General features: G+C 72.3%; 51 protein-coding genes, 1 tRNA gene and 3 pseudogenes (2 of these 55 only partly in view). 26 read left to right on the top strand and 29 right to left on the bottom strand.

Features of this window, described 5'->3' with window-relative positions:
• The 4 genes in view from ACGF8A_RS19430 to ACGF8A_RS19415 are tightly spaced (at most 32 nt apart) and all read right to left on the bottom strand, a layout consistent with a single transcriptional unit that may run on beyond the window.
• Positions 1-158: the beginning of an ROK family protein gene (locus ACGF8A_RS19430; RefSeq protein WP_393109684.1), read on the bottom strand. Its footprint begins 1,081 nt before the window's first position; 158 of the gene's 1,239 nt are visible here — the first part of the coding sequence; its start codon is at positions 156-158; the stop codon falls past the left edge of the window.
• Between the two features lie 19 nt (positions 159-177).
• Complete coding sequence (locus tag ACGF8A_RS19425; RefSeq protein ID WP_393109682.1) at positions 178-1,062, bottom strand: carbohydrate ABC transporter permease; 885 nt, start codon at positions 1,060-1,062, stop codon at positions 178-180.
• A complete protein-coding gene (locus ACGF8A_RS19420; RefSeq protein WP_393109680.1) occupies positions 1,059-2,078 on the bottom strand; it encodes a carbohydrate ABC transporter permease in 1,020 nt (339 codons plus the stop codon). The genes ACGF8A_RS19425 and ACGF8A_RS19420 overlap by 4 nt, the downstream gene beginning before the upstream one ends.
• A gap of 32 nt (positions 2,079-2,110) precedes the next feature.
• On the bottom strand, positions 2,111-3,517 hold the full coding sequence (locus tag ACGF8A_RS19415; RefSeq protein ID WP_393109678.1) for an ABC transporter substrate-binding protein: 1,407 nt from the start codon (positions 3,515-3,517) through the stop codon (positions 2,111-2,113).
• A 126-nt stretch (positions 3,518-3,643) separates the two neighbouring features.
• Between ACGF8A_RS19415 and ACGF8A_RS19410 the strand changes: the two genes are divergently transcribed.
• The 4 genes from ACGF8A_RS19410 to ACGF8A_RS19395 are packed head-to-tail and all read left to right on the top strand — an operon-like array spanning position 3,644 to position 8,770.
• The gene (locus ACGF8A_RS19410) at positions 3,644-4,690 is read left to right on the top strand and encodes a zinc-binding alcohol dehydrogenase (protein ID WP_393109676.1); all 1,047 of its coding nucleotides are present in this window, start codon (positions 3,644-3,646) and stop codon (positions 4,688-4,690) included.
• A 20-nt stretch (positions 4,691-4,710) separates the two neighbouring features.
• The gene (locus ACGF8A_RS19405) at positions 4,711-5,511 is read left to right on the top strand and encodes a sugar phosphate isomerase/epimerase family protein (protein ID WP_393109674.1); all 801 of its coding nucleotides are present in this window, start codon (positions 4,711-4,713) and stop codon (positions 5,509-5,511) included.
• Positions 5,508-6,863 (top strand): hypothetical protein, encoded by a 1,356-nt coding sequence (locus tag ACGF8A_RS19400; protein ID WP_393109672.1) that lies wholly within the window; start codon positions 5,508-5,510, stop codon positions 6,861-6,863. The genes ACGF8A_RS19405 and ACGF8A_RS19400 overlap by 4 nt, the downstream gene beginning before the upstream one ends.
• Positions 6,860-8,770 (top strand): glycogen debranching N-terminal domain-containing protein, encoded by a 1,911-nt coding sequence (locus tag ACGF8A_RS19395; protein ID WP_393109670.1) that lies wholly within the window; start codon positions 6,860-6,862, stop codon positions 8,768-8,770. The genes ACGF8A_RS19400 and ACGF8A_RS19395 overlap by 4 nt, the downstream gene beginning before the upstream one ends.
• Positions 8,771-8,940: 170 nt before the next feature.
• Here ACGF8A_RS19395 and ACGF8A_RS19390 read toward each other — a convergent pair whose 3' ends face one another.
• Positions 8,941-9,945 (bottom strand): hypothetical protein, encoded by a 1,005-nt coding sequence (locus tag ACGF8A_RS19390; protein ID WP_393109668.1) that lies wholly within the window; start codon positions 9,943-9,945, stop codon positions 8,941-8,943.
• A gap of 230 nt (positions 9,946-10,175) precedes the next feature.
• On the opposite strand from ACGF8A_RS19390, the gene ACGF8A_RS19385 reads away from it, so the two are divergent.
• On the top strand, positions 10,176-10,433 hold the full coding sequence (locus tag ACGF8A_RS19385) for a hypothetical protein (RefSeq protein WP_393109666.1): 258 nt from the start codon (positions 10,176-10,178) through the stop codon (positions 10,431-10,433).
• 73 nt (positions 10,434-10,506) lie between these two features.
• Here ACGF8A_RS19385 and ACGF8A_RS19380 read toward each other — a convergent pair whose 3' ends face one another.
• The 6 genes from ACGF8A_RS19380 to ACGF8A_RS19355 all read right to left on the bottom strand — a co-directional run bounded on the left by ACGF8A_RS19380 (position 10,507) and on the right by ACGF8A_RS19355 (position 14,666).
• Complete coding sequence (locus ACGF8A_RS19380) at positions 10,507-10,914, bottom strand: hypothetical protein (RefSeq protein WP_393109664.1); 408 nt, start codon at positions 10,912-10,914, stop codon at positions 10,507-10,509.
• A complete protein-coding gene (locus ACGF8A_RS19375; RefSeq protein WP_393109662.1) occupies positions 10,908-11,681 on the bottom strand; it encodes a M23 family metallopeptidase in 774 nt (257 codons plus the stop codon). The genes ACGF8A_RS19380 and ACGF8A_RS19375 overlap by 7 nt, the downstream gene beginning before the upstream one ends.
• A gap of 66 nt (positions 11,682-11,747) precedes the next feature.
• Positions 11,748-12,623 carry a C40 family peptidase gene (locus ACGF8A_RS19370; protein ID WP_393109660.1) on the bottom strand — a complete coding sequence of 292 codons (876 nt, stop codon included), beginning with the start codon at positions 12,621-12,623 and terminating at the stop codon, positions 11,748-11,750.
• Positions 12,624-12,766: 143 nt separating this feature from the next.
• Positions 12,767-13,318: an RNA polymerase sigma factor gene (locus ACGF8A_RS19365; protein WP_393109807.1), complete on the bottom strand. Its 552-nt coding sequence runs from the start codon at positions 13,316-13,318 to the stop codon at positions 12,767-12,769.
• 164 nt (positions 13,319-13,482) lie between these two features.
• Positions 13,483-14,142 carry a M15 family metallopeptidase gene (locus ACGF8A_RS19360; RefSeq protein WP_393109658.1) on the bottom strand — a complete coding sequence of 220 codons (660 nt, stop codon included), beginning with the start codon at positions 14,140-14,142 and terminating at the stop codon, positions 13,483-13,485.
• Between the two features lie 170 nt (positions 14,143-14,312).
• Positions 14,313-14,666: a hypothetical protein gene (locus ACGF8A_RS19355; RefSeq protein ID WP_393109656.1), complete on the bottom strand. Its 354-nt coding sequence runs from the start codon at positions 14,664-14,666 to the stop codon at positions 14,313-14,315.
• A 217-nt stretch (positions 14,667-14,883) separates the two neighbouring features.
• Between ACGF8A_RS19355 and ACGF8A_RS19350 the strand changes: the two genes are divergently transcribed.
• The 3 genes from ACGF8A_RS19350 to ACGF8A_RS19340 all read left to right on the top strand — a co-directional run bounded on the left by ACGF8A_RS19350 (position 14,884) and on the right by ACGF8A_RS19340 (position 19,098).
• Positions 14,884-18,054, top strand: a complete 3,171-nt coding sequence (locus ACGF8A_RS19350; protein WP_393109654.1) for a BTAD domain-containing putative transcriptional regulator — start codon at positions 14,884-14,886, stop codon at positions 18,052-18,054.
• Positions 18,055-18,178: 124 nt separating this feature from the next.
• Positions 18,179-18,646 (top strand): hypothetical protein, encoded by a 468-nt coding sequence (locus tag ACGF8A_RS19345; protein ID WP_393109652.1) that lies wholly within the window; start codon positions 18,179-18,181, stop codon positions 18,644-18,646.
• A 26-nt stretch (positions 18,647-18,672) separates the two neighbouring features.
• The gene (locus ACGF8A_RS19340; RefSeq protein ID WP_393109650.1) at positions 18,673-19,098 is read left to right on the top strand and encodes a peptidase M23; all 426 of its coding nucleotides are present in this window, start codon (positions 18,673-18,675) and stop codon (positions 19,096-19,098) included.
• 629 nt (positions 19,099-19,727) lie between these two features.
• Here ACGF8A_RS19340 and ACGF8A_RS19335 read toward each other — a convergent pair.
• Positions 19,728-21,353: a multicopper oxidase family protein gene (locus tag ACGF8A_RS19335; protein WP_393109648.1), complete on the bottom strand. Its 1,626-nt coding sequence runs from the start codon at positions 21,351-21,353 to the stop codon at positions 19,728-19,730.
• Between the two features lie 497 nt (positions 21,354-21,850).
• Here ACGF8A_RS19335 and ACGF8A_RS19330 point away from each other — a divergent pair, with 497 nt between their 5' ends.
• Together ACGF8A_RS19330 and ACGF8A_RS19325 are read left to right on the top strand one after the other, a co-directional pair.
• Complete coding sequence (locus ACGF8A_RS19330) at positions 21,851-23,527, top strand: hypothetical protein (protein WP_393109646.1); 1,677 nt, start codon at positions 21,851-21,853, stop codon at positions 23,525-23,527.
• Between the two features lie 82 nt (positions 23,528-23,609).
• A complete protein-coding gene (locus ACGF8A_RS19325; protein ID WP_393109644.1) occupies positions 23,610-24,119 on the top strand; it encodes a winged helix-turn-helix transcriptional regulator in 510 nt (169 codons plus the stop codon).
• Between the two features lie 23 nt (positions 24,120-24,142).
• On the opposite strand, the gene ACGF8A_RS19320 is transcribed toward ACGF8A_RS19325, so the two are convergent.
• From ACGF8A_RS19320 to ACGF8A_RS19300, 5 genes and pseudogenes are all read right to left on the bottom strand, one after another.
• Positions 24,143-25,228 carry an LLM class flavin-dependent oxidoreductase gene (locus ACGF8A_RS19320; RefSeq protein WP_393109643.1) on the bottom strand — a complete coding sequence of 362 codons (1,086 nt, stop codon included), beginning with the start codon at positions 25,226-25,228 and terminating at the stop codon, positions 24,143-24,145.
• On the bottom strand, positions 25,228-25,734 hold the full coding sequence (locus tag ACGF8A_RS19315; protein WP_393109641.1) for an SRPBCC family protein: 507 nt from the start codon (positions 25,732-25,734) through the stop codon (positions 25,228-25,230). The genes ACGF8A_RS19320 and ACGF8A_RS19315 overlap by 1 nt, the downstream gene beginning before the upstream one ends.
• A 63-nt stretch (positions 25,735-25,797) precedes the next feature.
• Entirely contained in the window at positions 25,798-26,949 is a 1,152-nt protein-coding gene (locus ACGF8A_RS19310; protein ID WP_393109639.1) for a PP2C family protein-serine/threonine phosphatase, read from the bottom strand.
• Positions 26,950-27,589: 640 nt separating this feature from the next.
• Positions 27,590-29,638, bottom strand: a pseudogene (locus tag ACGF8A_RS19305) (FUSC family protein); the annotation flags it as partial.
• On the bottom strand, positions 29,635-30,117 hold the full coding sequence (locus ACGF8A_RS19300) for a hypothetical protein (protein WP_393109637.1): 483 nt from the start codon (positions 30,115-30,117) through the stop codon (positions 29,635-29,637). The gene ACGF8A_RS19300 and the pseudogene ACGF8A_RS19305, both read right to left, overlap by 4 nt.
• 444 nt (positions 30,118-30,561) lie before the next feature.
• On the opposite strand from ACGF8A_RS19300, the gene ACGF8A_RS19295 reads away from it, so the two are divergent.
• Entirely contained in the window at positions 30,562-31,752 is a 1,191-nt protein-coding gene (locus tag ACGF8A_RS19295) for an MFS transporter (RefSeq protein ID WP_393109635.1), read from the top strand.
• Between the two features lie 150 nt (positions 31,753-31,902).
• On the opposite strand, the gene ACGF8A_RS19290 is transcribed toward ACGF8A_RS19295, so the two are convergent.
• Positions 31,903-32,463 (bottom strand): DinB family protein, encoded by a 561-nt coding sequence (locus ACGF8A_RS19290; RefSeq protein WP_393109633.1) that lies wholly within the window; start codon positions 32,461-32,463, stop codon positions 31,903-31,905.
• Between the two features lie 73 nt (positions 32,464-32,536).
• Entirely contained in the window at positions 32,537-33,271 is a 735-nt protein-coding gene (locus tag ACGF8A_RS19285) for a TetR/AcrR family transcriptional regulator (RefSeq protein WP_393109631.1), read from the bottom strand.
• A gap of 59 nt (positions 33,272-33,330) precedes the next feature.
• Between ACGF8A_RS19285 and ACGF8A_RS19280 the strand changes: the two genes are divergently transcribed.
• From ACGF8A_RS19280 to ACGF8A_RS19265, 4 genes are all read left to right on the top strand, one after another.
• Positions 33,331-34,962, top strand: a complete 1,632-nt coding sequence (locus ACGF8A_RS19280) for an FAD-binding oxidoreductase (RefSeq protein WP_393109629.1) — start codon at positions 33,331-33,333, stop codon at positions 34,960-34,962.
• A 174-nt stretch (positions 34,963-35,136) separates the two neighbouring features.
• The gene (locus ACGF8A_RS19275) at positions 35,137-35,508 is read left to right on the top strand and encodes a Rid family hydrolase (RefSeq protein ID WP_393109627.1); all 372 of its coding nucleotides are present in this window, start codon (positions 35,137-35,139) and stop codon (positions 35,506-35,508) included.
• A gap of 115 nt (positions 35,509-35,623) precedes the next feature.
• Positions 35,624-35,971 carry a glyoxalase gene (locus ACGF8A_RS19270; protein ID WP_393109625.1) on the top strand — a complete coding sequence of 116 codons (348 nt, stop codon included), beginning with the start codon at positions 35,624-35,626 and terminating at the stop codon, positions 35,969-35,971.
• A gap of 57 nt (positions 35,972-36,028) precedes the next feature.
• On the top strand, positions 36,029-37,468 hold the full coding sequence (locus ACGF8A_RS19265) for a dihydrolipoyl dehydrogenase family protein (RefSeq protein ID WP_393109623.1): 1,440 nt from the start codon (positions 36,029-36,031) through the stop codon (positions 37,466-37,468).
• 35 nt (positions 37,469-37,503) lie between these two features.
• Here ACGF8A_RS19265 and ACGF8A_RS19260 read toward each other — a convergent pair whose 3' ends face one another.
• From ACGF8A_RS19260 to ACGF8A_RS19240, 5 genes are all read right to left on the bottom strand, one after another.
• Positions 37,504-37,962, bottom strand: a complete 459-nt coding sequence (locus tag ACGF8A_RS19260; protein WP_393109621.1) for a carboxymuconolactone decarboxylase family protein — start codon at positions 37,960-37,962, stop codon at positions 37,504-37,506.
• Between the two features lie 123 nt (positions 37,963-38,085).
• On the bottom strand, positions 38,086-38,976 hold the full coding sequence (gene sigJ / locus ACGF8A_RS19255; protein WP_393109619.1) for an RNA polymerase sigma factor SigJ: 891 nt from the start codon (positions 38,974-38,976) through the stop codon (positions 38,086-38,088).
• 74 nt (positions 38,977-39,050) lie between these two features.
• Positions 39,051-39,368: an STAS domain-containing protein gene (locus ACGF8A_RS19250; RefSeq protein ID WP_393109617.1), complete on the bottom strand. Its 318-nt coding sequence runs from the start codon at positions 39,366-39,368 to the stop codon at positions 39,051-39,053.
• Positions 39,365-40,705 carry a PP2C family protein-serine/threonine phosphatase gene (locus ACGF8A_RS19245; protein ID WP_393109615.1) on the bottom strand — a complete coding sequence of 447 codons (1,341 nt, stop codon included), beginning with the start codon at positions 40,703-40,705 and terminating at the stop codon, positions 39,365-39,367. Before ACGF8A_RS19245 ends, ACGF8A_RS19250 begins: the two co-directional genes overlap by 4 nt.
• Entirely contained in the window at positions 40,705-41,505 is an 801-nt protein-coding gene (locus tag ACGF8A_RS19240) for an alpha/beta fold hydrolase (RefSeq protein ID WP_393109613.1), read from the bottom strand. The genes ACGF8A_RS19245 and ACGF8A_RS19240 overlap by 1 nt, the downstream gene beginning before the upstream one ends.
• Positions 41,506-41,672: 167 nt before the next feature.
• Between ACGF8A_RS19240 and ACGF8A_RS19235 the strand changes: the two genes are divergently transcribed.
• The 4 genes from ACGF8A_RS19235 (at position 41,673) to ACGF8A_RS19220 (ending at position 44,067) form a co-directional block, all read left to right on the top strand.
• Positions 41,673-42,272 carry a sulfite oxidase-like oxidoreductase gene (locus ACGF8A_RS19235; RefSeq protein ID WP_393109611.1) on the top strand — a complete coding sequence of 200 codons (600 nt, stop codon included), beginning with the start codon at positions 41,673-41,675 and terminating at the stop codon, positions 42,270-42,272.
• Entirely contained in the window at positions 42,242-42,994 is a 753-nt protein-coding gene (locus tag ACGF8A_RS19230) for a ferredoxin reductase (protein ID WP_393109609.1), read from the top strand. The genes ACGF8A_RS19235 and ACGF8A_RS19230 overlap by 31 nt, the downstream gene beginning before the upstream one ends.
• 68 nt (positions 42,995-43,062) lie before the next feature.
• Positions 43,063-43,335: a DUF6510 family protein gene (locus ACGF8A_RS19225; protein WP_393109607.1), complete on the top strand. Its 273-nt coding sequence runs from the start codon at positions 43,063-43,065 to the stop codon at positions 43,333-43,335.
• A 72-nt stretch (positions 43,336-43,407) separates the two neighbouring features.
• Entirely contained in the window at positions 43,408-44,067 is a 660-nt protein-coding gene (locus tag ACGF8A_RS19220; protein WP_393109605.1) for an RraA family protein, read from the top strand.
• Between the two features lie 204 nt (positions 44,068-44,271).
• Here the strand turns inward: ACGF8A_RS19220 and ACGF8A_RS19215 are convergent, their stop codons facing one another.
• Both ACGF8A_RS19215 and ACGF8A_RS19210 read right to left on the bottom strand, forming a co-directional pair.
• A complete protein-coding gene (locus ACGF8A_RS19215) occupies positions 44,272-45,189 on the bottom strand; it encodes an NADP-dependent oxidoreductase (RefSeq protein ID WP_393109603.1) in 918 nt (305 codons plus the stop codon).
• Positions 45,190-45,779: 590 nt separating this feature from the next.
• Positions 45,780-46,211, bottom strand: a complete 432-nt coding sequence (locus ACGF8A_RS19210; RefSeq protein WP_393109601.1) for a MarR family winged helix-turn-helix transcriptional regulator — start codon at positions 46,209-46,211, stop codon at positions 45,780-45,782.
• Positions 46,212-46,285: 74 nt separating this feature from the next.
• On the opposite strand from ACGF8A_RS19210, the gene ACGF8A_RS19205 reads away from it, so the two are divergent.
• Positions 46,286-47,191 (top strand): NmrA family NAD(P)-binding protein, encoded by a 906-nt coding sequence (locus ACGF8A_RS19205; protein ID WP_393109599.1) that lies wholly within the window; start codon positions 46,286-46,288, stop codon positions 47,189-47,191.
• Between the two features lie 81 nt (positions 47,192-47,272).
• Here the strand turns inward: ACGF8A_RS19205 and msrA are convergent, their stop codons facing one another.
• Positions 47,273-47,785: a peptide-methionine (S)-S-oxide reductase MsrA gene (msrA, locus tag ACGF8A_RS19200; RefSeq protein ID WP_393109597.1), complete on the bottom strand. Its 513-nt coding sequence runs from the start codon at positions 47,783-47,785 to the stop codon at positions 47,273-47,275.
• A 297-nt stretch (positions 47,786-48,082) separates the two neighbouring features.
• On the opposite strand from msrA, the gene trxB reads away from it, so the two are divergent.
• Positions 48,083-49,078, top strand: a complete 996-nt coding sequence (gene trxB / locus ACGF8A_RS19195) for a thioredoxin-disulfide reductase (RefSeq protein WP_393109595.1) — start codon at positions 48,083-48,085, stop codon at positions 49,076-49,078.
• Between the two features lie 151 nt (positions 49,079-49,229).
• On the opposite strand, the pseudogene ACGF8A_RS19190 reads toward trxB, so the two are convergent.
• A pseudogene (locus ACGF8A_RS19190) lies at positions 49,230-49,582 on the bottom strand (sensor histidine kinase); the annotation flags it as partial.
• Between the two features lie 295 nt (positions 49,583-49,877).
• Here ACGF8A_RS19190 and ACGF8A_RS19185 point away from each other — a divergent pair.
• From ACGF8A_RS19185 to ACGF8A_RS19165, 5 genes and pseudogenes are all read left to right on the top strand, one after another.
• Positions 49,878-50,165: a DUF3040 domain-containing protein gene (locus ACGF8A_RS19185; protein WP_393109593.1), complete on the top strand. Its 288-nt coding sequence runs from the start codon at positions 49,878-49,880 to the stop codon at positions 50,163-50,165.
• Positions 50,166-50,584: 419 nt separating this feature from the next.
• A complete protein-coding gene (locus ACGF8A_RS19180; protein ID WP_393109591.1) occupies positions 50,585-51,322 on the top strand; it encodes a flavodoxin family protein in 738 nt (245 codons plus the stop codon).
• Positions 51,323-51,461: 139 nt separating this feature from the next.
• Positions 51,462-52,061 carry a DM13 domain-containing protein gene (locus tag ACGF8A_RS19175; protein ID WP_393109589.1) on the top strand — a complete coding sequence of 200 codons (600 nt, stop codon included), beginning with the start codon at positions 51,462-51,464 and terminating at the stop codon, positions 52,059-52,061.
• A 255-nt stretch (positions 52,062-52,316) separates the two neighbouring features.
• Complete coding sequence (gene selA / locus ACGF8A_RS19170; protein ID WP_393109587.1) at positions 52,317-53,582, top strand: L-seryl-tRNA(Sec) selenium transferase; 1,266 nt, start codon at positions 52,317-52,319, stop codon at positions 53,580-53,582.
• Between the two features lie 5 nt (positions 53,583-53,587).
• Positions 53,588-55,300: pseudogene (locus ACGF8A_RS19165) on the top strand (GTP-binding protein); the annotation flags it as partial.
• A gap of 83 nt (positions 55,301-55,383) precedes the next feature.
• Here ACGF8A_RS19165 and ACGF8A_RS19160 read toward each other — a convergent pair.
• Positions 55,384-55,463 (bottom strand) — tRNA-Sec (locus ACGF8A_RS19160) (it continues 13 nt past the right edge of the window).

The raw sequence follows: 55,463 nt of genomic DNA, 5'->3' as shown, positions 1-55,463 counted from the left end.
GTGTGCCGCAGCCATCCGGCGCGGTTGAGGACGTCCAGGCGGTGGCCGACGGTGGAGCGCGAGAGGCCGGTGGCGCGTTGCAGGTCGGCGCGGGTGCGGGCACGGCCGCTGCGGATCAGTTGCAGCAGTTCTCCCGCGCTGACCTGGTTCGGCGTCATCGAAGGTTCCCTCACGGTGTCAGCTCTTGTCGGCGCCGCTGGTCAGACCCTCGGTGAGCAGGCGCTCGGCGGCGAAGAACAGAAGTACCACGGGGATCGTCAGCACCACTGATCCGGCCATGAGGACGGTCTTGGAGACCTCGATGCCGTTGGAGAGCTGGGCCAGCCCGAGGGGGACGGTCCACTTGCCGGGCTCGGCGGCCAGGAAGAGCAGGGCGAACAGGAACTCGTTCCAGGCGATCATGAAGACGTACAGGCCGGTCGCCATGAGGGAGGGCAGGGCGAGCGGCAGGATCACCTTCCGGACGGTCTGGAGCCGGCTGGCGCCGTCGAGTGCGGCGGCCTCCTCGATGGAGTAGGGAATGGTCACCAGGTAGTTGCGGAGCATGTAGATCGACACCGGCACGGTCTGGGCGACGTAGACGACGGCGAGTCCGACCAGGCTGGAGGAGAGCCCCAGTTTGGCGAAGACGACGAACAGCGGGACGGCCAGCAGGGTCGCCGGGAACATGTAGACGGCCAGGAAGAGCGCGCTGACCTGGCGGTGGCCGAAGAACTTCAGCCGGCTCACGGCGTAGGCGCCGGGCACGGCGGCCAGCATGGTCAGCGCGACCGTACCGAGCGAGACGAGAGCGGAGTTGAGCAGGAACTTCACAAAGCCCTGGCCGCCGTCGTCGGTGGAGCGCAGCACGTCCCGGTAGGTGGACAGGGTGAAGTCCTTGGCCGAGATCCACAGGGATCCGGGGTCGAGCAGCAGGGCGTCGATCGGCTTCAGCGACAGCAACAGCATGTAGTAGAAGGGCACCACGGTGATCACCGCGAAGAACGCGATGACGATCCAGCGCAGGACTCCGAAGAGTCCGTCCTCGAACCGGGCCCGGGTCAGGGCGGCCTTGCGGGTCACGATTCCTCCTGCACCTTGTTGCCGAAGAACTTGAAGTAGAGGCCCAGCAGGATCATGAGCGCGACGGCCAGGACGAGTGCCTGGGCGGCCGCGGCCCCCACGTCGTAGCGGGCGGTGAGGAAGTCGTAGACGCGGACGGCGGCCACGTCGGTGCCCGCGCCGCCACCGGTCAGCAGGTAGACGTCGTCGAACTTGTTGAAGGTCAGGATGAACCGCAGCACGCACAACAGGGCGATGACCGGCATCAGCTGGGGCAGCAGGATGTGGCGGAAGCGCTGGGTGGGAGTGGCGCCGTCCACCAGGGCGGCCTCCTCCAGGCCGTCCGGGACCGCCTGGAGCCGGGCGAGGATGAACAGGAAGGCGAAGGGGAAGTAGCGCCAGCACTCGAAGACGATGACGGTCAGCAACGCCAGAGGGATGTCGAAGTGCAGGCCGAGAAGCTGGACTTCGTACTCACGGGTGGAGAGGAAGGCGATGGGGTCGTCCCAGCCGAAGAAGCGCCGGCCCCAGTCGTTGACCACGCCGTACTGCGGGCTGAGCGCGACCTCCCAGACGAAGGCCACGGCCACGACGGGGGCGACGTAGGGCAGCAGCATGGCGGCGCGCAGCAGACCGCGGCCGCGGAAGGGCTTGCGCAGCGCGAGCGCGGCGACGAGTCCGAGAGTGACGGAGCCGAGCGTGGCGCCGGCGGTGTAGATGAGGGTGGTGCTCAGGCTGGACCAGAAGCCGGAGGAGTCGAAGACCGCGGCGAAGTTGTCCAGGGACCAGTCGCCGGCGAGGCCCATGCCCTGGATGTCGACGAGTTTGGCGTCCTGGAACGCCAGCAGCACGGTCCACAGGATGGGCAGGATGACCACCACGAGGACCACGAGGAAGGTGGGTGAGACGAACGCGAGGCCCGCGCGGTTCTCGCGGCGGCTCGCGGTCATCGGGCGGCGGCCGGGGGGTTCGGGCCGGTCGGCCGGCCCGGGGCTGGTGTCCCGGCGCTGCGGCGCGCCGGCTGGAGCTGTAGTCATGAGGGGACCTTCGTGACGTGCAGACGGGGCGGCTACTGCAGGGACTTCTTCAGGGCGGCGACCTCGTCGCCGGCTTCGCGTGCCGCCTCGGAGGGGGAGGACTGACCGCTGGTCATGGCGCCGATGGCCTTCGGCACGGGCAGCTCACCGTTGGTGGCCCCGACGAGGGCGCCTTCGCCCTGGGTGATGCCCCAGCGCCGCATGTTGCTGACGCCGTCGGCGAGCTGGTTGAGCAGGCTCGCCGGAAAGACCTGGTCGAACGGCTTCCTGGTGTCGACGCCGATCTCGCTGTGCCGCCACGCGTCGATGTAGCGGTCGGGCTGTGCGGCGGTGCCCTGCCGGACGGGGATTTTGCCCTCGGGCGCCATGCCGAACCAGGACTCGTAGCCGGTGCCCATCATGTACTCGATGAACTCGCGGGACGCGGCGGTCTCGGCGGTCTTGGTGGTCACCCAGGAGGTGATCTCGCCGAACTGCGCCGCCTCGCTCGCGTCCGGACCCGTCATCGCGGTGACGATGCCGCTGTTGGACGCGAGGTACTCGGAATCCTGACGGCACTCGGGGCAGCTTGGCAGGGCGTCCTTGCGCAGACCGGCGAGTTCGTCGAGCAGGAACGACGACCAGATGATCATCGAGGACCGGCCCGCGAAGTAGGTGGCCCGGGTGGAGTCCACGGTCTGGGTGCCGGGGGCGCCGTAGGCGCGGGCGAGCTCGTCGTAGGTCTTGAAGGCGGTCTGGCACTGCGGGGACTCGAGGGCGACCTCGTGGCTGTCGTCGATCAGCTGGCAGTCGTTGGCCAGGGCCACGCTCTCGAAGCTCTGCGAGGTGAAGACGTCGCCGGGGTCCGTGGCGGCCGACATTGCGTCGTGCCCCTTGGTGTCGAGTGCCTTCGCGGCGCTCAGGGCGCGGATGTAGGTGTCGGGGGCCGCCAGCTGCTTCTGGTCGAACTGGTCCTTGCGGTAGACCAGCAGCTGGAGCCAGGCGTCGGAGGGCACACCGAGGCTGGTTTCCTCGTCGGAGGTCAGGTCCAGCGCGTTGGCGTTGAAGGTGCCGCGCCCCAGCTCGCCGATGATCTCCTTCGGGATGCTCGTGTTGAGCAGGCCGTTGGTGTACATCTGCCAGACCTGGCCCATCGGGGCCGCGCCGATGACGTCCGGCAGCGTGCCGGAGGCCGCCGCCGACATGATCAGCTGAGGCATCTGCCCTTCGTCGACCCCGACGAGACGGACCTTGACCCCGGTCTCCTTCTCGAACCCGTCGATGATCTTCTGCTGGGCCGCGATGCGGTCCGGCAGGTTCTCCTGGGACCAGACCGTGATCTCGCGGTCCGGTTTTCCGGGCCCGGTGCTGCCGCTGGAGCAGCCCGACAGCAGCCCGATCCCCAGGGCTGCCGTGATGCCCACCGCGATCGTCGTCGATCGCCGGCTCTTGGTGCGCATTGCATGTCCTCGTTCCGACTTACGTCTACTGAACACGCATCTCAGCATCAGTTTTGCTTGTTGACAAGACATAAGTTGGGGTTATTGTCGACGCAACCGAAAAACTGCAACCTTCCGGAGCCCTCCGTGGAACGCGTCGTCCAATTCACAGGCCCCCGCCAGGTGGAGGTGGCCGAGCACGTCAGAGCCGATCTGCCGCCCGGACACCTGCGCGTGCGCACCCGCTACTCGGGCATCTCGGCCGGCACCGAGCTCACGGCCTACCGCGGCACCAACCCGTACCTGACGCGTACCTGGGATCCCGAGGCGAGGCTCTTCCGCGACGGGGCGGCCGGCATCGAGTACCCGGTGGCCGGCTGGGGCTACTCGGAAGTGGGCGAGGTCGTCGAGGTCTCCCCGGAACTGGCCGGCACCCCCGGGCTGCCCGGGCCGGGCGACCTGGTCTGGGGCATCTGGGGCCACCGCAGCGAGGGCATCGTCCCGGCCGAGCGCATGATCGGGCACACCCTGCCCGCGGGGCTGGAGCCGCTGGCGGGCGCCTTCGCCCGGGTCGGCGCCATCGCCTACAACGCCGTACTGGCCTCGGACATCCACCTCGGTGAGGACGTCGCGGTGTTCGGGCAGGGCGTCATCGGCCTGCTCACCACCCGCCTCGCCCAGCTCAACGGCGCCCGCGTCACCGCGGTCGACGCCCTCGACGGCCGTCTGGAGACCGCCCGGCGCTACGGCGCCCACCAGACCCTCAACGCCCGCAACGACAACGTCGCCGAAGCCGTCCGCGAGTCCACCGCCGGGCTCGGCGCCGACCTCGCCATCGAGATCAGCGGCGCCTACCCCGCCCTGCACGAGGCCCTGCGGTCCGTCGCCGTCGGCGGCCGCGTGGTGGCGTCCGGCTTCTACCAGGGCGACGGCATCGGCCTGCGCCTGGGCGACGAGTTCCACCACAACCGCGTACAGCTCATCTGCTCCCAGATCGGCGGCGTGCCCCCGCAGCTGTCGGGCCGCTGGACGGTCGAGCGTCTGCAGCAGACCTTCCTGCGGCTGGTCGCCGAGGGACAGGTGGACGTCGCCTCCCTGGTGAGCCATGTCATCCCGGCCGCCGACGCCGCCGACGCGTACGTGCTGCTGGACGAGCGCCCCGCAGAGGCGCTGCAGGTCGTGCTGGAATTCTGAAAGCTCTGAAAGGCCCCCTCATGCTCAAGACCGCCGTTCAGGAGCAACTCCTGCCCGGAGACACCCTGCAGGCCAAGTGGGACTTCGCCCAGCAGGCCGGCTACGACGCCATCGAACTGCGCGGCAAGGGCGACCTCCACTTCGCCTCCCGCCTCGACGAACTCCGCCAGGCCCGCAAGGACGGCGTGGTCATGCCGACGGTCTGCGTCGACATGCTGCACTTCCTCGGCGCCTTCGACGACGGGCAGCGCCGCGACGCGATCGCCCAGATGAAGTCCCAGCTCACCGTGATCGCCGAGATCGGCGGCCTGGGCGCGCAGACCCCGGCCTCCTACGGCATGTTCTCGCGCCGCCTGCCGCCCTTCGAGCCCCCGCGCACCGAGGACGAGGACCGCGAGGTCCTGCTGTCCGGGCTGTCGGAACTCGGCGAGCACGCCCGCAAGGAGGGCGTCACCCTGTTCCTGGAGCCCCTCAACCGGTACGAGGACCACATGGTCAACCGCCTCGAACAGGCCGCCGGCCTGATCCGGGAGACCGGCCTGGACTCCTTGAAGATCGGCATCGACAGCTACCACATGAACATCGAGGAGAGCGACCCCGCCGCCGCGATCCTCGCCCACGCCGACGTCATCGGCCACGCCCAGGTCTCCGACTCCAACCGCTTCCAGCCGGGCGCCGGACACCTCGACTGGCCCGCCTGGCTCGGCGCCCTGCACACCATCGGCTACGACGGCCACCTGGCCCTGGAGTGCCGCCTGACCGGCGATCCCGTCGACGCCGTCCGCTCCGTCCCCGCTTTCCTCAAGAGGTCCGGCGCGTGAAGTCCCTCCTGGACAGGCCCGTGCCCACCGCCGCCGCATCCCTGACATTGCGGCGCGGTGCGGCGCGGGTCCTCATCGACAACTGGACCGGCGCCTCCACCGTTCCCTCCCGCACCCTGTACCCCCACCAGTGGAGCTGGGACTCCGCCTTCATCGCCATCGGCCTGCGTCACCTGTCGGTGCGCCGCGCACAGCAGGAACTGGAGTCCCTGCTGGCCGGGCAGTGGGCCGACGGGCGTATCCCGCACATCCAGTTCAACCCCGCCCTGCCGCACGGCGCCTACTTCCCGAGCCCCGACTTCTGGCGCTCCTCCCAGGCGGGCCGGGCGGCCGGCGCCCCGTCGGCCTCGGAGACCTCCGGCATCGTCCAGCCGCCCGTACACGCCCTCGCGGCGCTGCTCGTGCACCGGGCCGACGCCGGCGAGTCGCGGCGCCGGGGCTTCCTGGCCCGCGTCTACCCCCGGCTCGCCGCCTGGCACGACTACCTCCTCACCCGGCGCGACCTCGGCGGCGGAGGACTGGCCGCCGTCGTCCACCCGTGGGAACCCGGCATGGACAACAGCCCGTGCTGGGACCTGCCCCTGCAACGCGTCACGCCCGCACCGCCGGACGCCTTCCGGCGCGCCGACCTGGACCACGGCCACCCCGCCGACCGTCCCACCGACCTCGACTACGGCCGCTACGTCCGGCTGGCGGCCGACTACCGCGAGGCGGGCTACGACGACCGCGAGGCCCGGCACGGCTTCGCCGTCGAGGACCCCGGCTTCAACGCCCTGCTGATCGTCAGCGAGCTGGCGCTGGCCGCCATGGCCGAGGACCTGGGCACGGCCGGCGAACCCCACACCGCGCGCGCCGCGGAGCTGACCCGCCGGCTGGTGGGCCGGCTCTGGGACGCCGAGGCCGGCCTGTTCCGCGTACGGGACCTGGGCAGCGACACGCTGATCGACGAGCGCAGCGTCAGCGGTCTGATGCCGCTCGTCGTCCCGCACCTCCCGGCCGGCGTCGTCGACCGCCTGCGCGAGACGCTCCACGGCCCGCACTTCGCGGCACCGGCCACACGACTGGTCCCCAGCTACGACCTGACCGGCCACGCCTTCGCCGGCACGCGCTACTGGCGCGGCCCCGCCTGGTTCAACACGGCCTGGCTGATCCACCGAGGGCTGCGCACCCACGGTCACCATCAGGAGGCCGCACGCCTGCGGCAGGGCTTCCTCGCCGAGGCGGGGGCGTCGGAGTTCGCCGAGTACGTCGACCCCACCACCGGCGCCGCCCGCGGCGCGCGCCACTTCTCCTGGACCGCCGCCCTCACCCTCGACCTGCTGAGCGCCGACCCCGAGGAGACCACACCATGACCGCGGCCGACACCCGCGTCCAGCTGGTCCGCGACGCCACCTTCGCCCGCGTCGACGCCGGCGGCGGCATCACCGGCATCCGGGGCAGCGCGCCCGACGGAGTGTTCCTGCGCGACGCCCGTCACCTCAGCCGCTGGCAGCTCACCGTCGACGGCAGCGGACCCGCGGCCCTGGTGCCCGCGACGGCGGAGACGGACGACACCGCCACCAGCGTCCTCACTCCCCAGGGCACGCGCGACAACCCGCCCGCCTACACCGTGTTCCGCCGCCAGGCGGTCACCGCCGGCACGCTGACCGAGCACCTGCGGCTGGTGAGCAACCGCCCCGACCCGGTGACCGCGCGTGTCGACCTCACCCTCGACGCCGACTTCGCCGACCTGTTCGAACTGCGCGCCGACGACCGTCACTACCCGAAGCCCGGCGCCCGGTACGAGACCCGGCGCACCGATGACGGCCTGCGCTTCGACTACCGGCGAGGAGACTGGCACGCCCGGACCACCGTCACGAGCGCCCCGGCCCCCGACGCCACGGAGCCCGCTCCGACGGCCCCGGACTCCACCGCGCACACCCTGACCTGGAACCTGGAGCTGGACGGCCACGGTCAGGCCGATCTCCACCTGACCGTCCGCGCCCAGCCGCACGGCCCGGCGGTCCAGGTCCCGGACGTACCGCAGCCGGACCGGCAGGCCCCGAAGCCGGCGGACGACTTCAGCCGTACCTGCGAACGCGGCCTCGCCGACCTGGACCTGCTGACCATCCCCGTCACCGGCGTCGACGGCGAGGAGGTGTACGCCCCCGCCGCCGGCATCCCGTGGTTCCTCACCCTGTTCGGCCGCGACTCACTGCTGACGTCGTACTTCCTGCTGCCCTACCGGCCGGAGACGGCCGCCGCCACACTGAGCGCGCTGGCCGCGACCCAGGGACAGGACCACGACACCTTCAGCGGCGAGCAGCCCGGACGGATCGTCCACGAGACGCGCCACGGCGAACTCGCCCACTTCCGCCAGGTGCCCTACGGCCGCTACTACGGCGCCGTCGACGCCACCCCGCTGTTCCTGGTCCTTCTCCACGCCCACTACGAGACGACCGGCGAGCGCTCCCTGGCCGTCCGCCTGGAGCAGCACGCCCGGCGCGCCGTGGACTGGATGCTCACCGACGGCGGCCTGGAGAAGCACGGCTACCTCGTCTACACCCCCGACCCGGGCGGCCTGGTCAACCAGAACTGGAAGGACTCCGCGGGCGCGATCTGCTTCACCGACGGGACCCAGGCCGAGGGGCCCATCGCGGTGTCGGAGGCCCAGGGCTACGCCTACGACGCGCTCGTGCGCACCGCGGACCTCGCCGAGGGCGTCTGGCGGGACGAGTCGTTCGCGCACCGCCTGCGGGAGGCCGCGGCACGGCTGCGCGGCCGTTTCCTGACGGACTTCTGGATGCCGGGGGCCGACTTCCCGGCCCTCGCCCTGGACGGCGAAGGCCGCCAGGTCGACGCCCTCGCGTCGGACGCGGGTCACCTGCTGTGGTCGGGCATCCTCGACACGGACCACGCCCACCGCGTGGGCAGACGCCTGCTGGAGGCGGACTTCTTCTCGGGCTGGGCCATCCGCACCCTCGCCGCCGGCCAGAAGCCGTACCATCCGCTCTCCTACCACCGCGGCAGCGCCTGGCCGCACGACAACGCGGTCATCGCGCTGGGCCTGGCCCGCTACGGGCTCACCGGTGAACTCGCCACGGTCGCCGAGGGCCTCGTCACGGCGGCGGCCCGGCACGGCTACCGCCTGCCCGAGGTCATCGCCGGCTACGTCCGCACCGCGACCGGGGGCCCCGTCCCCTACCCCCACGCCTGCTCCCCGCAGGCCTGGGCGGCCGCCACCCCGCTCGCCCTGCGGACGGCGCTCCGGCAGGCATGAGCCAGGGCCGGTCTCCCGGGCGGATGACCGGTCACCCGGCGCCACCCGCCGTCGGCACCGCGCCGGGCCACGCCTGGCGCGGTGCTCCCGGGCCGCGGACGCCCTGACGCGCCTCCGCCGAATACGCCGGGCCCTCGGAAGTGGCGGCACTGTGATGTGGATCACTTGCCCTAGGCTCTCTGCGGAACCGGAACACGCAGCGTGGGAAGGCGGGGCGCCGTGCTCGCCGCAGCTGTCATCGCGGGGATTCTGTTCGTCTGGTCGCTGCTCGCGCACCGGCTCTCCCGGTGGAGCATCACCGCCCCCACGACCACGATGGAACGGTCGCCCGCACCCACCACACCCGTCGTGTGCAGCGCCGGACGCGTGAGGTCGACGGCGTCGGCACCCGCCGGCGTCCTCGTGCCCGAACCGGCGGGCCTCCCGGCGTCCACGCGGGGCTCCTTCGCGGCCGTCGCGGCTGGCGCCGTGCACCCTCCGGAACTGAAGCCCGACCAGCCCTGCTTGACCGCCCAGGGCCGGCTGAAGGAGCCGGCGATGCCGAAGTGCTGGTCGTAGCCGTCGGTGGCGCAACGGATGGACTGCCGCAGGTTGCCGAGGACGTGGTCGCGTACCGCTGCCGGAGCGGAGTCCAGCAGGTAGCGGTAGATCTTCACGGTGTCGCGGGCCGAGAGGGCGGTGTAGCCCCAGAAGCCGGGATGGGTCGACGGCGGCCGGGCGGTGTCCGTCAGGCCGAGCCGCGGCACCATCCGGTCGATGATCGCGCCCCCGCCGTTGTTCGCCCAGAAGGTGCTCGCCGCCGCGTCGTCGCTGCCGCGCAGCATGCTCTCGATGCGCGACCGGTCGGCGGCCGGCAAGGAGTCGGGGGCGCGGTTCCAGAGCACGTCCAGCGCTATCAGCAGCTTCACCACCGACGCAGACCGGAACTGCCCCGCGGTGTTCAGCTGCTCGGTGAACGTCCCGGTGCGGCGGTCGAAGACGGCGACGCCCGCCGTCACCCCCGCCGGCACGTCGGCCTGGACCGCCGGGGGCGGCGAGGGGGCCTCGGCGGAGGCGGCGGTCGCGCTCGTGCCCACGAGCGCCGCGAGGGCGGCGGCACACACCCCGGCGCGCACCACGCGCCGACGGGCGGCCCGGGCGAAGCGGCCGCCACGTGCGCTGTTCACAGTCTTCATTGGTCATCCTCGGGTCGGGTGGAGGTGCGTCGCCCGCACCACCGCCAGGACGGCGCCACGAGCCGCGCCGTATGAGGAGCCGGCCGAGGAGCCTCTCGCGCCCGCGCCTTTCATACGAGTAGCAGCCCGCGCCCCGTCCGCTGGGCACGGGGCGCAAGCCGCCACCGCCGGTGAGCGACGGCGCACCTGCCCCGTACGCACCCACTCGCCCCTCCTCGGGCCCGACCCCATTGGGAGCACCCCTGCCTCAGCGCAGTACCCGCCTCGCCGTCGCGGGTCTGGCCGCCGGCGCGGCGCTAGTCCTGTCCGCCTCGGCCGGCGCCGCCCACGCGGGCGCCGCCGGTTTCTACGTGTCGCTGCAGACGCACAGCAACGTCCGTACCGCGCCCGGCACGCAGAACGGACCGTTGCTCAACACCGTGCACACCAGGGACCGTTACTACATGGACGGGGTCTGCTACGTGCACGGTCGGCCGAACGCGTGCTGAACCGCACGCCGATGCCGCTGGGACCGCGGTCGGGCCCCAGGGGCATCGGCGTTCCGGTGGCAGGACGGCGCTCTCAGCAGGTCGGCAGACCCGCGTCCCGCTCGTCGTCGCGGCCTCCGACCAGGAAGATCTCGCTCATGTAGGCCGAAGGCGCCATGCCCATGGCGGGCGTCTTGACCCACCAGGTGTGCCAGTAGCCGCCGTAGTCCGCGCGAGCGCCCTTGACCTGGCACAGCACCCTCAGCCACCCGTTGTCGGGAGACGTGGCGATGACGGGCGCCTGCTGGTGGGGGGCGGAGCGCAGATTGACGTTCGATCCCCAGATCGGGCACCGGTAGGTGCCCGGGTAGCCGGGGTCGGGGGTGCAGGGCGCCGAGTCGGCGGCCTGCGCGGACGTGGTGAGGCCGGGGGCGAGGAGCGCCGCGGCGGCCAGGACGGCCGCCGCGGCACCCTTCGCACCGGCACGAAGACCGGTCAGCACGTACGCACTCCCGGCAGCCAGGAGGCGGGGTGGTCGATGTAGATGTTGCTGATGTATCCGCCGAGCGCCGGGATGTAGGCCCAGGCGTCGTTGCTGTAGCCCTCGGCGTTGACCATGTCGCCGCGCTTCTGGCACTCGACGAAGACCGGCGTGGGCCCGCTCAGCGTGCGCACCACCGCCGCGTTCAGCCGGGCGTCGGCCCGTACCCGGACGCTGGTGCCCCAGGTGGTGAAGTTGGTGCCGGGCGTGCCGCTGCCCGGCGTGCACGGCAGGCTCACCCCACGCGCCGCCAGATACGGCACCGGATCCATGCCGCGGGTGCTGGAGGTGGAGCTGTGCGCCTCGAAGTGCAGGTGGGGGCCGGTCGACTGGCCTTCGGAGCCCATGCGGGCGATCAGCTGGCCACTGCTCACCCGCTGGTTCACGGACACCAGCCGCTGGTACATGTGGCCGTACTCGGTGACCGTGCCGTCGTCGTGCCGGATGCGGATCCACTGGCCGTAGCCGCTGGCGGGGCCGGAGGCGATGACGGTACCGGGGCCGGCGGAGTAGATCGGCGTACCACGGTTGTTGGCGATGTCGACGCCGTCGTGTCCGGAATGCCACCGCTGGGTGATGGTGCCGGCGGCCGGGCAGGACCCGGCGTAGTCGGCGGGCTTGGCGGGCGGGGCGGCGTCGGCCGCGCCCGCCGTGAGCGGTACCAGCCCGGCCGCGGCGACCGTGGCGACGAGCATGCCGAGGGACTTGGGGCGCTTGAGTGCGCGCATGGCGAGATCTCCTCCGTGCGGAAAGGGTGGTTGGGCGGGTTCGGCGGTGGGGGCGGTGCCCGTGGATCAGCAGTCGGGGACGCCGGGCAGCCAGGCCGCCGGGTCGTCGACGAAGATGTTCGAGATCCAGGCCCGGTACTTCGGCAGGTACGACCAGGCGTCGTTGCTGTAGCCCTCGGCGTGGACCATCTCGCCGCGCTTCTGGCACTGCACGTCGACAGCCGTCGGGCCGGGCAGACGGGTGACGGGAGGCTTTCCGGTGCCGGGCTCCGGGCGCAGACTCACGTTGGTTCCCCAGGTCATGAACCGCTTCGTGCCGGCCGGCGGCTGCTCGCCGCCCGTGATGCGCAGGGCTCCCGCGTACTGGGCGTTCAGCCGTACGTCACTGACCATCACCAGCGTTCCCGACTCGCGGGCCTCGACCATCCTGCCACCGCCGAGGTAGATGGCGATGTGGTGAACGCTGCCCAGGTTGCCCGGGTTCGACGCCCACAGCAGCAGGTCGCCCGGCTGCAACGGGGCGAGGCCCTGGTCGCGCCCGAACCGGGCCGTGGCGCCGCTCCACCGGGCCTGGTTCCAGGACCCCTCGGGCAGGGCGATCCCGGCTCCCTGCCAGGCCGCGTACTGCACCAGGTGCGAGCAGTCGAAGCCCTTCACCTGGCTGTCGTGGGCCCCGGGGCCGCCGCCGGGGTAGTCCTGGCCGTACGTCGGCCCGTGGATCGAGCCGCCGCCCCACGAGTAGGGCACCCCGATCTGCGAGCACGCGGCGTCGACGATCGCCTGCGCCTGTGCGGACGCGCCCGCCAGGGCACGGCAGCCAGCGGCGGCCACGGCCTTCGGCTCAGGCTCTGACGCGGCGGCCAGCGCGGTCCCGGTACAGCTCATCGTGGTGGCGAGGAGCAGTCCTCCTGCCGTCGCCAGTGTGCGGTTGGTGCGGCGCATGCGATTCCCCCTGATGTGGTGCGAGCGCTGTGCGGACGGGTGGTGTACGGGTGAGTGGTGTACGGATGAGCCCCGGACGGGCGGGGTGTACGGCGAGTGGGCGGGTCCGGCAGTCGGTCGGTCTGCCTCGGGGCTCCCGCCGGTCACGCCGTGGGGGTGGGCCCCGCGGGCCCGTCGGCCTTCGTGGAGGGGACGGGAGCGGAGGCCGGCTCGTATGCGTCGAGCGCGGCTCGGATCTTGGCGAGCCCGCGCATCCGGTTGCGCTGCACCGTGCCGCGGTGGGCGCCGAGCCGTTCCCCCGCCATGTCGTGGGTCAGTCCCTCGATGTCGACGAGGATCACGGCGGCCGCCTCCTTCGGCGACAGACCGCGCAGCAGCGCCGTCGCCACCGCCTCGGCCTCCCGTCCGGCGAAGCCGCCGTCCCAGCTCTGCTCCGGCAGCCGGTCCGTGCAGCGCTCCTGCCGCGAGGGGTGCCGCCACAGGTCCCGCAGCAGGTTCAGCGCCGCCGCGCAGGTGTAGGCGTACGGCTGCTGCTGCCGCGCCAGGCTGCGGGCGTGCGCCCGCCGGGAGAGCCGCAGATACGTCTCCTGCAGCAGGTCGTCGGCATCGTGCGGATTGCCGGTCAGGGCCAGCAGCCGGCGCCGCAGTCTCGGCATCACGGCGGTGAAGGCCTCGTCGAACTCGGCCGCCGTCATGTGCTCGGTCACGGCCGCCGTGCCCGCGCCCCGGCCTGTGCTCCGGCTCGCGGTCTCGTCGGCGACGGCCGGCTTGGCCGTCATCGTCGGCGCCATACAGGTGCTTTCCATGGTGTTCCCCCGGGATGATCCGTCTGTCTCGTACTGCGGTGGGACCCGCGCTTCTACTGGCGGCTCAGGGTGGCGGGTCCGTACTCGGCCGCCGGCGCCGCGGTCATCAGCGCCCAGTACCGGTCTCCGTACGACCAGTGCCACCACTCGGTCGGGTAGTTGACGAAGCCCGCGGCCGTCATCGCCCGGCACAGCACCGTCCGGTTGGCCCTGGCCTCGGCGCCGATGCCGGGCGCGCCGGTGCGGCAGCGGCCCCCGCTCTCCTCGGGAGTGGCGTTGACCTCGGTACCGAGGGGGAGTTCCGTGCCGTCGGCGGTGCAGAGCGTCAGGTCCACCGCGCCGCCGCTGACGTGCGGGGCGACCTCCGGAGGTGAGATGTACGCGCTGGCCAGTTCCCGTATCCGGTCGGGCCGGGCGTCCGGGTGCGCGGTGCGCAGTGTGGCCGCGTACTCGTCGAAGTAGCGTCGCTGCAGCGCGGCCGGCCGGAAGCCCTCCACCATCAGCAGCCGGACGCCGGAGGGCAGGGCGTTCTGGGCGAGCAGCAGCCGGCGCAGGACGCCGGACCTGACATGCGCGTACGAGCCGTCGTCGTCGGCCTTCCGCGCGTCGACACGCAGCGTGGTGCGCTCACGGGCGTCGACCAATGGCTCGCCGTTGTCGGCGACTAGGGTCCCGGCCACCCGGTGGTCCGAAAGCAGGATGATGTCCGTCACGCTCACAGCGTGGCGGAGGGCCCTGCAGGATCGATGCAGTTCTGCTGCAGAAGCCTCTGCACGGCGCGCGGGAAGCGGGCGGTGCGCGGAGCGGCGTGGCCGCATGGCCGTCGTCACTGCCCCGCACCGCCCGCCCGACGGAGCTCACCGCGCACGTGGGCGCCTTTTGGTCAGAAGCAGTCCTCGAAGTTCTCGGAAACTCCGGGAATGGGGTCGTGATTTCCGCCCCCGCGCACGTACACCGCGCCGATCCAGCCGCAGGGTCCGCCGGCGTCCACCTGGACCCGGTAATTGTTCTCGTACGGACCGTCCCTGACGGTGTCACCCGTGTTCCGGCAGTGCGCCGTGACGTACATCCGGCTGACCTTGATTCCGCTGTACGGCGGGCAGGAGTACGCGCCGCACCCGCGCATTCTCACGTCGGTCGCCCAGACGTAGACCCGGGCCGTGTCCGCCGCCTGCGGGGCCGGGGCGGCCGCGATCAGGGACAGCCCGGCGCCGCAGACCGCCGCCGCGGCGGCCACCGTGCGGCGGAGCCGGCCGTATGCGTCCGCTCCGGGACGCGCTCATACGGAGCTGCCCTCACCTCCGTCCCCGGGTTGAAAGTCGGACACCTTCATCCGTGAATAGGGAGGAATTCTCACCGGACACCCAGCGATTTCCGGCCATCCGGCCCCCCGTACCGCTCTGCCGGAGAAGAAGGCAGTGCGGTATCAGGCATGCCTGTCCCCAGGTGCCGGTATGTTGTCCCTGACTCGCGGAAACGTGAATTCGGGGGACACGTTGGACGTTCGCCTTCTGGGTCCGGTCGAGGTGTCGAGCGGGGGACGGCGGATTTCGCTCAACGGTGCGAAACCGACAGCGATACTCGCCGCTCTCGTCGTGCATCTCGGTGAGGTGCTGTCCGCCGAGCGGCTGGTCGACCTCGTCTGGGAGCAGGAGCCGCCCGCCACCGCGCGGGCGCTCGTCGCCACGCATGTGTCGGGGCTGCGCCGCGCCCTGGCCGGCAGGGAGGGCGGCGACGCGATCCGCACCCGGTCCCCGGGCTACGTCGCCGAGTTCCCGCCCCCCGCAGTCGACGCCCGGCGCTTCGAGGAGGCGTGCACGGCGGGCCGGAACGCGGCCCGTGGCGGGCGGGCCGAGGAGGCCGTCGAGACCCTCCAGTCGGCACTGAGTCTCTGGCGCGGCCAGGACGCCCTCGAAGGGCTCGGCCAGAGCTTCGCACGCGTCGAGGCCATGCGCCTGACGGAACTCCGGCTTCAGGCACAGGAGTTCCGCTTCGCCGCCGAGCTGGACCTGGACCGGCGCACGGATCTCGTCGCCGAACTGGTCGCGCACGTCGCCGCCCACCCCCTGCGGGAACGCCCGCGCGGCCAGCTGATGACCGCTCTGTTCCGCACGGGCCGCGTCGCCGACGCACTGCGCTGCTACGACGAGGGCCGCCGCCTGCTCCGCACCGAGCTGGGCCTCGGCCCCGGCCCGGAACTGCGGGCCCTGCACCGGGCCCTGCTCCAGGAGGACACGACGGTGCTGGGGGCTCCGGCCCGCCACGCGGTCCCGCCCCCCGGGCAGGGGCACGTACCCACCGGGACGGCGGCCCGTCCGGGCACCGGCCCGGGGACACCGTCACCCCACGCCCCCCAGCAGCCCCATGACGACACCCGCCGGCCCGTTCCGTCCCAACTTCCCCCCGACGTAGCCGATTTCCTAGGCCGTACCGAGCAGATCGCCTGGGCGACCGCCCTCCTTGAACAGGTGCGCGACCCGCGGCGCACCGCGCCACCCATCGGGGTGATCTCCGGCAGGTCGGGCACCGGCAAGACGGCCCTGGCCGTCCACGTGGGCCACCGCACCGCCGCGCTCTTCCCCGACGGGCAGCTCTTCGTCGACCTGCGCGCCTCGGACTTCGAGCCCGTGCGGACCGCGGACGCCCTGGCCCGGCTGCTGCGCGCCCTCGGGACGGACCCCGACACCGAGGCCCGCGACGAGGAGGACCTCCTCGGCCTGTACCGCACGCACCTCGCGCGCCGCCGGGTCCTGCTCATCCTCGACAACGCCGTCAGCGAGGCGCTGCTGCGCCCCCTGCTGCCACCGGGCGGCGGCTCGGCCGTGCTGATCACCGCACGCCGCCGGCTGATCGCCCTGGAAGGCGCCACCCATCTCGATCTGGGGGTGCCCTCGCAGCCGGAGGCACTGGACCTGCTGGCCCGTGTGGCGGGCTCGACCCGTCCCACCCTGGAGACGGGCCGGGCCGCCGAGATCGTCGCCCTGTGCGGGCGGCTCCCGCTCGCCGTGCGCATCGCGGGCGCCCGGCTCGCCGCCCGCCCGCACTGGACGCCGGCCCGGCTCGCAACCCGCCTCCAGGACGAGCGCCGCCGCCTCGACGAACTGCAGGCGGGCGACCTCGAGGTGCGCGCGAGCCTCGGGCTCGGCTACGCCGACCTCAATCCATCGGAGCAGCGCGCCCTGCGCCGCCTTGCCCTGATGGATTTGCCCGACTTCGCCGCCTGGGTCGCCGGGCCGCTCCTCGACGTCTCCGCGCACGAGGCGGAGGACGCCGTGGAACGACTCGTCGACTGCCATTTCGTGGAGGTCGTCCGCACCGACGAGACGGGGCGGACCCGCTACCGCATCCACGACCTCGCGCGCGAGCACGCCCGGGAGCGATGCCTGGCCGACGAGGACCCGCAACAGCGCGAGACGGCGGTACGAAGGCTCGTCGTACGCTGGCTGGGCATGGCACGCGCCGCGGCAGCGCGCGGCCCGGGCGGCGCGTCACGTCTCCTCCCGGGCACCACGGCGGACGCACCCGCGGACCTGGCGGGCGAGCCGACCGCGTGGTTCGCCGCCGAGCAGCGCTGCCTGCTGGCCGCGGTGACGCACTGCGCCGAGCACGGCATGTCCGACGCGGCCCGCGAACTCGCCGCCGCCCTCATGGCCGCCTCCGCGGCGCTCTACAACCAGTTCGACGCCTGGTCCCGCTCCCATGACGTGGCCCTGGAGGCGGTACGCCGCGGCGGTGACGTCGAGGGCGAGGCCTGGCTGCTCAACGGGCTCGGCCAACTCCGTCTGGAGCAGGACCGCCTCGACGAGGCTCACGCCTTCTTCGCCGCGGCACTGCGCCTGTTCGAGGAGCGGGCCGTCCGCCGTGGTCGCGCGCAGGCGCTGGCCGGCATGGGCGCGGCCCGCCGCGAACAGGCCCGCTTCGCCGAAGCCCTGACCCTGCTGACCTCGGCGCTCGAACAGTACCGGGAGCCGGAGGACGTCGCGGCGAAGGCCCATGTGCTGTACGGCATCGGATGCGTGCACCGGGACCAGGGCCGCCACGACGAGGCGTGGGAGGCCCTCTCCCACGCACACCGGCTGTACGTGACCGCCCGGGACCGGCACGGCGAAGCCCTGGCGCTGCGCTCACTGGGCCTGTGTCACCGGGCGCGGGGAGACCTGCGCGGCGCCGAGTCCCTGCTGCGCCGTTCCCTCGGCATCTTCGAGGAGACCGACGACGCCTTCGGTGTCATGTACGCGAGTCAGTCCCTCGCCAAGGTCGAGTTCCGGCAGGACCGATTGACCGAGGCCCGGGAACGTCTCGACCGGTGCCTGGACATCACGCGTGAGCGCCAGGACATGTTCGGGGAGGCTCTCGTCCTGCGCACCATCGGCGAGTGGCACCTGACCGCGTCGAACTGGGAGACCGCGACCGAGACGCTGCGGCAGGCGCTCGGCCTGTGGGAGAAGCTCGCGCTGCCCCTGTGGCGTGCCCGCACCCTGCGCGACCTCGCCCGCGCGGAACTGGGCAAGGGAGCGCACCGGGCGGCGCGCGAACTGGAGGAGGAGGCGCACCACATCTTCCGCGCCCTGGGCAGCCGCGAGGCCCGGGAACCCCTGGAGCCGCACGCCGAGCCGGAACGCTGAGGCCCCGCCCGAGAGGAGCGACTCGGCGAGGCAGTCATACGGCAGGTGATCACCTCCCGTCCGCAGGGTGGACGGCGCGGCAACCCCGCCGCCCCGCGACCACCGCCGGGAAAGGACCACCACCATGCTGAGGACGGCACCACGGACGGACGTACGCAGGCACCAGGACGGACAGGGACGCCGCTCCGCCTTCAGGGCGCTGCGCTCCCTGGCCGGTCTCGTCGTGGTCGCCGCCTCGATCCTGCTGACGCTCGCCCAGCCGGCGGCCGCACACCCGCCGAGCGGATCCGTGTACGTGTGGGCCAGTGACGTACGGGTGCGTTCGTGCCAGAGCACGTCCTGCGACCTCGCCACCACCGAGCGGCTCACCCGTGTCCGGGTCAAGGCCTACTGCCAGGTGGACGCGGGCGAGGCCGGCCGCGTGACCGACGGCCCCTACACCAACACCTACTGGGTCCAGATCATCACGCCGGGCAGGACCCTTGGCTGGATCTCGGCGGTGTACGCCGGCGGCGGCTCCAACAACGGTCCGGTGCCCGGCGCGCCGGTCGACAGCCCCTCGGACCCCACCATCGACTGTGAGTACATCTGAACCGCCCGGAAACCGGAGGCAGCAGCATGAGCACAGGACGTCTGATCAGGGCGATGGCCGCCACCGCACTGGCTGCCGGGCTCCTGACCCTGACCCCGGCCGCTTCGGCGGCACCCGAGCGGCCCTCCGCCACGGCCGCTCCTGCACACTCGTCGGCGGCCCTCACCTCCGTCTACATCTGGGCGACGAACGTGAACGTCCGTCACGACGGCGCGGACGCGGACTGCGTCTTCCACCCCTCGCGCGCCTCCTGCCCCACCGTCGTCGCGACCGTCTCCCGTACGACGGCAAGGGGCCACTGCCAGCGGATCGGCGAGACCGTCCGCGACAGCGGATACAGCAACCGCTGGTGGACGCTGGTCGAGCTGGCGGACGGGAAGATCGGCTGGGTCAACAACATCTACATCCAGGGCGGCGAGAAGATCGCCGGGGTGCCCGACTGCGCCTGGTGACCACCACCGGCACACGGGGCTGCCCGGTGTCCACCTCACGGGGGACACCGGGCAGCCCCGTGTCCTTGGGGCGCGGGCACGGCGGACTGCACGTCACGCCATGCATGTCCGTGAATCCTCTTCACTCTGTCGCGCAGCAGCAGGTCGTGGACGCGCAGCGGGAACTCGGCCCGGCGGCGGGAGGGAGCGTCGGCCCCGTCCTCCTCGTGGAAGGCACGCCGCACGGTCCGCGTCGGTGGCGTCGGCCGCGTCGGCGGTCGTGATCACGGAGGCGTCGTAGGGGTTGACCACCTCCCGCCGTTCGCCGGCCGCCGCCTGTGTCCACTCGCCGTCGATGTACAGCTCACCCACCGCGGGGCCTCCTTCGCGTCCGGCCGCTGCCGCTGTGTGTCCGACGGTCAGCAACATGGCCCATGAGGGGGGCGGCCCCCGCGTGCCGCACCGCCGCCACGACCCCCGGGCGGCTGAGGAGGACCGGGGTGGGAGACGGATCCGCGCGCCGCGCCAGAGGGCGGGGCATCAGCGGACGGCCTGAGGGGGACCGACCCGGCCGGGTCCCGGCACGCGGCCGGGATCCCGGAGCGGGAGCCACCGGGTACCCATGTCCCGCGAAACGCGCGCGGGCAGGGTCACTTGCGGTAGCCGAGGATCGTCATCATGCCGGACTCGGAGTGGTACTGGTTGTGGCAGTGCAGCATCCACAGGCCCGGGTTGTCGGCGTAGAAGTCGATGACGAGCTTGCGGTGCGGCAGCACGTGGGCGGTGTCCTTGCGGGCTCCCACCGCGTCGATGCCGGTGAGGGCGAACGTGTGGCCGTGCAGGTGCACGGGGTGCCACATGTCCGTGGCGTTGATGAGGCTGATGCGGACACGCTCACCCTCCCGGACCGGGATGCGCTTCTCGATGGAGTAGGGCTCGTGGTCGAAGCCCCAGTCGAAGTTCTCCATGCCACCGGTCAGCTTGATGCGCATCTCACGGTCCGGCTCGTCGTCGCTGAAGGCGACGGACTCGTGCGGCCGCAGCCGCCGCGCGGGCACGAGCATGCCGTCGAGTTCGTCCGGGTGCGCGTCGGGCGGGGGGATCGACCCGCTGCTCGTGCGCAGCACCGCCATCGTCCTCGCGCCCTTGCCCTCGGCGATCGCCACCAGCGGGAACACCCCGTCCCCGGCGGTGATCATCACGTCGTAGCGTTCGGCCATGCCGAGCAGCAGCGCCTCCGTCCTCGTGTGCTCGACCGGGTAGCCGTCCGTGTGGGTCACCGTCATCTCGTGGCCGCCCAGTGCCACCCGGAAGGCGGTGTCGCCCCCGGCGTTGATGATCCTCAGCCGGATACGGTCCCCGGGGCGGGCCCGGTAGACCGAGGGGGCCTCCGGGAGGCGGCCGTTGATCAGGTAGTGCGGATAGTCGACGTTGCCACCCATGCTCTCCAGGACGCGGCTGTACGAATCCCGCAGGACGCGGTCCGGACCGGCGGACCTGGCGGACGGCGACTCGTGCGGCCCGGCGGACTTGCCGCGCTCCGGGCCGTGGGCGCCCTCACCCATGTCCATCGGCGCGTGCTCGCCGCCGTGCAACTGGGCGAGTACGCGGTCCGGCGTGGACCCGGACACGCCGTCCACCCAGTCGTCCAGGACGAGGACCCACTCCTTGTCGTAGGACAACGGCTCCTTGGGGTCCTCGACGATCAGCGGGGCGTACAGGCCGCGGTCGAGCTGCATGCCCGAGTGCGAGTGCAGCCAGTAGGTGCCCGGATGCTCCACGGCGAAGCGGTAGGTGAAGTCCTCGCCGGCCCCGATGGAGCGCTGGGTCAGGCCCGGCACGCCGTCCATGTCGCAGCGCATCCGAATGCCGTGCGAGTGCAGCGTCGTCGCCTCGCGCAGGTGGTTGGCGAGCGTCATCTCGAGTACGTCGCCGGCCGCGATCCGGATCTCCTTCCCGGGCAGCGAGTCGCCGTACGTCCAGGTCCTCACGGACCGCCCGCCCAGGTCGACAGTCGTCTCGGTGGCGGTGAGCTTGAACTTGCGGACGGGACCCGCCCCGCGCTTCTTCTCGACTGCGAGAACCTCGGGATCGGACGGGTTGACATATCCCTTGGGTCCCTTGGGGATGAAGTTGCCGCTGCTGTGCCTGGCGCCCCGCCGGCCGGTGGCCCCGCTCTCGGGCTGTGCGCCGGACCCGGAACAAGCGGTGAGGGTTCCCGATCCGGCGGCCACGATCGAGGCACCGAGCAAGGTGCGCCGCGTAAATTTCTGCATGAATGTATAAGACCTGTTTTGTGCGCTTATATGTGAGAACCGGAGCGGCGCGTCTCACGAATCACGGGCACCGCCCGAGGGGAGCAGCACCGGCGCCACCCGGGGGTGATCGACGTCGCGGCGGGGTGCGGGCACGCCGGCACGAGTACGTCTGCCTCGCCTGCGGCCCGCCGCGGGACCCGGTCGGCGGCCTCGCCGGGGCGCCTGCCGAGGACAAGATGCTGCCGGCGGTTGACCGGGCGGGTGCGTGGCCGGCCGGGGGGAGGCGTCTCAGGTGTCAGCTGCGTGCATGCGGGCCCCCGCCATCCGGCTCGCCCCGTGGACCCGCCGGGGGCTCCGGGGCCGGTGGGGGCCTCGTCCCGCCCCTCCGGCCCCGGCGGGCGGCCACCCGGTGGTGACCAGCTGCCGGCTTCTGGCCGACCATCAGGTGGCCACTCCGTATACTCCGCCGGAGCGTCGCCCGTCCGAGCACCTGGCAAGAGAGTCCGCATACCGTCATGAAGAACGCCCTGCCTCCGCTGTCGCCCAACTACGCGACGCACCGGAACCGCGCCTACAAGGAGAGCGTGGAGGTGCACGGGAAATGGCCGGTCGAGTTCCAGTTCCGCCCGGCCCAGGGCGACCACCGGCACCTGCTCGTCGTCTTTTCCTCCGTGGGCAGCCCGTACGGTTTCGGGAACGCGCTGGAGAGCGTCAAATGCAACATCCTCAGGATCCGTGACCGCTTCGACGGTGCGGCCTCCTACTACGTGGCCAGGAACATGGACTTCTCCGTCACGGAATCCATACAGGCCCTCATCGATGACCACATGAGGCGGCTGCGGCTGACCCGGGACGAGGTGACCCTCCTGGGTGCCTCCAAGGGAGGAAGCGCCGCGCTCTACTACGGCCTGAAGTACGACTACAAGAACATCGTGGCCTCCACTCCCCAGTATTTCCTGGGGAGTTATTCGAAGGGCCACGGACAGCTCGGAGACGCGGTCCTCGGCGAGAGACAGCCGGACGAGAACGTCGCCGTCATGGACGCCGTCATGAAGGATCTCCTCGCGGAGAAGACGGACTTCAAGCGGAACATATACGTGATCTCCTCGCCCGGCGACTACCAGTACGAGCAGGAAGTCAAGCACTACCTTCCCGCCCTGCGGGAATACGAGAACTTCAATTTCCTCTTCGTGAAATCTCCCACCGTGCGACGGCACGACGAGGTGGTCCGGCAGGCCCTGCCGTCGATCCTGAGCATCGTGTACTCCCTGACGGAGGGCGCCGCACCCCGGTGGGGCGAGATCACGACAGGCACCGACTCCGAGGACCCGGAGGCGGCCGCCGAGTACCTCGCCGAGCTTCGGCGGCGCGACACGGCCCTGGCCCTGCTCCAGCGCGCCGAGTTCGCGGACGGCCGGCTGCGGCTGAAGGGACACGCCTTCCTGCCCGGCGTGTCGCCCGACGGCCCGACCGCCGAGACCAAGCGGCTCGTCCTGGAGAAGGACGGCGAGACCTGGACGTACCCGCTTCAGGCCACCGAGGAGATCAGGCTCTACCGGGACTACTTCGACGAGTACTTCTGCGAGTACGCCATGGGCGGATTCGCCACGCAGGGCGAGCTGACCTTCGGTGAACTCCCGCAGGGCACCTACGACGTCTCCGTCTGCGTCGCGAGCGAGGACGAGGGGATCGCACGGCGTACCCGGCTGATCTCGCAGAACGCGATGGACCGGCGCCAGGTCCGTGGTGACTGCGAGCTTCTCTTCCGAGGCGGCAAGGGCGGCCTCAAGCTGGTCAAGCGGAGCATCGTCGGAACGGATTCCGCCGGGGTGTGCTTCTCCGCCGGGAAGTCGGAGGAACGAGACGGGAGAATCCATGCCGAGGGTGTTCTCTTCCTGCCCGGAAGGAATGCCGACCGCGACACGCACGCCTTCTACTACCTGGTGCTGGAGGGAAGGCAGGGATGCCATGCGTTCCCGCTGGGCGTGAAGAAGAACCCGGACGCCGTACGGCCGCACAAGCTGCCAGGGGACCTCGGCAACTACGACTTCGGATACTTCACCACGGGAACCGAGGGAGTCGACGTGTCGAGCGTGCCGCCCGGGAAGTACAACGTGCTGGTGTCGATGAGCGTGGGTGGCGCCCTGTTCACCAAGAAGGCCGGAAAGGTCACCCTGAAGAAGGCCCGCTGACCGCGCCGCACATGGCGCGGGGGGATCTCCTGCGGTCCGCCGCGACCCCGCATCTCATCATGAGACTGTTAAGGTCGAACGCATGAGACGGACGTCTTTCGATGGCTGGCCCTGCTCGATCGCACGCGCGGTGAACATCCTGGGCGACGGCTGGACCTTGCTCGTGCTGCGTGAGGTCTTCTACGGCGAGTCACGCTTCGACGGCTTCATCGGCTCGCTCGGCATCGCCCGCAACACCCTCGCCGACCGGTTGCGGCGTCTGGAGGACGCGGGGCTCCTGGAGCGCCGCGTCTACCGGACCGAGCCGGTCCGCCACGAGTACCTGCCGACGGAGAAGGGCCGCGACTTCTTCGGCGTCCTGGCCGCGATCAACGCCTGGGGCGACCGCTGGCTGGCCGGCGAGGCGGGCGTCCCCGTGACGATGCGCCACACCGCCTGCGACCACGACACGCAGCCCCAGGTGGTGTGTTCCTCCTGCGGCGAACCGCTGCGGCACGCGGACGTGGCCATGCGCACCGGACCCGGCTACCCGGCGCGCCTGCTGAAGCGCCCGGACGTGCAGGCTCGATTCGGCGTCGCCCCGCCCCGCTGAGGCCGGCGCCCGGTGCCGGAGCGCTACGCGAGCCGTGCCGCGGTCGCGCTCGACGCCTCGCCGTCGACCTCGCGGACCAGCTCGATCGCCCGGCCGAGCGTGTCGAGCCGGGCCTGGAGGGTCTCGCCCGCCGGGTAGAGACGGACCGTGTCCACACCGGCGTCGCGCCAGACCCGCAGCCGCTGCCGCACCATCTCCTCGGTGCCGATGAGCGTGGTGGCGAGCACCATCTCGTCGGTCACCAGGGCGGCGGCGCCGTCCCGGTCACCCCTCTGCCAGCGCTCCCGTACCTCCGCCGCCACCTCGGCCCAGCCCTGACGGCTGTAGGCGCGGTTGTAGAAGTTGGTCGACGCCGAACCCATGCCGCCCAGACTGAAGGCGAGTTCCTTCTTCCGGCCGGCGACCATGGCGCCGAGCGCCTCCTCGTCCGGCGCGAAGGAGACTTCCGCGCCCTGGCAGACGTCGAAGTCGGCGCGGCTGCGCCCGGCGGCGGCCAGACCCTCCTGCAGCGGGGCGAAGTAGGCCTCGGCCGCGCCTTCGGGGACGAAGCTGGTACCGAGCCAGCCGTCCGCCACCTGCCCGGTGAGCTTGAGCATGGCCGGTGACAGTGCGGCCAGATACAGCGGGACGGGGTGCTCGGCCCGCACGGACAGCCGCATGGGGACGGCCTCCCCGCCGGGCAACGGAATCCGGAACTCCGAGCCCGCGTGGGCGATCTTGCCGCCCGCGATCGCCTGCCGCACGATGTCGACGGTCTCGCGGACGCGGGCCAGGGGACGGGCGAACGGCACGCCGTGCAGGCCCTCCATCACCTGGGGGCCGGAGGGGCCGAGGCCCAGCAGGAAGCGTCCGCCGGAGAGGTTGGACAGGGTGATGGCCGTCTGGGCGAGGGCGACCGGAGTGCGGGTGCCGACCTGCATGATCCCGGAGCCGAGCAGCATCCGTTCCGTACGGGCTGCGTAGAAGCCCAGCGCGGACGGGGCGTCCGAGCCCCAGGCCTCGGCCACCCAGCAGATGCCGAGCCCGAGTTTCTCCGCCTCGACGACGAAGTCGGCCTGCCGGGACCAGGTTCCGAAGCTCGCCGCCTCGACCGTCGTCGCCGTCCGCATCACGCCTCCGCCCACTGCTTGATGTGCTCCAGCGTGGCCGTCATGTTCCGCTCGAACTCCCTCATGCGCACGAACACGATCTTCTGTTCCTTGTCCGGCATCGCCTCGATGGCCAAGGACAGCCCGGAGGGGGCAGGACCCATCTGCACCCACTGCGACAGTTCGGTCCCGTCGTCCTTCGGGGTCAGCCGGAACCGCCACACGGCCGTGGGGTTCTCCGGGTCGAGGACCGCCCACGCGAACACCCTCGGGGGTTCGCATTCGACGACGGTCGACACGGTCTCCCACTCCCCGAGATCGGGATGCGCGCTGCGTCCCAGGAAGCGCGCCCCCACGCCGGGCCCGACGGCGCCGTCGACCCACTCCACCGATTGCAGCTCCACGCTCGTGCCCGGCATGCGTTGCACGTCCGAGACCAGCTCCCAGACGCGCTCCGGTGGGGCATCGACCCAGGTGGTGACCTCGACCGTCGGGGTGTCCGCATACCGCGCACCCGTCCACTCCATCGTGTTCGCCTCCTCGTCGGCAAGGCTCGATGGCAGTAGAGTTGCGTAATGAGACTTAGAAGGTCAAGGGGGAGAGAGGCTGGTACGGGCCGGGATGTGGACGGCCGGGGCGGCCAGGGAGAGAGCGAGGGCGGCTCGGTCGTCGTCGTCCGACCGGGCCGACCACTGCCCGGAGTCGGTGCGAAGGAAGGAGACGACCGTCTCGGGCGCGGGGGTGCGTTCGCCGCGGAAGCGTGCCGTGAGACGTTCCATCACCGGGTAGAAGACGCCGTCCGCGTCGCGTGCCTCGCTGATCCCGTCGGTGTAGACGACGAGCACCTCCCCGGCGGCCAGCGCGTGCACCGTCGTGTCGTCCTCCCGCCCCGCGAGCCCGCCCAGTCCCAGCGGCAGCCCGGGCGCCGTGACCAGTCGCCGGGCCCCCTCGGGGCCGATCACCAGCGGAGCGGGGTGGCCCCGGTCGACGATGCGGACCTCGCCGCCGTCCGCCGGGAACTCCATCACCAGCGCGGTCACGAACAGTTCGGGGTCGCCGTCGTCGCCGGCCGGGCTGTTGCGCGCGATGCTGAGCTCCAGCCGCTCCGCCAGGCTGCTCAGACTCTGCCACTCGTGGGCGGACACCCGGAAACTGCCCAGCACCGCCGCCACGGTCTGGACGGCGTTCAGCCCCTTGCCGCGGACATCACCGATGATGGCCCGCACTCCGAAGGGCGTTTCGCACACGTCGTACAGATCACCGCCGACGAGTGTGCCGCCCTCTCCGGCCTCGTAGAAGGCAAAGGCGCGTACGGGGCCCAGCCGGCGTGGTACGGGGCGCAGCAGGGTTCGCTGCATGGCCTCGGCGACGGAGTTCGCCCGGATGAGGTGCCGGCGAGTCCGCTCCCGCTGCCAGGACAGTGCGACGCTCGCGACCCCGATGAGAAGCGTGGCGACATACATGGCGATGTGATGCTGCTCGTCGAAGTGGCCCGGGCGGCGGGCGGCCATCCACATCTCCAGGCCCAGGCACACCACGGCCGACAGCGCGGTGCCCCTCGGCCCGCGCGTCGCCGCGGCCAGTGGGGGGACGGCGATGAGCATGAAACTCACCGGCTCCCGCCCCTGAACGGCGAATTCGGCGAGCACGTCGACGGCCACCGCGACGAGCGGCAGCCACCACACCCATCCCCGGCGGGGGGACGGAGGCCGCAGCGCGGCGTGGAGGTTCCGGCTGGTCACCGTGCGCGCCCTAACTTCCCTGCCCGCCGGGGCGGGACGCCGGCCCGGCCGCGTCGGCGTGCGCCGTACCCTGCCCCGCCCGGAGGAACGTCTCGGGCAGGGCGGCCTCGATCCGGCTGAGCTGAGCGGTGAGGCTGCGCAGCCATACGTCGAGGTCGACCATCGCGGGCAGCGGCGTCCGGTCGGGCCGAGGGGCCGCCGGCGGCCCCTCCTGCGGCTGAGGGGGTGCCGGTCGCCGCGTGTCCGGCCACGGGGGCGAGGGCCGGGTCTCGTCCGGCGGCGCGGGAGACTGCGCACGGGCGGGTCTCCGCCGGGAGGAGGCGGGCCGCGTCTCGTCCGGCTGCGGTGGATGCTTCTCGGCCGGCTGTCCGAGCGGGGGCCGGGGGGTGTCCGGGCGGGGTTCGGTCGGCTCCTCGACGTCGGCACGTGTTTCGTCCGGTTGTGGGGGTGGGTGACTTTCTGCCGGCTGCCCAGGCGGTGGCTGCGCCGTGTCCGAAGGGGACTTGGCGGGCTCCCCGATGTCCGCACGTGCCTCGTCCGGCCGTGGGGGTGGGCGCTTCTCGGCCGGCTGACCGGGCGGGGGCTGAGGGGTGTCCGGGCGGGATGCGGCCGGTTCCGCCATGTCCGCGCGCGTCCCGTCCGGCGGCGGGACGGCCGACCCCGGCCGGCTGCCCGGCGTCCCGGCCCGCTCCGGCCGGGGCGGGTCGCCGGCGGCGCACAGGGCGGCGAGGCGGTCGATGGTGTCGGCCAGCGCGCGGGCGCCGGACCGCGCTCGCTCGGCGGCTTCCTCGGAAAGCGCCCTGGCGGGCAGGTCGACGCGCGGCAGCCACTGGGCACCGAGCAGGATGTGGTTGGCGGCGATGAGCACCGCGTGCCAGTCCATGGTGCTGGGCGCGCTGCCCGCAGGCTCGCTGCGGTACTGGGCATAGGCGGATTCGGCCAGGCGCAGCCGGTGCAGGGCGGGGAGCGTCGGCGGAGCGGGGGCCGAGCCGGGCGGCACGGCGGTCAGCGCCGCGACGGTGCCCTTGACCAGCGGGCCGCATTCCCGCAGCAGTCCGGCCATGGTCCGGCGGACCTCGCGCCGGGCACCGGACGGCCAGGCGAGCATGGCGCACAGCAGACCGATGGCGCTGCCGGTGACGACGTCCACGATCCGTGCCGCGGCCAGGTGCCACGACGCGGGGGCGATCTGGGCGAACGCGGTGGCGACCACGAGGGTGAAGAGCCCCTGGGCCCAGGCGATGCCGAGCAGGGGCCCGAGCGCGAACGCGACGAGCATGCCCGGCGCGAGGAGCGCGGCGTACGCCTCGGTGTGCTGTCCGAGCCCGATGATCAGGGCGCCGGCCGCGACGGCGCCGACGAGGTTGCCTGCGACGGCCTTGCGGATGGCGGCCCAGGTCTCTCCCACGGTGGTGCGGCTCAGCGTCAGTACCGCCAGCAGTACCCAGAAGCCGTGGGTGAGGTCGAGCGAACCGGCGACGAGCCGTGCGGCGGCGAGGGCCAGCGCGATCCGCAGGGCGTTCTGGAACTGCACGGAGCGGAGCGTCATGTTGCCCACGATCCGGCGCACCCACAGGTAGGGCGTGGAGGCCTGCGTGTACCAGAACAACTCCCGTGGCTCGATGGGTGGCGTGCGCCGTCCGTCGAGGGCGACCCGTACGGAGATCTCCAGGACCCGTACGGACTCGGCGACGGCCAGCAGCGCCGCCTGCCGGCGCAGTACCGCCACCGGTGGAACCTCGGCCTCGGGGCCGGTCACCTGCCGGATGCGCAGTTGCTGGAAGCCGTCGATCGCCGCGTTCATCCGCTGCGGGCCCGGCGCGGCCCGGCCGGACCGCAGGGCGGCTGCCGTCTCCTGGCACAACGTGGCCACCTGCGGCAGCAGCGAGCCGGACGCCACGTCGCAGACGCCGCGGCCGGTCTTCGTTACGGCATGCTCGCGGGCGCCGTCCCGGACCAGCTCGCGCAGTTCGCCGGACTCGGTCAGATGAGCCAGCTGTTCGAGCAGCCGTCGCGTGGCGGACCCCGCCTGGGCCAGGCCACGGGCGGCACGGTCCGGGGCGGCCGGGCGTTCCGCGGGCGGGGTCTCGGACAGCCGCAGCCGCGCACCGGCCGCCCGCAGGTCGGCGGCGCACAGGTGGGTGCGTCCCGCGATGGTGTCACCGGCGGTCGACAGGGCCCGCGCGAGCGCCGCCCGGTAGGTCGGGCCGGGCGGCTGCGGCAGCAGGAACAGCTCGCACAGCGCAAGCACCACCACGCCGTAGGCGAGTCCGGCCAGCCGCAGCCACAGGGTCTCCGGCTCGTAGGGCGGGAAGCAGGCGAGGATGTAGAAGAGCTGGAGTCCCGGTGCCGCCCCGGCCGGACGCGGGCCCGCGATGGCCGCGAAGGCCAGGAGGAACCCCACGACGAGCATCCCCAGCACCGCTGCCCAGGTCTGCACCGCCAGCACGGTCCCCAGCGCCACCAGCAGCAGACCCACCGGCAAGGCCTTCAGCATCACCTCGGCCCGCTGACGCCCCGACCCGGGAATCGAGGACAGCAGACCGAGGGAGATCGGCGCGAACAACGCGTACAGTGCCACCACCGGCTGGTCGACTCCGTACAGGAAGGGGTAGAAGCCCGCGGCCGCGGACAGGGACACCCGCACCGACCGGCGCAGAATCTCGGTACGCCGCGAGCCGCCCGTCACGGCAGGCGCCCGTCCTGCGGCGCGCGCGGCTCGAGGGGCGCCGCACCGGCGGCAGCCCCGTACCGGTGACGCCCGGCCGGCACGCCCGCGGACGCCGGCATCACCGCCCCACCGGCGCGCAGGCTCGCGTCGTACGCCGCCTCCGGCTCTTCGGTACAGCCGCCGCCTGCGAACGGACCCGGCGCCGGTCCCACGCCGCCGATCCCGAGGACAGCCCCCGGGGCACGAGCCCGGGCCGCGGCGGAGCACGCATGGGTGATCACGGGGGCGTGCACCGGGAGGACGCCCCCACCGACGCCCCGCGCGATCCGCGTCCCGCCCGTGCGCCGGTCGGCCGGCGCGATGACGCCGAATTCCCCGGCGACCCCGCGCACGGCCAGGTTCAGCGCGAGGAAGAAGTCGAGCCGGAGGCAGGAGAGGGCGGCGGCGACCACGACGAAGGCTCCCCTGCGCGCGGCCGGCGAAGACTCAGCGCGCATGAGCACGCTCCTCTCGGGCGGCGCCGCGGTCTCGTGGGCGGGCGGACATGGGACCCGCTCCCCATTGTCGGCCGCCGCCGAACGGACCGCAGCCCGGCGGACCCCGCACCTGGGCCGTTCGCGGGCCCCGCGCGCGGCTCGCCCGGGGCCGAGCCGCCTGGGGCGGTGAGCGCATGCCGGGCGCGAGCCCCCGGCGCTCGGAGTACGCCGTTCGGGACCCTCCGGGAGGCTCAGCGACGCCGCCACCGGCGGCGTCTGCGCCCGCGGTCCCGGAGCAGGACGCCGCCTCCGCGCCGGCCAAGGACGGCCCCCTGAAGGCCCAAGGCCGCGGCGTGGCGCGGCTGTCCGGACGATTCCGCTGTTCAGTGGGTCTCCCGCCCGCTCTCCCGCAGTGCTGGCGTGCCGGGTCGTGCCCGTTCGGCGCACGGGATTACCTTCGGCGGCATGGACGGCGTGCGCCGACGGTGGCGTGAGTGTGTGCTCGCGGGGGCGGTCTTCGCCGTGTGCATGGCCGGCACCACGCTGCCGACCCCTCTGTATCCCCTCTATCAGGAGAAGTTCGGGTTCTCCGAGTTCACGGTGACGGTCGTCTACGCCGTGTACGCCTTCGGGGTCATCGGCGTGCTGCTGCTGGCGGGCAACGTCTCGGACGCGGCGGGGCGGCGTCCGGTGCTGCTGTGGGGGCTGGGGTTCGCGGCAGCGAGCGCCGTGTGCTTCCTGTGCGCCACGGGGCTGGACTGGATATACGCGGGGCGGCTGTTGTCAGGGCTGTCGGCGGGTCTGTTCACCGGCGCGGCCACCGCGTACGTGATGGAACTCGCCCCGCACGGGGGCGACTCGCGGGCCACGTTCGTGGCGACGGCGGCCAACATGGGCGGACTCGGCTGCGGTCCGTTGCTCGCCGGAGTGCTCGCGCAGTACGCCGCCTGGCCGCTGTACCTGCCCTTCGCCGTGCACCTCGCGCTGGTGGCGGCGTCGGTCGCCGTACTGCTGCGCCTTCCGGAGACCGTAGGGGAGCGGACCCCGCTGAGCACCGTACGGCCGCAGCGGCCCGCCCTGCCCGCTCAGGTGCGGGCGGTGTTCGGACCCGCGGCGACCGCCTCCTTCGTGGGCTTCGCGCTGTTCGGGGTGTTCACCTCGGTCAGTCCCGCGTTCCTCGCGCAGTCCCTGGACGTGCACGATCACGCCGTGAGCGGGCTGGTCGTCGCCCTCGCCTTCTTCTCCTCGACCGCCGGGCAGCTGGCGGTCGGCCGCATCGGCGTGCGGCGTTCGCTGCCGCTGGGCTGCGCCGGGCTCTTCGCCGGGCTGGCGCTGCTCGCGGGCGCCCTGCACCGGGACCTGATCCTGCTGATCGTGCTGAGCGCGCTCGTCGGCGGAACCGGCCAGGGGCTGACGTTCCGCGCGGCGCTGGCAGCGGTGGCCCAGGCGTCGCCCGCGGACCGTCGGGCGGAGGTGATCTCCACGCTGTTCGTGGTGGCCTACGCGGGCATCTCGGTGCCGGTGATCGGTGTGGGGGCGCTGACGGACCCGCTCGGCCTGGAGGGCGCGGGGCTGGTGTTCATCGGGTGCATGGTCGCCCTCGTCTCGTCGGCCGCCGCCTACCTGATGCGACGGCCGGTTCCGGAGGAGACGTGAGCGCCGACGGGGCGCTGAAGGGGCCTTCGACGAGCCGGAGTCCGGCTGCCGGCGGCCGTCGGACGGCCCACGACGCCTCGCACGTGCGTCCGGACTCGGCCGTCCGGCCGGCCGTGCTGCGCACCCCGCCCGGCGCCTACTGCCCGGCGCCTACTGCCCCACCCGGCCGTCGATGCACTCGCGGAGCAGATCGGCGTGCCCGCAGTGGCGGGCGTACTCCTCGATGCGGTGCACCCACAGCTCCCGGACGGCCGTGCCCTCCTTGCCCACCCGGGTGCCGAGATCCGCGTACTCGGCCAACGCCGCGTCGGTCTCGGCCTGTTCGCGAGCGAGGTCAGAGAAGGCGGCCTCGACCAGTGCCTGTTCCGCCGCGGCGCCCTCGAAGTCCGCGTCGCGCGCTCCGTACAGCTTCGGTGCCGGGTCCTGTGGGCGGATCCAGTTGCGCCAGTCCCGCTCCACCTCGGCAAGATGCCGGACCAGGCCCAGCAGGGACATGGTCGACGGGGGCACCGACCGGCGCGCAAGGTCCTGCGGACCCAACCCGTCGCACTTCATCCTCAGCGTCATGCGATATCCGGTGAGGAAATCCTGCAGAGTCGCCAACTCGCCGTCCGGGCTTGCTCCCTCGCTGTTGCGAGGGTCCTCGTCGGGGTCGACCCACATGTCGGGGTAGACGCTTGCCTTTGTCCATCGCTCGGGTTCGTCGCTCACCGGTTTCACGGTGCCGAGCGGTTGCCGGACACGCAAGCGAATATTCAGGTACGCCGACGGGCGCGGGCGGCCGTCACGTTCGCCTCGGCCCGTCGCACCGGCGCACGTCCTGAGGTGTGCCGCCGGCGACCGCCCGCGACTGTGCGCCGAGTGCGTCGCGAGCCGTGGTGAACAGGCGGGCGCAGCGCTCGGCCATGGCATCCGCCGACTCGTCGGGATGGTTGATCCACCAGCGCACGAGGGCCGTGGCCAGACCCTGCCAGGCGTACCGGAGGGCGTCGGCGTCCAGGGAGTCGAAGGAGTCGGCTGCCAGCAGGACATCGGCGGTACCACGTGCCGCACACTCGTCGACGGCGGCCCGGTAGCGCCGTGCGCGGCGGGCGGCCTCACTGCCCTCGGGCAGTGAGGTGTCGTAGAGGACGAACCACGCCTCCCGCTGCCCCTCCAGTGCCCTGAAGAGGCCGTGCAGCACCTGCAGCGGTGTGGGCGACGCCGTCGCGCCGGCCGGGCCCGCGCCGCCCTTCAGCTCCTGGGCACGCGCGCCGGCGGTGTCCTCCATGGCGGCCCGGATGGCCGACAGGATCCGGTCGCCGACCGGGGTCAGGCAGGCGAGGTACAGGTCCTGCTTGGCACCGAAGTACTGGTGCAGCAGCGTCTTGGTGACTCCGACCCGGGCGGCGACGGCCGCGAGTGAGGTGCCCTCGTAGCCGCGGCGGCCGAACTCCTCCGTGGCCGCGGCGATGATCTGCTGCTCACGCTGTGCCCTGGGGACGCCTTTGGTGCCCGCTCGCGCGGAAGGGGTTGCCATGAAAGCAATTTACCACTAGGTAATTTACCTTCTGGTAAGTTCAGTGAAGGAGCCGGCCCATGCCCGACGAGACCATGGCGCGCACGTCCCGAACCCGTTCCTGGTGGGGATGGGGGTGGGTGGACGCCCATCCGGACGACGCCGCATGCAGGGCGCTGGGCGCCCTCGTCCCCGGCACCCTGGCGTGCCCGCTGCCCCGGCCCGAGGTGGCCGGCCTGCGCGTCGGCAGCCCGGCCGTCGACGCGCCGCGCAGCCTCGCCCACCTGGTGACGTACGACCCCGAGGCGCGCGCCGCCCACGCGATGGGCAAGGCCTATCGCGACGTCGCGCGCGCCCTGCGTGGCCGGCCGGGGCGGATCCCCGACCTGGTCGCCCGCCCGGCCCGTGACCAGGACGTGGCCGACCTGCTGGAATGGGCCGGTGAGCGGCACGTGGCCGTCATCCCCTACGGCGGCGGCTCCTCGGTCGTCGGCGGCGTCGAGTACCGGGGCGAGGAGCACCGCGCGGTGATGTCCCTGGACCTGACCGCCATGAACCGGGTGCTGGAGATCGACACCGACAGCCGTGCCGCCCGTATGCAGGCCGGTGTCCTCGGCCCCGACCTGGAGGGGCAGTTGCGCCCGCACGGGCTGACCCTGCGCCACTTCCCGCAGAGCTTCGAGTTCTCCACCCTCGGCGGCTGGCTGGCCACCCGGGCCGGTGGGCACTACGCCACCGTGCGCACCCACATCGACGACTTCGCGCAGTCGCTCCGTGTCGTCACCCCCGCCGGCACCAGCACCTCCTGGCGGCTGCCCGCATCCGGCGCCGGCCCCTCACCCGACCGCCTCTTCCTAGGCTCCGAAGGCACCCTGGGCGTCATCACCGAGGCGTGGATGCGTGTGCAGGAACGCCCTCGCCACAAGGCCTCCGCCTCGGTGTCCTTCACCGGGTTCCGCACCGCGCTCCGCGCCGTGCGTGCCCTCGCCCAGTCGGACCTCGCGCCCGCCAACTGCCGGCTGCTCGATCCCGGAGAGGCCGCGCTCTCCGGTGCCGCCCAGGACGGCAGCGCGGTGCTCGTCCTCGGCTTCGAGTCGCCGGCCGCTCCCGTGGAGGGCCGCCTCGGCCAGGCCCTGGAACTGGCCCGCGCCCACGGCGGCCGGACCGGGGCCGGCGCCACGACCCCGGGCGCACCGGCCGACGAGGCGGTCGGGGCATGGCGCTCCGCCTTCCTGCGCATGCCCTACCTGAGGGACGGCCTCGCCCGGATGGGCGCCGTCACGGAGACCTTCGAGACGGCCACCACATGGGACCGGCTGCCCGCGCTGATCGATGCCGTCCGTACGGAAGTGGGCACCGCCGCACTCAAGGCGACGGGGCACCCGGCGATCGTCAACTGCCGCCTCACGCACGTGTATCCCGACGGCGCGGCGCCCTACTTCACCGTGATCGCCGCAGGACGGCCCGGCGACGAGGTGGCCGTCTGGGACGACCTCAAGGCCGTCGCGGGCGACGTCCTGCACCGTCACCGGGCCACCGTCACCCACCACCACGCCGTGGGTCGCGATCACCGGCCCCACTACGACCTCCAGCGCCCGGAACTCTTCGCCCGGGTCCTGCGCGCCGCGAAGGAGGTCCTGGATCCCGGCGGGGTCCTCAACCCCGGTGTGCTGGTGGACGGCCGAAAGGCACCCGGCGACACATGTTGCTAGGCTCGAAATGGCCTGGTCGAGTGAATGGCGCCCCGCCGTGGGAGCCTCCGGCCGAGCGCTGGATCAAGGGCGGTCGTGCAGCTCCGGCACGCCGCGCCGCGGAAGCGTCCTGCGGCATTACCTGGATCGATGGAGATGTCAATGACTGTCCAGGCTCAAAAGTACGGTTTCGGCATGCCCTGGGAATCCCATTTCGGCTTCAGCCAGGCACTCCAGGCAGGTGAGACCCTGTACATCTCGGGACAGCTGTCCCACGACGAGGCCGGTGCGTTCGTCGGCGCCGACGACTTCGAACTCCAGGTCAGGACGACGTTCGCCAACCTGGACAAGGTCCTGCGGCAGTTCGGAGCCTCCCGCGACCAGGTCGTCGAGACCACCGCGCTGATCGTCGACCTCCGGCGGAATTTCGAGGTGCTCGCCCGCCTCCACGCGGAGTACTTCGCCGAGCACCGCCCCACGAGCACCGTGATGGGCGTGGTCGCCCTCGTGCTGCCGGAACAGCTCGTCGAAATCGGTGCCGTCGTGCGCCTCGACCTGGAGGCGTAGTCGGCATTTCCCCGCGGCGACGCGCGTCCGCGATCGCACGGGGCGGTCGTCAAGGCGTCGGCCCCGGCCCGGATCCGGGGCGCGTGGCCGGCACCCGAGGGAAGGTGATGACCAGATGGCCCTGACGTTCGAAGTCGTCGTGCTACCCGTTTTGGACGTCGACCGCGCCAAGGCCTTCCACGAGGGCCTGGGCTCCCGTCCGGACGTCGACCACTCGGACGACGAGGGGTTCCGGGTGGCTCATCACATCGTGGCGGCCCGGTCCGAACTGCAGGAACGGGGAGCCGACATGAACGGGGAGTTCCATGACGCCGGCGGCGTGTTCCACCACGCCGGGGAAGTGGGACGGGTCAGCGGCCCCGGGCCCGAGCGCCGGAGCTACGGATCGTTCGCCTCGTTCAGCGACCCGGACGGCAACGGACGGGTGCTCCAGGAAGTCACGGAACGGCTCCCCGGACGGTGACCCCGCGCGCGCCGTGACACGGACCCGCGAAAGCGGAAGAGAGACGCAGGAGCAGCAGTGGACGACACCTCCCGTACCTACGACGTCGTCATCATCGGCGCGGGTCCCGTCGGTGAGAACGTGGCCGACAGGACCAAGGCGGCCGGGCTCAGCACAGTGATCGTGGAGAGCGAGCTGCTCGGTGGCGAGTGTTCGTACTATGCCTGCGAGCCCAGCAAGGCGCTGCTCCGGCCGGTTCTGGCGCGGGCGGACGCCCGCCGCGTGCCCGGGCTGAGGAAGGCGGTGGCGGGACCACTGGACGTGCCGGCGGTCCTGGCGCACCGCGACGACATCGTCTTCCACTGGCAGGACGACGGCCAGGTCGAATGGCTGAACTCGGTCTCCGTCGACATCGTGCGAGGCCATGGCCGCCTGGACGGCCCCCGCCAGGTCGTGGTGACCACCCCCGACGGCGGCACCGTACGCCTCACCGCCCGGCACGTGGTAGCCGTCTGCACCGGCACCCGCGCCGCGGTGCCCGACCTTCCGGGCCTGGACGGGGTACGTGTCTGGACCAGTCGTGAGGCCACCAGTTCCTCTGCCGTGCCCGGGAGTCTCGTCGTTGTCGGCGGGGGAGTGGTGGCGGTCGAGATGGCCACTGCCTGGCGTGCGCTGGGGTCCGAGGTCACGCAGCTGGTCCGTGGCAGCGGTCTGCTCGCGGGCCGGGAGCCGTTCGCCGGGGAGCTGGTCGCCGAGGGACTGCGCGAGGCGGGCGTGGACGTGCGCTTCGGTGCCTCCGTCACGTCCGTGGCACGCGAGGACGGACCCGACGGCGGGGCGCGCATCACCCTGGCGGACGGTGAGCAACTCGTCGCGGACGAGATCCTGTTCGCGACCGGACGCGCGCCACGTACCGACGACATCGGTCTGGAGACCATCGGCCTCACCCCGGGCGACTGGCTGCGGGCCGACGCCACCTGCCGGGTGACTGCCGTGGAGGACGGCTGGCTCTACGCCGTCGGCGACGTCAACCACCGCGTGCTGATGACACATCAGGGCAAGTACCAGGCCCGGATCGCGGGCGCCGTCATCGGAGCGCGCGTCCACGGCGAACCGCTCGACGACGGCAAATGGGGTGCCCACGTCACGACCGCCGACAGCGAGGCCGTGCCCCAAGTGGTCTTCACCGATCCCGAGGTCGCCTTCGTCGGCCTGACCGCACAGGAGGCGGATCACGCCGGGCGCCGGATCCAGGTGGTCGACAACGACTTCCTGAGCGTGGCCGGCGCCGTCCAGTACGCGGAGGGCTTCCGCGGCAAGGCCCGTATGGTGGTCGATCTGGACCGTGGCACCGTGATCGGCGTCACCTTCGTGGGACCCGGCGTCGGGGAGATGCTGCAGTCCGCGACCATCGCGGTCGTCAGCGAAGTTCCCGTCGAGCGGCTGTGGCACGCCGTGCCCGCGTTCCCGACGATCAGCGAGGTGTGGCTGCGCCTGCTGGAGGCGTACCGCGGGTAGGCGGGGCCGGGCCCCGAAGGCTCACGGCGCCGAGGTCAGTCCCGGACGGGGTACCGGCTGGTGATCGCGACACGGTTGAAGGCGTTCATCACCGTGGCCAGCCACGCCACCGCCGACACCTGGTCCGCGGTGAGCACGGCCGCGGCGGCGTCGTAGTCCTCGTCGCTGACGTGTCCGTCCGCCACGCCCGTGATCGCTTCCGTCAGCCGCAGCGCGGCGCGGTCGGTCTCGGAGAAGTAGCCGGTCTCCGCCCAGGCGGGCAGTACGGCGATCCGGTCGGGGCTCTCGCCCTTCTTCAGGGCGTCACGGGTGTGCAGGCGCAGGCAGAACGCGCAGCCGTTGATCTGGGACGTGCGGATCTTCAGCATCTCGACCAGGAGCGGGTCGAGGCCCGCCGCGGCGGCCGCGCCCTCGGCCTCCGCCGACAGGGCCATGAGGGCCTTGTAGGGGGCCGGGTGCTGCTTGCCCATGTTGACGCGCTGGGTTTCGGTCATGGTTCCTTCGCTTCGTCGCCGGCCCGCGTCGCGGGCCGTCCCGGTGGCGCGGCGGGCGGCGGCTCGCCGCCGCACGCCGCGGTCTCACCAGGGAGACGAGGCAGCAGCTCGCGGTGTGACGGCTCAGACGTGAGGAAGTTTCCGCGGGTTGAGCACCCTGCGGTAGGTGGTGATCAGGCCGTCCGTGATCTGCGCCGTGTCGACGGAGTGGACCCGCCCCTCCCGGCGGAACAGCAGCGCCGGCTCGCCGCCGACCTCGACGACCTGGATGCGGTCGGGACGCCGCTGCCGCACCAGCCGGACCATCACCTCGGCGACCCGCTCTCCACCGAAAATGGGCTTGCGCGCCGCGGAGACCTCCCCGCCGCCGTCGGTGACGAAGACGGCGTCCGGATGCAGAAGCCTGATCAGCCCGGCGAGATCACCCGCCTCGTAGGCAGCGCGGAACGTCGCCAGCACCCGCTCCCGTTCCGCCCTGGGCGCCTGCGGCACGGACTGCTTCGCCCGGGCCACCCGCCGCCGGGCCCGCGAGGCGAGCTGCCGGGCACCGGGCACGGAGACGCTCAGCACGTCCGCGATCCGGGCGAACTCGAGCCCGAAGACGTCGTGCAGGACGAAGGCAACCCGCTCCGGCGGGCTCAGCTCCTCCATGATCAGGAGCATCGCGGAACCGACGGACTCGTCGACGAGCACGGGTTCGGCCGCGTCCGGCCCCGTCAGCAGTGGTTCCGGCAGCCACGGGCCGACGTAGGTCTCCCGGCGCAGGCGAGCACTCCGGAGGATGTCGTACGACCGGCGCGCCGCCACCGTCACCAGCCAGGCCCGTAGATCGCGGACGTCACGCAGATCCGCTCCCGCCGCCCGCAGCCACACGTCCTGGGTCACGTCCTCGGCGTCGGCCACGCTGGCCAGCAGCCGGTAGGCCACACCGAACACGGCGGGCCGGTGCGTCTCCCACGCGGCTGCGAGCAGCTCGTCCTGGTGGGACGGTCCAGGCATGCGCCCGTCACCCATCGCATCGCATCCTTGTCAGCCTGTGGTTCCAGCGTAGCCGTCCAGGTCCGGCACGTCCGCCGGTGGACCGGTGGTCAGGCGGGGTTGATGGTGAAGACCTGGTCGAGGCCCACCAGGGTCAGGACGCGCAAGGTGTTGTCCGGGACGCCGGACAGGACGATGTCCGCTCCCGCGGCCATGGCTTGCTGGCGGGCGGCGAGGAAGGCGGTGATGCCGCTGGAGTCGCAGAAGGTCAGACCGGTCAGGTCGATGACGAGGCGCTGGCCGGCCAGCAGGGTCAGGGACTCGACCCGTTGGCGCAGGGCCCCGGCGCGTGCGTGGTCGAGGTCGCCGGCGACCTCCAGGACGCATCCGGTGGCGGTGATTCGTTCGGTGATGTTCAGCAAAGTCATCGATCGTGGTTCGTTGCCGGTCGGGAATGCGGACGGACGGCGGGAACGCCGAGGGCGAGCAGAGCGGTGTCGTCGTCGAGGCCGGCGCCGAAGCTGTCGAGCAGTTCCGTCAACGCGGCGACGAGTTCCTGCGCGGTGGCGGGGGCGCGGGCGGCGACGAAGGCGTGCAGGGCGTCTTCGCCGTACAGGCTGTCACGGCCGGGGCCGGTACGCGCCTCGGTCAGGCCGTCGGTGTACAGCAGCACGGTGTCGCCGGGCCCGAGCGTGGTCCCGGCGGTGGCGAAGGGCGCGGCGGGCAGCACGCCGACGAGCAGGCCCCCAGCGGTGGTCAGCGACTCGACTTCCCCCGTGGACCGCAGGACCAGGGCCGGGGGGTGGCCGCCGGAGGCGACACGGATGGTGGGGCCGTCGCCGGTGCCGGTGTCGACGACGCCGAAGACGGCGGTGCAGTAGCGGGGGTCACCGCCCGCGGTGTACCGATCGTGCAGGACGGCGTTGAGCGTGGCCAGGGCGGTGGCCGGGTCCGGGTCGTGCAGCGCGGCGGCGCGCAGCGTGTAGCGGGTCAGCGATGTCAGGGCCGCGGCCTGCGGGCCCTTGCCGCACACGTCGCCGAGGAAGAAGCCCCAGCGGGTGCCGCCGATGGGGAACAGGTCGTAGAAGTCGCCGCCGAGTTGGTAGGCGGAGGCGGCGTGGTAGTAGACGGCCGTGTCCATGCCGGGCACGGCGGGCAGCGAGGTCGGCAGCAACGACTGTTGCAGCACGGACAACGCGTCGGCCAGCCGCGCCCGGTCGGCCTCGGCCTGCCGACGTGCCACTTCCGCCTCCGCGCGCGCCAGCTCGGCCTCGGCCCGGGCCTGCTCGGCCTGCCGCTTGCGGTGCAGGAGTTCGGCTTCGTACGCGCGGCGGTCCGTGGCGTCGAAGACGGTGGTGCGGATCAGCAGCGGTTCACCGTCGCTGCTGCGCTTGAGCACGGAGGAGACCAGCACCGGCAACCGGGCACCGCCCGTGACCTTCAGGTCCAGGGCTATGCCGGTGACCTCGCCCTGCATCCGGAGCAGGGGTGCGAAGTGCGTCTCGTGGTAGAGCTTGCCGCCGACGGTCAGCAGATCCGTGAAGCGCAGCCGGCCCACCACCGCCTCACGTTCCATGCCGAGCCAGCCCAGCAGCGTGGCATTGATCCTGGCGACGGTGCCGTCCATGAGGGTCGAGAGGTATCCGCACGGAGCGGATTCGTACAACTCCTCGGCGCTGTCCTCCATCAGCGACGTGAACACCGCGCTGATGTCCGTCTCGTCCCCGGTGCCGGAGGGATCGGGATCCTGGTCGGCCCGGCACATCACAGGGACCGCAGGAAGCCGAGGATCGCCTCAGCGGTGGCTTGTGGTGCGCTGAGCTGCGGGCAGTGTCCGGTCGCGTTCAGGGTGACCAGGCTGGAGGAGGGGATGGCGGCGTGTACGTACGCGCCGACCTCGCGCGGGGCGATGACGTCCTCGACGCACTCGAGCACCAGTGTCGGCACGCGCACGCCCTTCAGGTCCTGGCGGCTGTCGGACAGGAACGTGGTCCGTGCGAAGACCCGCGCGATGTCCGGGTCGGTCGCGCAGAAGCTGTCGGTCAGCTCCTGCCCGAGCCCGGGACGCTCAGGATTGCCCATGATGACGGGGGCCATCGCCGAGGACCACCCCAGATAGTTCGACTCCAGCGACTGGAGCAGCTCGTCGATGTCCCCGGCGGAGAACCCGCCGCGGTAGCCCTCGTCGTCGATGTAGCGGGGAGAGGGTGCCACCATCACCAGCGCCCCGATCCGCTCCGGCGCCGCCTGTGCGGCCAGCACGCCGACCATGGCGCTGACCGAGTGCCCCACGAGAACCGCCCGGCGAAGATCGAGCTCCTCACAGACCTCCACCACGTCCTGGGCGTAGCCGTCCAGCGACGCGTAACGCTCCTCGCTCCAGGCGGACAGGTCCGAGCCGCCGGAACCGACGTAGTCGAAGAGCACGACCCGGTGGTTCTCGGCCAGAGCGGGAACGACCAGGCGCCACATGTTCTGGTCGCAGCCGAAGCCGTGCGCCAGCACCACGACCGGGCCGTCCGGGCGGCCGGTCACCACGACGTTGTTCCTGCTGCGGACATCCATGCCGCTCATCCTGCCATCCGGTCCGGGCCCGCCCGGACGCCGGTCACGGCACAGGGGCACCCGGCCGCGCAGGAGCGACGCCCTACCGGGGCTTCGCCGCCGAGATGCTGTGCCGGGCGATGTCCTGAAGAATGGGATGAGGCCACATCGCAGAATGGGGGCACGGCATGCCCGTCATTTCACGCGGATTCCACGGCCGAGCGCGCGACGCGCGGCACAAACTGCCCCCCGGGCAGTACGAGACCGGCGACTTCCCCGTACTGTCGGCAGGTCCGACCCCCGTGCTGGACCATGACGAGTGGGAGTTCACCATCCGCACGGAGACAGGCGCGCGGCACAGCTGGAACTGGGCGGAGCTTCTGGCGCTGCCGAGTCAGACGCCCACCGTCGACCTGCACTGCGTCACCAAGTGGTCGAAGTTCGACACGGAATGGCAGGGAGTCTCCCTGGACCTGCTGCTGGAGGACGTGGAGACCGGTGCCGAGTACGCGCTCGTGCACTCCTACGGTGACTACACCACCAACCTGCCCCTGGCAGACCTCCTCGACGGGCAGGCGTGGATCGCATACCGCTTCGACGGCGACGAACTCGCGCCGGAACACGGCGGCCCGGCCCGGCTGCTGGTGCCGCACCTGTACTTCTGGAAGTCCGCCAAGTGGGTTCGCGGCATCCAGCTGCTCGACGAGGACGAACGCGGCTTCTGGGAGACCATCGGCTACCACGACTATGGGGACCCATGGCGGGAGCAGCGGTATCAAGGCGACTAGGGGACCGACTGCGCTGGAAGACGGCCCGTCTTGTCGATCGGCGCGTCGAGTCGGCGGTGGCCCGCACCCTCGTCTTCGAGGTGCCCGACTGGCCAGGCCATCAGGCCGGGCAGCATGTGGACATGCGGCTGACCGCGGAGGACGGCTACAGCACACAGCGCAGCTACTCGCTGGCTTCCGCACCCGACGGCGAGAGCGTCGAGCTGACCGTGCAGCGCGTCGACGACGGCGAGGTGTCCCCGTACCTGACGGATGACCTCGCCGTCGGTGACCCCGTGGAGTTGCGCGGACCGGTGGGCGGCTGGTTCGTGTGGCGGCCCGAGCAGAAGGAGCCCGTTCTGCTCGTCGGTGGCGGCTCCGGTCTGGTACCACTGATGGCGATGATCCGCACCCGCCGTGCGGTGGGCAGCCGTACGCCCTTCCGGTTGGTCTACTCCGTGCGCAGCCCCGAATACCAGCTGTTCGCCCCGGAGTTGAGGCAGGGCGACCCGGGCCTGGACAAGGCATACCTCTACACCCGTTCCACCCCGCCGCAATGGCCGCGGCCTCCCGGACACGTGACGGCCTCGGATCTGTCCGGCGCGGGATGGCCACCGGACTTCGAACCCACCTGCTACGTCTGCGGTTCCACCGGCTTCGTCGAATCGGCCGCCGGCCTGCTGGTGGCCCTGGGTCACGAGCCCGGCCGCATCCGGACCGAGCGTTTCGGACCCGGTGGCTAGTGCTGGACCGCTGCCCTGGCGGAGCCGGGTCGCATCCGGTTCCCCGAATCGAAGGGAGCTGCATCCCGATGACCTCGACGCCGGGTTTCCTCGACGGCAATGCCGCCGCCGGCGACCTCCAGGCCCTGTTCGGAACCGACATGACGACCGCCTGGGGGCGCTGCCGCGGCTGCGGCGAACAGATGATGCTCGCCCGGACCCATGCCTACCTCGACGGTCCTGGGACGGTGCTGCGCTGTCCCGGCTGTGAGGGCGTTCTGCTGCGCCTGGTCCGCTCTCCCACGGAGACCTGGCTGGACGCGAGCGGACTGGACCACCTCAGGATGCCCATACCCGGATGACGACGTACGACGTGGCCGCGGGCCGCGGCGTGAGCGCCCGCGACACCGCGGCCCGTCGGGTTGGGAGATCTCATGGCAGAGATGGACGACCGCCTGAAAGAGCTCGCCTCGCGGGTGCGGACCCCCGACGTGGTCGATGCCATGGGACGGATGCACCGCCACCGGTGTCACATCGACGACTTGGTGACTCCCACCCCGGGCCGAGTCCTCCTGGGCCCCGCTCTGACGATCTCCTATCTCCCGTCCTGCGCCGAGTCCCTGCCCCCTGAGCGGTTCAGTTTCACCCGGCTGTTCCACGATGCCGTCGAGGACGGCGCGCGGGGCCGGGTCCTGGTGCTCGCCGGCAACGGGCATCCCCACGTTTCACTCGGCGGCGGGACGAAGCTCTCGCTGGTGGCCGCGCAGGGGCTCGCGGGCGTCCTGGCCGACGGCCGGCTCCGGGACTTCGTCGAGATCGCGACCCATGAGCTCGCCGTCTACTGTCTCGGTCAGACCTCCAAGTGGGGCGGCGACGTCGTCACGCCGTTCGAGGTCAACCGGCCGGTCGTCGTGTCCGGTGTGACCGTCCGGCCGGGCGACCACGTGTTCGCCGACGTGTCCGGCGCCGTTGTCGTCCCCGCCGCGCAGGTCCTCGCCGTGTTCGAGGAGGCCGACAGGATCGCGCAGACCGAGGAGGCCTTCGCCGAGCGCGTCCGTGACGACAACCCCACCGACAGCGGTTCCGGGGGCTAGCGGAGCCGGTGCGCCGCTCAGCGACCGGGGCGCGCTGCGTGACCTCCTGGATCATCGGTCGCCGGGGTCGCCGGGGTCGCCGGGGTCGCCGGGGTCGCACGAGGAGCCGTAGGAGGCGCCGTCGGCCGGCTGGGCGGGGGACGCTCGATGTCCGCGACGACGAGGTGGACGCCCTGGACCGAGCCCGGCGCGGCTGCCCGGTGCTCAGGCCACGCGGATGACTGTCTTGCCGGCGGTCCCCTTCTTGGCGCGGAACGCCTCCGGCGCGTGGTCCAGCGGGTGCACGGCACCGACCAGCGGGCGCAGCCGTCCCTCCACGTAGCGGCGAATGACCTCCAGGAGGTGACCGCGATCGGGTTCGACGATGAAGTACATGGCCCGGCCGTCCTCCGGACGCACGCGCGGCGGCTGGGCGATGCTCACCAGGGTGCCACCGGGACCGACCACGGCTGCCGACCGATCGAGCACCTCCCCGCCCAGTGCGTCGAAGACGAGATCGACGCGGCCTGCCGCCTCCTGCCACCCCGGTTGGCCGAGGTCGAGGAATTCCTCCGCGCCGAGTTCCAGCACCCGCTCCCGGCTCCCCGCACGCCCCGACCCGACCACGCGTGCCCCCGCGTCGTGGGCCAGCTGTGTCGTGGCCATTCCCACGCCCCCGCCCGCACCGTGCACGAGCACGCTCTGCCCGGCCTGAAGTCTTCCGTGGACGAAGAGGCCCTGCCAGGCGGTGAGCCCCGGCATCGGCAGGGCAGCCGCCTGCACATGGTCGATTCCCGCGGGCAGCGGAGCCAGATTGCGCGCCTCCACCGCCACGTACTGCGCGAGGGCGCCGTCCCGGTTCCAGTCGGTCAGCCCGATGACACGCTGACCGACCGAGAGCCCGGTGGTGCCCACCGCGACCTCGGCGACCTCACCCGACACCTCGTGCCCGGGGATGACGGGAGCGCGGTCGCGGCCGCTGCGCTCGACCCACGAGCCCGGCCAGGACAGTTCGTCCGGGGTGAAGGAGGCCGCGTGCACGCGCACGATGACGTCGCCCTCGCCGGCGTACGGATACGGTGCCTCCTCCAGGACCAGGCCGTCCGCGCCCGCGTCACGGTCGTGCGTCCGTACTGCTTTCATCGGCGCTCCCTCCGGCTGCGGAAGGCGGGGCCCCCTCCTCTCCAGGATGACCGGGTACCGCCCGCGAGGCGATTCGGGGCGCCGCCCCACGTCCTCACGAAGGTGTTCGCAATCGGACACATAGTGCTTCGTGCGGTCGTGCGGTCGTGCGGTCCAGTGGAGGGGTGTGACCGGATAGGGGCAGCCACATGCGGTGATCGGCGATCCGCTGCCGGCGGCTCCCGCAGCCATGCGACCCATCCAAGAAGGCAAGGACCTTTTCGTGGATCTCTGGGGACGTCGTCCACGACGGTGCGGGCCAGGAGTGCCTGGCGGGTCCGCACCCCGACGGCGCCTCCTACGGCTCCTTCGCCACCTTCAGCGCCCCGGACGGCAACGGCTGGGTGCTCCAGGAGGTCACGCAGCGCGCCCCGGCCGCTGACCGTCGCCACCGCAGCGCATGACCGGCACCGGACCACCTGGGCGCGAGAGAAGCCCGCGCCCAGGTGGTCCGTCGGCACGTGGTCCAACGGGGTTGGTCCGCCGGAGGCGGGACGGTGGCGGGGGAGCGTCGTGGGAGGGTGCGTCGCCCGCAGGGGGCGTGGCCCGCCCTACTCGCCCCAGGGGTGGAAGCCGGTGTGAAGGACGGCTTCCAGGGACGCCCGCAGCCGGGCGGCCTCCTCGGCGCCGAAGCCTGCCTCGAACCGGTACTGCACGGACTGCCGGTGCGGCAGCGCAGCCTTCAGCCGGGAGCGTCCGTCCGACGTGATCGTGACGATCCGTACGCGGCGGTCCCGCGCCGACTGCTCGACGGTCACGAGGCCCTCCCGCGCGAGCGGCCTGAGGTTCGAGGCCATCGTCGTGCGGTCCATGGCGATCATGTCGGCGAGTGCGGAGATGGTCGTCTCACCGTGCTCGCTCAGCTTCTGGAGGATGCTCAGTTGCGTGCCGCGCAGGCCGACGGGAGCCAGTGCCTTGTCGTACGTCGCGCCGATGTACCGGGCCGCCTTGTGCAGGGCCAGGTTGTTGCAGGGATATGCCAAGAACTCCCGCCGCTCTGCCCGCACACGCGCGTGTGATCACGCGCCGACACGATCGGTGAGGGCAAGATCGGGTCATGGTGACCAGCAATCTCGTACTCATCGCACACACCGGTGGCGTCGGCCGTACGGTTCTCGAGGAGCTGCGCGCGCGGGACGTGCCCGTGCGCGCGATGGTCCGCCGGGACGACGAACGCGCGGCCGAGCTGCGCGCGCTCGGCGCGGAGGTCGTCGTAGGAGATCTGACCCGGCCCGAGAAGGTCGCGGCCGCCCTGGAGGGCGTCGCGCGGATGTACTTCGCCATGCCCGTGTCGCCGGACCACCTGCTGGCGGCAACCGTGGTGGCCAGTGTGGCGCGTGCGGGCGCGCAGCTGGACGGGCTGGTCGGCATGTCACAGATGACGGTGTCGCAGATGACCGCCACGAGTACGGCCGAGTCGCATCAGCAGCGGCTGCACTGGCTGGCCGAACAGGTACTGAACTGGTCCGGTCTGCCCGTGGTGCACATCCGGCCGACGGCGTTCCTGGACAATCCGCTGTTCACCGCGTTGCCGGCACTGTCGATCCGCGAGAACGGCACCATCACGCTGCCCTTCGGCTCCGGACGCACCTCGCCGGTCGCCGTGTCCGACGTCGCCCGGGTGGTCGCGACCGTGCTCCGGGACCCCGCGCCGCACGTGGGAGAGGTCTACGAGCTGACGGGCCCCCGCACCATGGACATGACCGGGATGGCCGAGGAGTTCTCGCGGGCCCTGGGACGACCGGTGTCCTACGTGGACATGCCGCCCGAGCAGTGGCGGGCCGAGGTGCTCGCCAAGGTGGGCCTGCCCCCGCACACCGAACAGCACATCCTCACCATGGCCCGGCTGCACCGCGAGAACCGCTACGACCGAGCCACTCACGACGTCGAACGCGTCACCGGCATCCCCGCCCAGTCGGTCGAGGTGTTCGTCGCCGCACGCCGGGACTTCTACCTGGGTTAGGGGCTGGTGCTTGGCCACAGGGCTCTGCGGTCGCGTCGTCCCGCGGCGAACGGCACGACGCGACCGCTCGGGCAGCGGTTGTCAGTCCTTCGCGCGGGCGGGAAGCCGCCAGCCCGGACGGACGAAGTGGCAGGTGTATCCCTCGGGGTAGCGCTCCAGGTAGTCCTGGTGCTCGGGTTCGGCCTCCCAGAAGGGGCCGACGGGTTCGACCTCCGTCACGACCTTGCCGGGCCACAGGCCGGAGGCCTCGACGTCGGCGATCGTGTCCTCGGCCGTCGCCTTCTGCTCGGCGTCCACGTAGTAGATCGCCGAGCGGTAGCTGAGGCCGATGTCGTTGCCCTGCCGGTTCTTCGTCGTCGGATCGTGGATCTGGAAGAAGAACTCGAGCAGCGTGCGGAAATCGGTCCGGTCGGGGTCGTAGGTGATCTCGATCGCCTCGGCGTGAGTCCCGTGGTTGCGGTACGTGGCGTCGGGCACGTCGCCGCCCGTGTAGCCGACGCGGGTCGACAGCACCCCGGGGAGGCGCCGGATCAGGTCCTGCATGCCCCAGAAGCACCCCCCTGCGAGAACCGCCCTCTGTGCCTGCTCTGTCATGTCGGTCCTCCGCGTAGCGTCGTCGTGGCTTCCCCGCGTGGGGAGAGGCGCCCGCCGGAGGCTCGTTCACCGGTCACCGGAGCAGAGGCGCTTCAGCCCCAGAGTACGGCGACGGGACAAGTCCGACGCCGACGGGATGCGCGCCGATCCTGACCGGTGCATGGTGGACTGGTCTGCTGCCGGGACCACGCCTGCCGGTGGCACGGGTCGGGCCCTTGATTGGGTACGCAGTGCCGACCGCCGCCGAGGTCTCACCGTGGCGGGTGTCCGGCAGCCTCGCCGAGGTAGGTGATCGAGATGAATGAGACCGTCCGGCAAGTGATCATCGTCGGCTCCGGCCCGGCCGGCTACACCGCGGCGCTCTACGGAGCACGCGCACTGCTGCGCCCGCTGGTCTTCGAGGGCTCCGTCTCCGCCGGCGGCGCGTTGATGAACACCACCGATGTGGAGAACTATCCGGGCTTCCCCGAGGCGGTACTGGGCCCGGACCTCATGGACAGGATGAGATCCCAGGCCCAGCAGTTCGGTGCCGAACTGGTCCGGGACGACATCGTGGAAGCCCGTCTCGCTGAGGAGGTCAAGGAGGTCGTCGACAGCGCGGGGCAGACGCACCGTGCGAGGGCGGTCATCCTTGCCACCGGGTCCAGCTACCGCGAGCTGGGGCTGGAGAACGAGAAGAGGCTGTCCGGGCGCGGCGTGAGCTGGTGCGCCACCTGTGACGGCTTCTTCTACCGCGACCAGGACGTCGTGGTCGTCGGCGGCGGTGACTCCGCGCTGGAGGAGGCCAACTTCCTCACGAAGTTCGCCCGCTCGGTCACCCTCGTGCACCGCCGTGACAGGCTTCGCGCCTCGAAGATCATGCAGGAGCGGACCCGCCGCAACGAGAAGATCCGGTTCCTGTGGAACCACGAGGTGATCGACGTTCTGGGCCAGGACAAGGTCACCGGTGTACGCGCGCGTGACGTGAACTCCGGGGAGGAGACCGACCTGGCGGTGACCGGGATCTTCATCGCGATCGGCCACGATCCGCGCGTCGAGCTCGTCAGGGACCAGGTCTCCCTCGACCACGCCGGCTACATCGCCGTGGAAGGCCGGTCGACGCGCACCAACCTCAACGGCGTCTTCGCGTGCGGCGACGTCGTCGACCACGAGTACCGGCAGGCGATCACCGCCGCCGGGACCGGCTGCGCGGCGGCTCTGGAGGCCGAGCGCTACCTCACGGCGCTCGACGACTGCGTGACCGCCGACGAAGCCCGCCTGGAGGCGATGGCCGTGGCCGAGCTGGTGCACTGACCCGCGTGGGCGCTGATCACCGAGGTGGCGCGCGGCACCCGGACTCGCCGACGCCGGGGACGAGGACGCCGGCGCTCAGGGTTCGACATCGGGGACGTGCCCGTAGGCGATGCCTGACGGACAGCCCCGGGATGGGTGGACTCGGTGGCGGTTCCTGGGCGCGAAGGGCGCGGGCGCTGCTGGTGGCGCGCTCCTCCTCGAGACGGTCGGGCATCGTGTTGAACGCCGTGACCGGTGCCGCGATCTCTCCGTGCCCGCCGACCACGCAACGCCGGCCCGGGCGCGGCAGACCGGTGGTCGTCATGGCTCGGGTGAGGCGGTCCGGAGCAAGGCCGACGCGAGGCAGGAGGGGCGTCGGCGACGAGCATGGCGGCCGGTCCCCCGGTGAGCAGCGGCCTCGGTGAGCAGGACCGGGGTGGAGACGGTCACCGGCCCGAGCAGCAGAGCGGTGGCGGCAAGGAGCACAGGAGCGTTCAGCAGGAAGATCCACCAGAACAGGGGCACCTCGTTTCGCCTCCTCGACGTGTTCCTGGCGGGCCGCCATCATTCATCGTGAGCGCTGCCCGACCGGCCGCCATCCGTGACGGCACCCATGTGCCGCCGAGGAAGGGGGACGGCGGCGGCGGCTCGTGCCGGCCGGCCGCTCGACGGGACGGAGGCAGCCGCCGACGGCGGGCGGTCGCCACGGGGCGGAAGGCTGGAGTCCGGGCGGGGCGGCCCGAGGCCGGCGCCCTGCCGTGTGCCAGGGGCCTGACCGCCCGACGTTTCGGCGGGGCCGCGAGCCCAGGAGGGAGGCGCCATGCCTCAGTCCGACGAAGAACGCCTGGTCGCTCTCGCAGCACGGTGCGAGCGCGACGATCCGCGATTCACCCGCGCGCTGGGAGCGGGCCGTCCCGTCCGGCCGCGCGAGTACCGGCGTGGACGGGCCTGGTGGACCGTGGCGGTCGCCGTGGCCGTCCTGGTCACCGGCGCCGCCGTGGCCGATGGACTGCTCGTCACCAGCGGCCTGATCCTGGCCGGCATCGGCGCCCAGCTGTTCGACCCCCACCGCACCCGCCCCCGGCGGTGCCCACGCCCACCGCACTGAGGGAGGGCCGCGCGCTCCGGGACCACTGCGGCCTCAGGTCGCCCCCGCACCCCTGCGGTCGACGCGGTGGTCCTCGTCGCCCCTCCCCGAGGTGGTGCCGCCCGCGGCCGCTTCCTGAAGCGGGCAGCACCACCGGTCCATCGAGGCCTACGTCCCGCGCGTCCCGGCCGGCGCGATTCGTGACGCGCTCACACTAGGGCGGCAGCCCCCGCGCACCGCGGACCGCGCGTGCCACGTCACGACTCCGTAGGACGACCGCTCGGGCACCCACCGCCGGGGCCGGCGCACGACGCGTCTTCGGGCGCGCCCGGAAACCACCATGTGGCGGTGCGTCGCAGGGGGACACCGCGCGCTTTCCGCGAGACGCTGCCGGGGTCGCCCCGCCCCACACCCTTTCCGCTACACCCCCGGAGTCCGCCATGGCAGCACCGTCCGTCCCGTCCGCCGGGGACGGTTACCGCTTCGACGACCTGCGTGCGCTCTTCGTCAACTGCACGCTGAAGCCGTCCCCCCAGCTCAGCCATACCCAGGGGCTGATCGACAAGAGCCGGGGCATCATGGACGCCCACGGGGTGACCACGGAACTCGTTCGCGCGGTCGACGAGGACATCGCGCCGGGCGTCTACCCGGACATGACGGAGCACGGATTCGCCACCGACGCCTGGCCGGCGCTGTACGAGCGGGTGCTCGCCGCGGACATCCTCGTCCTGGCCGGACCCATCTGGCTGGGCGACAACAGCTCGGTCACCAAGCAGGTCATCGAGCGCCTGTACAGCTGCTCCAGCCTGCTGAACGCGCAGGGTCAGTACGCCTACTACGGGCGGGTCGGCGGATGCCTGATCACCGGCAACGAGGACGGCATCAAGCACTGCGCCATGAACGTCCTCTACAGCCTGCAGCACCTCGGCTACACGGTCCCGCCGCAGGCCGACGCGGGCTGGATCGGTCCGGCCGGGCCCGGACCCTCGTACCTGGACCCGGGCTCGGGCGGCCCGGAGAACGACTTCACCAACCGCAACACCGCCTTCATGACCTGGAACCTGATGCACCTGGCGGCGATGCTCAAGCGCGCCGGCGGCATCCCTGCCCATGGCAACCAGCGCTCGGAATGGGACGCGGGCTGCCGGCCGGGGGCGGACAACCCCGAGCACCGCTGAGCGGACCGCTGTCCGGTACTCCCGCGCCTGCGCGGACGGTCCGGCGTAAGGGTTTCGTCATGCCCTGCGTGGCACGGGAGGGCTCCCGCTTGCGTTGAATGGGAGGGCAACAGGAGAACTCCCAGGAGATGAGGCGGAAATGGCGCGCGTGCGCAGGGTACTGACTAGGCCGTTGGTCATCGCGGTGCTGGTGGTGGCGGTCGGCGGGGCCGGCTTCGGGCTGTACTGGTTCCAGCCGTGGAAGCTGTGGCAGGACAAGACCGTCGAAGAGGCCCTGCCGGGGGTCGTGGAGACCTCGGCACCCCCCGCCTCGGAACCCTCAGCCGCGGCGCCCTCCGCCGCGGCTCCGCAACGGTCCCCCGGGCAGCCCTCCCCGGCCGCCGGTCCGCGGACGCTGGCGAGCGGTGAGCTGATCAGTCATGAGCACGAGACATCGGGCACGGTGAAGCTCGTCCAACTGGCGGACGGCTCCCACGTCCTGCGGCTGGAGAACCTCGCGACCAGCAGCGGGCCGGACCTGCGCGTCTGGCTGACCGACGCGCCGGTGAAGCAGGGGACGGCCGGGTGGCACGTCTTCGACGACGGCGAGTACGTCAGCCTCGGCGCACTCAAGGGCAACAAGGGGAACCAGAACTACGCCCTCCCTCGTGACGTGGACCCGTCGGGCTACAGCAGCGTGTCCATCTGGTGCGACCGCTTCGACGTCTCGTTCGGCGCCGCCGAGCTGGCTCGCGCCTGACGACGCCGGGGAGGCAGGTGGGCAACCGCCGTCGGGCGTGTCGTGACGCGGGTGCGGGGCAGTCGGAGACGATGGGTGTACCCGAGCAGCCCTGCAATCGAGCGAAGAGGGAGGGGCCGCGTGGACCAGCGGGCGGCGGCTGCCCCAGTCGGCGGCGCGAACGGCCCCGAAGCGGGCGGGACCGGCCGGTCCCGCCCGTACCAGGGCCCTGACACGACGGACGTACGGCGGCGGATTCCCCGCACCGACACGCTGATGCGAGACACACGCCTGTCGGAGGCGGCTCGACGGCTGGGCACGGCGGTGGTCAAGGCGGCTGTGCGGCAGGCCCAGGAGCAGGCGCGCGCCGGCTCCGTCGCGCCGGAGGACGTGGCGGCCACGGCCGTCGCCCTGCTGCCGCGCACGGCAGGCGGGCTGCGGCCGGTCGTCAACGCCACCGGCGTGGTGCTGCACACCAACCTCGGCCGGGCGTCGCTGTCCGCGGCGGCCCGCCGGGCGGTGCAGGACGCCGCCGGTCCCACGGACGTGGAACTGGACCTGCGCACCGGCGTCCGTGCCCGCCGCGGCCGCACTGCCCTCGCCGCACTGCGCGAGCGGGTGCCGTCGGCCGGGGCCGCGCACGTCGTGAACAACGGCGCCGCCGCCCTCGTCCTGGTGGCGACCGCGCTCGCCGCCGGGAAGGAGATCGTGATCAGCCGGGGGGAGATGGTGGAGATCGGGGACGGCTTCCGCCTGCCGGACCTGCTGGTGTCCACCGGAGCCCGGCTGCGCGAGGTGGGCACCACGAACCGCACCACCGTCGCCGACTACGCCGCCGCGACCGGTCCCGGGACGGCCTTCGTGCTGAAGGTGCACCCCTCCAACTTCCGCATCACCGGATTCACCCGGACCGCCGACGTGGGGGAACTGACGTCCCTCGGCGTTCCGGTGGTCGTCGACATCGGCTCCGGCCTGCTCGGCCCGCACCCCGTGCTGCCCGACGAACCCGACGCCGAGACCCAGCTGCGGGCCGGTGCGTCCCTGGTCACCGCGAGCGGCGACAAACTCCTCGGCGGCCCGCAGTGCGGCCTGCTCCTCGGCGACGAGGCACTGGTGCGGACCGTGTCCCGGCACCCGCTCGCCCGTGCGGTGCGCGTGGACAAACTCACCCTCGCGGCCCTGGAGGCCACGCTGACCGGGCCCGCGACACCGACCGCGAGGGCGCTGGCCGCCACCGCGGCGGGCCTCACCGACCGAGCCGAGCGGCTCGCCCGCGCCCTGCACGCCGACGGCGTCGACGTCGCGGTCGTCGTCAGCGCCGCGACGGTGGGCGGTGGCGGTGCTCCCGGAGTGACACTGCCCAGCGCCGCGCTGTCGCTGCCCGAGCGGTACGCCGACGCCCTGCGGACCAGGCCGGTCCCCGTGGTGGGACGGCTGGAGGCCGGCCGGTGCCTGCTCGACCTGCGGGCGGTGCCGCCGGAGGACGACGAGCGGCTGGCCGAGGCCGTGCGGTCGGTCTCGGACCCGGCCGCGGAAGGGTAGCCCCCATGCGGGTAGTGGCCACCGCCGGACACGTCGACCACGGCAAGTCCGCCCTGGTGCGGGCGCTGACCGGAATGGAACCCGACCGTTTCGAGGAGGAGCGGCGCCGGGGGCTCACCCTCGACCTCGGGTTCGTATGGACGCGGCTCGACCCGGACGCGTCCGGCGGCTCCGCAGGGGAGCACCTCGCCTTCGTGGACGTACCCGGCCACGAGCGGTTCGTCGCCACCATGCTGGCCGGTGTCGGGCCCGTGCCCGGCGTGCTGTTCGTGGTGGCCGCCGACCAGGGATGGCAGCCGCAGTCGCAGGAACACCTGGAGATCCTGGACGCGCTCGGAGTGCGGCACGCCGTGCTCGCGGTGAGCCGCAGCGACCTCGCCGACCCCGAGCCGGTGCGCGCGGACGCCGTCGCACGCATGGCCGCCACCTCGCTCGGCACCGTGCCGTCCGTCGCGGTGAGCGCGCCGACCGGTGCCGGACTGGATCAACTCCGGCGGGAACTCGCCGAGCTGGGCCACGCACTGCCCGTCCCGCCGGCCGACGCGGATGTACGGCTGTGGCTGGACCGCGCCTTCACCGTGCGCGGTCACGGCACGGTCGTCACCGGCACCCTGGGCGCGGGCACCCTGCGCGTGGGCGACCGACTGGTCGCGGGGGACGGCGCGACCGTCATCAGGGTGCGCGGCCTGCAGTGCCTCCACGAGGACGTCCCCGCGGTGAGCGGGGTGGCGCGCGTGGCGGTCAACGTGCACGGCACCGCCGACGGCCTGCTGAAGCGGGGGCAGGTGCTGCTGACTCCGGACCGCTGGCTGCTCACCGACCTGATCGACGTCCGGGTCGGCGGAGCGCCGGTCGAGGACCTGCCCCGGACGCTCACCCTGCACATCGGGACGGCCGCGGTGCCGGTCACCGTCCGGCCGTTCGGCCCGGACACGGCCAGGCTGTCCCTGACCCGCGCGCTGCCCCTGCGGGTCGGCGACCGGGCCGTACTGCGGGAACCGGGCGGCGGGCGCACGCCCTGCGGGGCGACCGTCCTCGACGTACGGCCGCCACAACTGGCCCGGCGGGGAGCAGCCCGCGCCAGGGCGGCCGAACTCGCGAACCTGACCGGCCGTCCGGACGGCGCGGCGGAACTGCGGCGGCGCGGACTCCTCCGCGGCTGCGAACTGGCGGCGATGGGCGTGCCCGCCCCCGGTGCGCCGGTCACCGGTGACTGGCTGGCCGACCCGGACCACTGGGCGGCACTGCGGGACCGCCTGGAGACCGAGGTCGAACGCCATGGGGCCGAGCACCCGCTGGAGCCCGGCCTGCCCACCGAGGCGGCCCGCCGGTTGCTCGGCCTGCCCGACAGATCACTGGTCGACGCCCTCGCCCGGACATCGGGCAAGCTGCGCGGCAGTCAGGGGCGGTTGTTCGGTCCCGGAGACCTGCGGCCGGCACTGCCGCCGCCCGTCCAGGCAGCCGTCGAGGCGCTGCGGCGGGAGCTGGCGCGGGCGCCGTTCCGCGCCCCGGAGGCGGGCCGGCTGGCCGAGCTGGGGCTGACCCGCAGGACCCTGGCCGCCGCGGTCGCGGCGGGCGCCCTGCTGCGGGTCGGCGACGGGATCGTGCTGCTCCCGGACGCGGACGTGCGCGCGAACGCCGTACTGCGCCGACTGCCGCAGCCGTTCACGCTCAGCGAGGCCCGCCGCGCCCTCGACACCACACGCCGGGTTGCCGTACCGCTGCTGGAGTTCCTGGACGCCCAGGGGCACACCGAACGCGTGGACGACCAGCGCCGGCGTTGCCGGGCGGACGCGGAGAGCGGAGGCGGACGGGAATCGAACCCGCCTGCCCGAGATTCTCGGACACCTCGGTTTTGAAGACCGGGAGGGCCACCAGGCA

This window comes from Streptomyces sp. NPDC047706, assembly GCF_043204795.1.
In the GTDB taxonomy this organism is placed as follows: Bacteria; Actinomycetota; Actinomycetes; order Streptomycetales; family Streptomycetaceae; genus Streptomyces.
This window is presented reverse-complemented; position numbering and strand designations above follow the sequence as displayed.

Coding starts and splice junctions, on each gene's coding strand:
- ACGF8A_RS19420 (WP_393109680.1), bottom strand. CDS start 2,078: ATGACTACAGCTCCAGCCGGCGCGCCGCAGCGCCGGGACACCAGCCCC.
- ACGF8A_RS19415 (WP_393109678.1), bottom strand. CDS start 3,517: ATGCGCACCAAGAGCCGGCGATCGACGACGATCGCGGTGGGCATCACG.
- ACGF8A_RS19405 (WP_393109674.1), top strand. CDS start 4,711: ATGCTCAAGACCGCCGTTCAGGAGCAACTCCTGCCCGGAGACACCCTG.
- ACGF8A_RS19395 (WP_393109670.1), top strand. CDS start 6,860: ATGACCGCGGCCGACACCCGCGTCCAGCTGGTCCGCGACGCCACCTTC.
- ACGF8A_RS19390 (WP_393109668.1), bottom strand. CDS start 9,945: ATGAAGACTGTGAACAGCGCACGTGGCGGCCGCTTCGCCCGGGCCGCC.
- ACGF8A_RS19375 (WP_393109662.1), bottom strand. CDS start 11,681: ATGCGCGCACTCAAGCGCCCCAAGTCCCTCGGCATGCTCGTCGCCACG.
- ACGF8A_RS19370 (WP_393109660.1), bottom strand. CDS start 12,623: ATGCGCCGCACCAACCGCACACTGGCGACGGCAGGAGGACTGCTCCTC.
- ACGF8A_RS19365 (WP_393109807.1), bottom strand. CDS start 13,318: ATGACGGCGGCCGAGTTCGACGAGGCCTTCACCGCCGTGATGCCGAGA.
- ACGF8A_RS19350 (WP_393109654.1), top strand. CDS start 14,884: ATGTTGTCCCTGACTCGCGGAAACGTGAATTCGGGGGACACGTTGGAC.
- ACGF8A_RS19345 (WP_393109652.1), top strand. CDS start 18,179: ATGCTGAGGACGGCACCACGGACGGACGTACGCAGGCACCAGGACGGA.
- ACGF8A_RS19340 (WP_393109650.1), top strand. CDS start 18,673: ATGAGCACAGGACGTCTGATCAGGGCGATGGCCGCCACCGCACTGGCT.
- ACGF8A_RS19335 (WP_393109648.1), bottom strand. CDS start 21,353: ATGCAGAAATTTACGCGGCGCACCTTGCTCGGTGCCTCGATCGTGGCC.
- ACGF8A_RS19330 (WP_393109646.1), top strand. CDS start 21,851: ATGAAGAACGCCCTGCCTCCGCTGTCGCCCAACTACGCGACGCACCGG.
- ACGF8A_RS19325 (WP_393109644.1), top strand. CDS start 23,610: ATGAGACGGACGTCTTTCGATGGCTGGCCCTGCTCGATCGCACGCGCG.
- ACGF8A_RS19320 (WP_393109643.1), bottom strand. CDS start 25,228: ATGCGGACGGCGACGACGGTCGAGGCGGCGAGCTTCGGAACCTGGTCC.
- ACGF8A_RS19315 (WP_393109641.1), bottom strand. CDS start 25,734: ATGGAGTGGACGGGTGCGCGGTATGCGGACACCCCGACGGTCGAGGTC.
- ACGF8A_RS19300 (WP_393109637.1), bottom strand. CDS start 30,117: ATGCGCGCTGAGTCTTCGCCGGCCGCGCGCAGGGGAGCCTTCGTCGTG.
- ACGF8A_RS19295 (WP_393109635.1), top strand. CDS start 30,562: ATGGACGGCGTGCGCCGACGGTGGCGTGAGTGTGTGCTCGCGGGGGCG.
- ACGF8A_RS19285 (WP_393109631.1), bottom strand. CDS start 33,271: ATGGCAACCCCTTCCGCGCGAGCGGGCACCAAAGGCGTCCCCAGGGCA.
- ACGF8A_RS19280 (WP_393109629.1), top strand. CDS start 33,331: ATGCCCGACGAGACCATGGCGCGCACGTCCCGAACCCGTTCCTGGTGG.
- ACGF8A_RS19275 (WP_393109627.1), top strand. CDS start 35,137: ATGCCCTGGGAATCCCATTTCGGCTTCAGCCAGGCACTCCAGGCAGGT.
- ACGF8A_RS19270 (WP_393109625.1), top strand. CDS start 35,624: ATGGCCCTGACGTTCGAAGTCGTCGTGCTACCCGTTTTGGACGTCGAC.
- ACGF8A_RS19260 (WP_393109621.1), bottom strand. CDS start 37,962: ATGACCGAAACCCAGCGCGTCAACATGGGCAAGCAGCACCCGGCCCCC.
- sigJ (WP_393109619.1), bottom strand. CDS start 38,976: ATGGGTGACGGGCGCATGCCTGGACCGTCCCACCAGGACGAGCTGCTC.
- ACGF8A_RS19250 (WP_393109617.1), bottom strand. CDS start 39,368: ATGACTTTGCTGAACATCACCGAACGAATCACCGCCACCGGATGCGTC.
- ACGF8A_RS19245 (WP_393109615.1), bottom strand. CDS start 40,705: ATGTGCCGGGCCGACCAGGATCCCGATCCCTCCGGCACCGGGGACGAG.
- ACGF8A_RS19240 (WP_393109613.1), bottom strand. CDS start 41,505: ATGGATGTCCGCAGCAGGAACAACGTCGTGGTGACCGGCCGCCCGGAC.
- ACGF8A_RS19235 (WP_393109611.1), top strand. CDS start 41,673: ATGCCCGTCATTTCACGCGGATTCCACGGCCGAGCGCGCGACGCGCGG.
- ACGF8A_RS19230 (WP_393109609.1), top strand. CDS start 42,242: ATGGCGGGAGCAGCGGTATCAAGGCGACTAGGGGACCGACTGCGCTGG.
- ACGF8A_RS19225 (WP_393109607.1), top strand. CDS start 43,063: ATGACCTCGACGCCGGGTTTCCTCGACGGCAATGCCGCCGCCGGCGAC.
- ACGF8A_RS19220 (WP_393109605.1), top strand. CDS start 43,408: ATGGCAGAGATGGACGACCGCCTGAAAGAGCTCGCCTCGCGGGTGCGG.
- ACGF8A_RS19215 (WP_393109603.1), bottom strand. CDS start 45,189: ATGAAAGCAGTACGGACGCACGACCGTGACGCGGGCGCGGACGGCCTG.
- ACGF8A_RS19205 (WP_393109599.1), top strand. CDS start 46,286: ATGGTGACCAGCAATCTCGTACTCATCGCACACACCGGTGGCGTCGGC.
- msrA (WP_393109597.1), bottom strand. CDS start 47,785: ATGACAGAGCAGGCACAGAGGGCGGTTCTCGCAGGGGGGTGCTTCTGG.
- trxB (WP_393109595.1), top strand. CDS start 48,083: ATGAATGAGACCGTCCGGCAAGTGATCATCGTCGGCTCCGGCCCGGCC.
- ACGF8A_RS19185 (WP_393109593.1), top strand. CDS start 49,878: ATGCCTCAGTCCGACGAAGAACGCCTGGTCGCTCTCGCAGCACGGTGC.
- ACGF8A_RS19180 (WP_393109591.1), top strand. CDS start 50,585: ATGGCAGCACCGTCCGTCCCGTCCGCCGGGGACGGTTACCGCTTCGAC.
- ACGF8A_RS19175 (WP_393109589.1), top strand. CDS start 51,462: ATGGCGCGCGTGCGCAGGGTACTGACTAGGCCGTTGGTCATCGCGGTG.
- selA (WP_393109587.1), top strand. CDS start 52,317: ATGCGAGACACACGCCTGTCGGAGGCGGCTCGACGGCTGGGCACGGCG.